Consider the following 48055-nt stretch of genomic DNA (forward strand, 5'->3'; position numbering starts at 1 on the left):
GTCTCAATGTTAGATTACTACACCACAAGGTGTGTTACTTGTTAAGTTGATTGAACCGCCGTATACGGAACCGTACGTACGGTGGTGTGAGAGGTCGAAATTTCTCGCCTAAGAGGAATTTCTCCTACTCGATTGGTGAACCGGTATTTAAAAACCGTTGTTCTAAAGCGGAAGTAAGCTCTTCCGGAAGGTCGCATGCTACGAAGCCGTTGGTAGAGACGGTCATTCCGTCTTCTACCATCATTACAGCTTCAGTAGCTGTCATAATTTTTACTTTGGACATATTTTTATTCCTCCTGCGTATGTAAAATTAGAAATCAGTTAAATTTGCTTTCCGTTTTTCTAAGAATGCAGTCATTCCCTCTTTTTTATCATCAGTAGAGAAAGAAAGTCCAAATAAATCAGCCTCTAAAGTCAAACCGCTTGCAAGATCTGTTTCTGTTCCTGTATTGATGGCTTCTTTTGCAAGAGAAATTGCATAGCTTCCTTTGGACATGATTTTTTCTGCCATTGCTTTGCAGGTATCCATAAGCTCTGCCTGTGGTACTACCTTATTTGCAAGACCGATTCTGTAAGCTTCCTGTGCATCAATCATATCACAGGTAAAGATTAATTCCTTTGCCCGACCTTTTCCAACCAAACGAGGGAGACGCTGTGTTCCGCCAAATCCCGGAAGAATTCCAAGACCGGTTTCCGGCTGACCGAATTTTGCATTGTCAGAAGCAATGCGAATGTCACATGCCATGGAGATTTCACATCCGCCGCCCAAAGCAAATCCGTTTACAGCAGCAATGGTAACCTGAGGCATTGTTTCTAATTTTAAAAATGCTTCTTTTGCAAGCATTCCCATTTTTCTTCCCTCGGCAGGTGTTGCATTTACCATTTCTGAAATATCGGCTCCCGCAACAAACGCTTTCTGGCCGGATCCTGTTAAGATGACAACACGGATGTCTTTTCTTTCAGAAATTTCGGAAAAGCACTGATCCAGTTCAGCCAGTGTCTCGCTATTTAAGGCATTTAAAGATTTTGGACGGTTGATTGTTACAACAGCAATCTCATTTTCGACTTCCATTAATAAATTGTTCATAATAACTCCTCCTTAGATTTAGAACGTTAAAATATAATTATGAGCCGCACGCACTTTTTTAAACACGAATAATTAGCGTGCGAATAACTTGATAGGTTTAATATAATATATCGTTATTAATTTGTCAATATTATTTGGTAAATTTATATACTTTCTATAAATCCGACGGAAAAATTTGTAAAATCTAAATAAAAATTTGAAAAGTGTATTGACAAAATATAACAAAAGTCATATAATTAGCATACAAACTATTAGTACACGAGGAGTTGGGATGGTGCAGGATTCTGACTTTTTCGGAGGAGGAGCCAATAAAAAAGAAGAAGGTAAAGGAGATTGTGTTATGAATTTTGAATTAACAGAGCAGCAGGCAGCCATTCAGGAAACCGCGAGAAATTTTGCAAGAGAAGAGTTACTTCCGGGGGTTTTAGAAAGAGATGCGAACAGTGAATTTCCGGTAGAACAGTTTCATAAGATGGGAGAACTGGGGGTGATTGGTCTTCCATATCCAACAGAAGTCGGAGGACAGGGAGGAGATTATCTTTCTTATGTATTAGCGGTGGAAGAAATTTCCAAAGTTGATGCTTCCATGGGAATCGGATACTCCGTTGTAACTTCTCTTTACGGTGGAAGCATTATGAATTCTACTGCGCCAGTGGAAAAGAAACGGGAATTCTTGGAAGAAGTGTTGGCGGGAAAATGTTTCGGTTCCTTTGGACTGACAGAGCCAAATGCAGGTTCAGATGCCGGCGGATGTGTCACCGTTGCTGAAAAAGATGGCGATGAATATGTGTTAAACGGATTAAAATGCTTTAATACGAATGGACCTCTGGCAGATTATACCGCAATTTATGCGTTGACAGAGCCGGAGAAAAAGGCAAAGGGATTATCTTGCTTTGTTGTAAAAAAGGGAACCCCTGGATTCAGTGTTGGAAAAATTGAGGATAAAATGGGAATTCGCTCTGCACAGGTGTCTGAGATGATTCTTGAAAATGTCAGAATTCCGGCAGAGAATATGATTGTAGATTCCGGACAGGGATTTAAACTGGCGATGAAAACCTTAGACGGAGGCAGGATTGGCGTTGCAGCACAGGGCTTGGGCATTGCAGAGGGAGCTTTTGAAATTGCAAAAGAATACTTAAAGACAAGAGAGCAGTTCGGAAAACCATTGTATCGAAATCAATATCTTGCATTTAAAATGGCAGAATTGGAAATGGAAATTGAGGCAGCAAAATGGATGCTTTATAAAGCAGCAACAGACAAACAAGAGGGAAGACCATATTCTCTTCCGGCTGCAAAAGCAAAATATCTTTGTACGGAAGCAGCAATGCATGTAACAACAGAAGCGGTTCAGATGCTCGGAGGAAACGGTTATATGAAAGAGTATCATGTAGAACGAATGATGCGTGACGCTAAAATTACACAGATCTATGAAGGAACCAATGAAATTCAGAAATTGATCGTGAGTGGAGCACTGTTCCGTTAAGCCCAAATGGTAATTCCTTTTCAGAGAACTGTCGAATCGCAGAATAAAACGATTCGGCAGTTCTTTTATTGTGATAGCGATAAGCCAAGGTCCGGACTTGCCCGAGACCCTGGCAATCGCATATAATCCCGGAATGTGCCTTTTGGCAATTCCGGTGATTTTGATCGAATATTCTTGACAATTAGGAGAAAGAACAGTAAACTAATCCGTATGTAGTATACGAAGTATTTAAGGAGAGAAGTATTGGAACTAACACAATGTATTAATTATTTATTGACAACTGCACAGCACAAAGTCTTTCAGGAGATGAGTACAAGATTAGATCCATTTGATGTAACGCCGGTACAGTACGGAGTGATGTATTGTCTCTGGGAGGGTGGAAAGAACAAGCCGAAAGAGATTGCCGCAGAGCTTCAATTAGAAAACTCTACGATTTCCGGAGTCCTGGAACGTATGGAGAAAAAAGGACTCATCGAGCGTCAGGTAAGCAAAGAGGACCGCAGATTTATTGAGGTTGTGCTGACGGATAAGGGGGAAGCTCTTCGAGAGCCGATTCTTGGTACTGTAGAAGATGTGAATAGGGATGTCATGTCTGTGATACCGGAGAAAGAGCGGGAAGAATTAAAGGATGCACTTCGTATTTTGGCAGGAATCAGGGAATAAAATAAAAAATGTGCAGATGAGGGGATGTGTGTCAGGAATGACGGATGCATCTCCTCTTTTATGATATAGGAAAGTTTTCACTTTCCTATATCATAAAATGCTCCGCGCAAAGCGGAGCAAGTCTCTCAAGGATTGAGCGATTCAGGGAACTTAAGGTGGACTTGAGCGCTTTGTTCCAGAGAAATTTCCTTGAAAAAGGGGGAATGTAAGAGGTATACTTAAAGCAGAAAGATCAGGAAAAGCAGGTGTCTATATGAAAGTTACAATTCGTCAAATTGCGGAGGCGTCCGGAGTATCGAGGGGTACTGTGGATCGGGTTTTGAATAATCGGGGAAAGGTACGCCCGGAAGTAGAAAAACGTGTTCGGAGAATTGCAGATGAATTAGGGTACAAACCTAATCTTTTGGGGCGTGCATTAATTAAAATGAAAGAAGATATTAAGATTGGCGCTATTATTCAGAATACGGGAACTCCGTTTTATAAAACAGTCACAAAGGGAATTGCCAAAGCCAAAGAAGAAGTGGAGAATTTTGGAGGCACTGTTTATATTCATCTGGTGGATTATGGGAATGTAGATCAGATGATTTATGCTATGAGAGAGTTCCGAAATCATGGGATAAAGGGGTTGGCGTTGATGCCCATTGATGATGACAGAGTCCGGGAAGAAATCAATCGGATGTCCAAGGAAGATCAAATTGCCATTGTTACTTTAAATGCAGATATTACAAATACAGATCGAATTTGTTTTGTGGGGCAAAATGCCTTTCAAAGCGGCAAGACGGCAGCCGGACTGATGTGCGACTTGTTTGGCGGCAAACCGAGAGAAGTAGCAGTAATTTCAGGAATTAAGAGTAATACATCTCTGAGCCGGAGAGTCCAGGGATTTTGTCAGGAGATGCAGCTTTTGTCTCCCGAGACGATATTATTGGATACAGAGTATTGTATGGAAAAAGATGAAATATCGGAACAAATTATGATGCGAATATTAAAAAAGCATGAAAATTTAGACGGAATCTATATAACCAGTCACGGAGAGAAAGGGATTTGCGATGGAATTCAAAAAATGGGAAGACAGGGACAATCCAAAATTATTGCCTGTGACCTTTCTGATCAGAATTACCAGTTATTGAGGAGCGGACAGTTAAAGATTGCCATCGGACAGGATGGCGTTTTTCAAGGGTATGAATCTGTGATGGTATTGTATCGTTTACTTTTTAATAATGAACCTCCGATACAGGAATATTTGTTTACCGACATTGTTATTAAAACAAAGTATAATCTTTAAAGGCAGCAGATTTGGCTGCCTTTTGTGCAAAATATACAAAAATGAAAAGGAAAGATTAGGAAATTTGCCGGTTGTGTGTTCGAGCACATGATGATATAATACAAAACATAAAGAATGTGCTCGAACACACAACAAATAGAAAAGGAGATTTTATTATGGTAAAAGTAGGAATTATCGGAGCAGGAAGAATTGGGCAAGTACATATGAACAGTATTGTTACAAGAGTACCAAATGCACAAATCAAAGCAGTGGCAGATCCGTTTTTAAGTGCAGATGCAGATCGGAAAGCAAAAGAATGTGGAGCAGAATATACAACAAAGGACTATCGGGAAGTTCTTGCGGATCCGGGAATTGATGCGGTGATTATTTGTTCTTCCACCGATACACATTCTCCAATTTCCATTGAGGCAATCAAGGCAGGAAAACATGTTTTTTGTGAGAAACCAATTGATCACGATGTGGAAAAAATTAAAGAAGTCATTGAGTCATTAAAAGGGACCGGATTAAAATATCAAGTAGGATTTAACCGTCGTTTTGACCATAACTTTGAAGCTGTTCAGAAAGCGGTAGCCGACGGGAAAGTAGGAAACCCTCATATCATTAAAATTACATCCAGAGATCCGGAACCGCCGAGTATTGATTATGTGAAAGTGTCTGGAGGAATGTTTCTTGATATGACAATCCATGATTTCGATATGGTACGTTTCCTGGCAGGCTGTGATGCAGAGGAAGTCTATGTACAGGCGGCAACTTTGGTTGATCCTGAAATAGGAGAAGCAGGGGATGTTGACACTGCAATTATCACATTGAAAATGGAAAATGGAGCGCTGGCAGTCATTGACAACTCTAGAAAAGCAGCTTATGGATATGATCAGAGAGCAGAAGTCTTTGGTTCTGAGGGAATGGTAGAGATGAAAAATGATTCCGATTCTACTGCGGTAATCAGCAATGCAGAAGGAGTTACAGGAGAAAAACCACAGTTCTTTTTCTTACAGAGATATATGGATGCTTATGGAAAGGAAATGGTACAATTTATTGATGCCATCGAACATAATACGGAAACACCGCTGGGCGTAGAAGATGGATTAAAACCGGTGTTAATGGGATTGGCAGCGAAAAAATCATTAGAAGAAGGAAGAGTTGTAAAAATTTCTGAAATTGAGTTTTAGGAAAAGAGACAAAATAAAATGCTGTCTGGATATATAAAAGGAGAATAGAATGGAGAAAATGACAGGAGAAGTGGAAGGGGAACAGATGAAGCCCCTGTCGTGGAGAACGAGAATATCCTATGGATTGGGAGATACAGCTTGTAATGTTGTATATGGCATGATCGGAAGTCTTTTAACAATTTTTTATACAGATTATGTGGGAATTCATCCGGCGGCAATCGGTATGATTATGTTAATATCCAGGGTATTCGATGGATGTTCTGATGTAATCATGGGATTTGTTGTAAATAAAACCCGTTCCAAATGGGGACAGTCAAGGCCATGGATTTTGTGGATGGCAATTCCTTATGCGATTTCTGCGATCTTATTATTTACGGTGCCCAATACCGTAGAAAACCTGCAATTAATTTACATTTTTGTAACCTATAACTTTACGGCAACAATTTGTTATACTGCGCTAAATCTTCCATATGGAAGCTTGTCTGCAATGATGACCCGTTCATCAAAGGAAAGAGATATGCTAAGTATTGTGCGAATGGCATTGTCACCAATTGGCCGCATTATGGCAGTAACATTCACAACGCCGCTGGTAAAAATATTTGGAGATGATCAGGCAGCATGGGCAAAGACAATGGCAATCTGGGCAGTTCTGGCGTTTATCATGCTGATCATCTGTTTTAAGAACTGTGAGGAAAAGGTTGTAATCAAGGCAAAAGAGAAAGTAAAGAAAGTCCCCCTGGGAAGAACTGTGAAAGCTCTGGTGACAAATCAGTATTTTTGGGCAGTGCTAATTCTTTGGATGATGCAAAATGTCATTACAAGTATTACAGGAACCATATTGCCATATTACTGCAAATATATTCTGGGGAATGATACATGGATGTACAGTGTTTTATATTTGGTGGAAACTCTGGTGCTGATCGGAGCGACCATGTGCAGTCCGGTTCTGCTGCGGCATTTTGGAAAAAGAAATATGTCGTTGATTGGCTGTGTGGGCTGTTTGATCGGACAATTTGTGTTTTTGATTCAGCCGGCAAATTTCTACTGGCTGTTGGCTTGCTGTATTATTCGAGGTATCTGCTTTGCACCATTAAATTCTGTTATTTTCGGAATGCTGGGCGATGTTGTAGAATTCGGGCAGTGGAAGACACATTTAAGACAGGAAAGCTTTATTTTTGCCATTGGTTCTGTAGGAACAAAAATCGGAAACGGAGTGACTGCAGCGGTGCTGACACAGCTTTTGGCAGCTGGAGGATATGTAAGCAAAGCGGGAGCCGTAACTCAGCCGCAGTCAGCCATTGATATGATTATGAATATTTATAAAGTGGGGCCGATGATTGTATGGATCTCTGTGATTGTTGTTTTGGTTTTGTACCGACTGGATAAAAAATATGACAGGATTATGCAGGATCTATCAAAGAGAGAGGCAAACGGAGAACTATAAAAGAAGTGTGCTCGAGCACAAAAAGGAGAAGAAATATGTTAAAAAAAGATAAAGTAAAATTAGGAATTGCACCAATTGCGTGGACCAATGATGATCTTCCGGACCTGGGAGCGGAAAATACCTTTGAGCAGTGTGTCAGTGAAATGGCATTGGCTGGATTTACGGGCTCCGAGGTGGGAAACAAATATCCCAAAGACCCGGCGGAGTTAAAAAAGGCATTGGATCTTCGGGGGATAGAGATTTGCAATCAATGGTTTTCCTCTTTTCTAATTACAAAACCACTAAAGGAAGTCGAACAGGAATTCCGGAGTCAGCTGGAATATCTAAAAGCGATGGGAGCAAAGATTATCGGAGCTTCCGAACAAAGCTACAGCGTACAGGGACAGCAGAACACACCGATTTTCGGGCACAAATATGTGATGAATGATGAAGAGTGGAAGAGATTTTGTGACGGAATGAATGCTCTTGGGAAAATTGCCAAGGAAGAATACGGGATTTCTTTAACCTTCCATCACCATATGGGAACAGTAGTGCAGAATCCGGATGAAGTAGAACGGATGATGGAACATACAGATCCGGAGTATGTAAGTCTGCTGTTTGACACCGGACATTTTGCATACTGCGGGGCAGATCCGCTGGAAATGGTGAAAAAATATATCAACCGAATCAAGCATGTCCATTTAAAAGACCTTCGTTCAGAAGTTGTGGAGAAGGTAAAAAAAGAGGAACTAAGCTTTTTGGACGGTGTCCGACTGGGAACCTTTACGGTTCCGGGGGATGGATGTATTGATTTTGACCCGATTTTCAAAGTGTTGGAAGATCATGATTATGAGGGATATATGCTGGTGGAAGCAGAGCAGGATCCGGCGAAAGCCAATCCGCTGGAATATGCAATGAAAGCCCGGGCATTTATCAGAGAAAAAACAGGACTGTAATAGCTTTCTATCATTGGAACGCTTTATTGTTCAATAAAGAAAAAAGATCAAACCGATTGCTGTACTTTTGGTATATGCAATCGGTTTTTGTGATAGCGATGAGCCAAAGACCGGGCTTACTCAATTAAATATTTTGGGAACACACAATCGAAATATCAGTTGTTTTCGTTTGAGTGTCCGGCAATTTTTTCTTTTGCAAATAGTTTTTTAGGTATAGCAGCGGCAATAATGCTGTTTTGTTTTGTAAATGTGCGAGAGCGCGTGGTAGTAAAAGATGATGCGGCAGGAGAACAGATTCCGTTGTCAAAAGCAATTCCGGCGCTTTTCTGTAATAAATATTTTATCCTTTTGTTTTTATTTTTTGTGGCGTTTGCAATGTATCAGACGTTTGCCGGGACAATGGCAACATATTATTGTAAATGGATTGTGGGAGATACAACCATTGTCGGAAATGTAAATACAGCGTGTTATGGAATTACAATTTTGGCAACCCTGCTGTTGGGAAAAGCTATGCATCTGATGAGTAAGAGAAACTGGTGTATGCTTGGCGCATGTTTTATTATTGCGGGTTCCTTAATTCTTTTGATCAATCCGAAAAGTGTTGCGTTGGTGACATTCGGAGGATTGCTTCGGGGAATCGGGATGACGCCGATTCTCGGAATGATTTTTACAATGATCGCAGATTCCATAGAATATGGACAGTGGAAGACAGGACTGAGAACTGCAGGTGCCATTCAATCTGCGACGACTTCCGGTCAAAAGTTCGGACAGGGAATCGGATCGGCGCTCATTGGCTTTATTATGGAAGCCAATGCCTACAATGGAAATGCTTCTGTGCAGAGCGCACATACGTTAGAAACAATCTCAAATTTGTTTATTTATGGAGTAACCATTCTCGGAATTCTTATGATTGTGATCTTGCTTTTTTATCACCTAGATAAAGAATATCCTAAGCTTATCAGAGAATTGTTGGACCGAGAGGCGAAGGTAATGCTGAAGACAGAAGAAAAATAGAAGAAACCGAAAAGACAGTTTCGGCAGCAAGAAAACCTGACAAAGGGATCCGGTGGAAGCAAACACTGGATTCTTTGTTAGGTTTTGCTGTGTTTAAAACCATTAAAATTCAATATTGCGAAATTGAGTTGGCGTCATTTTTTCTTTTTTACGAAAGGCCCTTGCAAAATGAGAAGCGCTGTGAAAACCACAGAGAACGGAGATCTCATCAATTGAATCGGAAGTGGACCATAACATCTGTTTTGCCTGACGGAGACGGAAAGATAACAAATACTCGTGGGGCGTACATTCCATGTACTTTCGGAAGATACGTATAAAGTGAGAAACGCTTAATCCGCAGAGGGAAGAAAGGTGTTCTAAACTTAGCTCCTCTCCATAGTGATTTCGGATATACGAAAGGACTGGCTCCAAAGACGGATGTCCGGCCGGATGGGCAGAGGAAGACGGTGCGGCAAGACTGCACAAAATTCTTGTGATATTTAATGAGATTTGATGTTCATGAATCACAGTAGAACTGGCACCGGAAATTACAGCCTGAAAATAAGTTTTTAATGGCGGGATATGTTCTCCGGAAAATAAGATTCCGTTTTTGTCAAACAGATAATTGGTATATGCCTGACTGTTATTTCCGTTAAAGTGAAACCATAGAATATCGGCATATGCAGTGCAAAAATAAGTATGGGGATAATGGCAATCCAGCAGTACAATTTGATCCTTCTGTGCAGTGAAAGTATCTCCTCTGCTTTCAACCTGCAGGGAGCCGTCTATAACATAGATGAAAAGAAAGAGATCAAGATAAGAACGTTGAATTGAATAATCCTGATTACAGTAAAAACGTCCGTATTGGGGAACCCAGTAAAGATGGTTTCGAGCAAAATCAGATGGAATTGTAAAATCTAAATAAGAAGGATCCAGCACGCCTTTATCAACAATTTTCATAAAACCTCCATATGTATTTTGAAAATACTTTTTTCTTTTAATCTATCAAATAAATTTTCCTTTTACAAGAGTGAAATTCAAACTTCAAAAGAGAGTTATTTTTGTATAAAAGTAGCGAATTGGTTGAAATGACATCGGGGAGAAAAGTAGATATAATACAGTCAAACATAAGAAATTCGCTTTAAACATCAATCGGATGCAAACTTATGTTGGATGTTGATTTTTGCATAATATAAAATGGAGGTATGTAGCATGAAAGAAATTCGTATTGGACTTGTAGGAGCAGGATGGATGGGCAAGGCTCATAGCAGCGCTTTGCTGGATGCGCAGATGTTGTTCGGACCGGAATATGGGACCGCGGTTTTTGAAATGGTAGCAGACACCAACGAAGAAAGCGCAAAGGAGGCGCAGCATAAAATCGGATTTAAGAGAAGGACGACAAATTGGATGGAGCTTGTAACCGATCCGGAGATTGATCTGGTTGATATTGCAACACCTAATGCGTTCCACTATGAGGTAGCAAAAGCAGCGCTTGAAAATGGAAAAAATGTATATTGTGAAAAACCATTGTCTATTTCTGCCGAACAGTCCAAAGAGCTTGCTCGGCTGGCTGCTGAAAAAAAGGTGATCAATTATGTTGGATTTAATAACACGATGAATCCGGCAAACGCTTATGTACGAGAGCTGGTGCAGAGTGGAAAACTGGGAAAAATCATGAGATTTACAGGTACGTATGATCAGGATCAGCTATTAGATGAAACACTTCCGATTACATGGAGACATATAAATAAATTGGCAGGGTGCGGCGCACTTGGGGATCTTGGATCTCATTTACTCAGTGTTTCTCAGTTTATTATGGGAGATATTGCTCAGGTCAATGCAATGACAGCTACGGTAGTTCCAAAACGACCGAAGGCGCCGGGTTCTAAAGAGCTGGCAGAAGTTGAAAATGAAGATATTATTACCTTTATGGCAAAGTATGCCAACGGTGCAATTGGAACAATCGCGGCAAGTCGTGTGGCAACGGGACGTAAAAATTATCTTTCTTATGAAATTCAGGGAACTAAGGGATCCGTACACTATGATTTGGAACGAATGGGAGAAGTACAGGTATACTTCCATTCTGATGAAGAAGCAGACCGGGGCTTCCGCACCGTACTTTTAAATCCGAAACATAAAGGCTATTCTGCATTCCAGCCGGCAGGCGGTATCTCAATTGCCTACAACGATATGAAAATATTGGAGGTACATGAGCTGTTTGCAGCAATCACTCAGGGAGCATCCTACGCATGTGATTTTGAGTTCGGATATAAGATTGACCGCACAGTCGCGGCTGTTTTAGAATCTGCACAAAGCAATGAATGGGTAGAAGTAAAATAAGAAAAGGAGGAAAAGGAAATGGCAATAAAAGTTGGAATTGCACCGGATTCATGGGGCGTATGGTTTCCGGAGCATGAAAAACAGACACCTTGGAACCGTTGTATGGACGAAATGAAAGAAGCGGGCTATGACGGTGTGGAATTAGGACCTTGGGGATATTTCCCTAATACAAATCCTGAGCTTCAAAAAGAGTTGGCAAAACGCAATCTTTCTCTGGTGGCAGGAACGGTAGGGGGAGATTTCCTGAATGATGAATCTGTGGATGAAATGTGCAGGACAATCGATGAGATTGCGGCATTGTTAAAAGATTTTCCGGAGGCAAAATATATTGTTCTGCTTCCAAGTATGTATACGGATTTGGAAACCGGTGAATATGTCATGGAACCGAAATTGACAGCCGAACAGTGGGATCGATATTGTCAGAATGTCCAAAGAGCTGCCGATCATGTGGCAAAACACGGATTGGTGGGAACCTTCCATCCCCATGTAGACTGCCATGTACAGACAGAGGAGGAAATAGAATCTCTTTTGGAAAAAACGACGGTGGAACTTTGCCTGGATACGGGACATCATGTTTACGGCGGAGGAGAGCCTGTTTCCTTTTATGAAAAGCATGCAGACCGAATTCCGTATATTCATATCAAAGATTGTGACATGGAAGTAAAGAAAAAAATGGAACAGGAAAATTGGTCTTTCGCAAAGGCAGTGACAGAAAATATTATGATTGAGCCTGGGAAAGGAAGTATTGACTTTGCGAAGCTTCATCAGGCAATGGAAACAAAGGGATATGACGGATGGGTGGTTGTGGAACAGGATTTGTTCCCGGTAAAATCCTTTGATGTGCCGCTGCCAATTGCAAAATGCGGACGGGAAAATCTAAGAAAAGCAGGTTTTAGATAGCAGAATATATATTGTAAGCGGTCTCCAAGGTCTCGGGCAAGCTCGGATTTTGGCTCATCGCTATCACAAAAAAGACATTCCCTGTTTTAACAGATGCTGAATGTCTTTTTTTCATCATATGAAAAGTTCGAGGCGGACATGTCCGCTGCTTGAAAGAAAGAAGAGGTGATGCTTCATGCAGAGGAGTTCAAAGGATGGGAAGATCGGCGTTTTTACGAAAATTGCCTATGGAAGCGGAGATGTGGCATGCAATATTGTCTATGGGATGATAAGTACGCTGCTTTTGACGTTTTATACGGATTATCTTGGAGTGACTGCCGCTCTGGCAGGTCTGGTGATGCTGATATCGAGAATTTTTGACGGATTTTCGGATGTGGTAATGGGGTATGTAGTTTCAAAGACAAAATCAAAATGGGGACAGTCCAGACCATGGATTTTGTGGATGGCTGCTCCGTATGCGCTTGGGGGAATCCTGCTGTTTACAGTGCCCCACACTTCAGAAACATTACAGTTTATCTATATGTTTGTAACCTATAATTTTTGCACGACGGTTTGTTATACTGCAATCAATCTGCCGTATGGATCCTTATCGGCAATGATGACGAGAAACTCAAAAGAACGGGATTTATTGAGTGTATTTCGGATGGGAATGTCGCCGATGGGAAGAATTCTTGCGGTAAGTCTTACAATGCCGCTGGTAAAATTCTTTGGAGATGATCAGATGGCATGGGTCAAATGTATGAGCCTCTGGGCGGTACTTGCCTTTGTTCTTTTGGTGTTTTGTTTTGTTCGCTGTGAAGAAACCGTGCAGATTCAGGCGTTGGACCGCCGGAAGAAAATTCCTTTGAAAGAGAATTTAAAAGCTATGGGGAAAAATCAGTATTTTTGGGCAGTGTTATTGCTCTGGACCTTTCAGGGAACAACTCAGACGGTGGTCGGGACTATTCTTCCATATTATTGTAAATATATTTTTCATAACGATACGTGGATGTACAGTACGTTATACTTTGTAGAGACGATTGTATTGATGGCGGCAATTTTTTTCTGTCCGCTGTTATTAAATCACTTATCCAAAAGCAAAGCCATTCTGTCAGGGGGAGTGCTTGTTTTGGCATCCCAGCTTCTTTTTTTGTTCCATCCGTACAATTTTCAATGGTGCGTATTTACAACAATTTTAAGAGGGATTGGGCAGGCGCCGTTAAATGCATTTATTTTTGGTATGATTGGCGATGTGGTAGAATTCGGTCAGTGGAAAACACATCTGCGTCAGGAAAGCTTTATTTTTTCCGGAGGATCTGTGGGCGCTAAAGTAGGCATGGGGGCAGCAACGGCACTGATTTCAGGAATTCTTAGTTTTTGCGGATATATTTCTTCCTCCGGAGCGTCTGTGGTGCAGCCGAAATCAGTAATTCATGCAATTTTAGGGATTTATATTATCATTCCCATTGTAATTTGGATTTTAGTGATAGTGGTTGCCCTGCTCTACAAACTGGATAGAAAATACCCTTTGATTATGAAAGAATTATATGAGAGGGAGTCAAAAGGGGAGTTATAGTTCCTTCGCGCGAAAGACTGCTTCTTTCGGTGTGTGCAAATGCGTGCGTAAAAAATTTATAAAGTTGTTGCACACTAATTAAGTGTGTGATAATATAAAAACATCAAAGAAACTATGTTGAATAAATTTTAGCACGCAAATAACACGCAAGTGCAAAAGGAGGATAAGAATGGATAAAATAACGATTACGATCAGTCGGCAATATGGAAGCAACGGAACGAAAGTAGCGGAAATTTTGTCGGAAAAATTGGGAATTTGGTATTACAACCGAGATATCTTATGTTTGGCTGCCGATCGAATTGGAATTGATACTCTGGATGAGGAATTTATGGAAAGTTTGAATTACGAGAAAAGTTCCAAATATATGGAAGGACTTAATATTATGCTTGGAACAAGAGGGCATATTCCAGTCTACAATCGAATGTTTAAGGAACAGTCTGAAGTCATTCAAAAACTTGCGGATTATGGATCCGGGGTATTTCTTGGAAGATGTGCGGATTATGTTTTAAGGGATGTGCCGGGAATTTGTTCTGTCTATCTTTATGCAGACGAAGAATTTCGGAAGAAACATCTGTCAGAGGTGGAAAATAGGGAAGTGACGACGGAAGAAATGAGAAAAGAAGATAAACGACGCGCTTCTTATTATAATTATTATACACAGAGAAACTGGGGAGATGTGGAAAATTATGATTTGGCAATCAATATGGCAAAGATTTCTCCGGAGGCAGCAGCACAATTAATTCTTGATTATATGGAAAAGAGGGGAGAATCATGGCGTTAGTAAAAATGAGAGATCTGCTTCATCAGGCACAAAAGGAAAACAGAGGCTGCGGAGCATTTAGTGTAGGAAACATGGAGATGGTCAAGGGAGCAATTCAGGCAGCAGAGGAGATGAATACCCCGATTATTTTACAGATTGCGGAGGTACGGCTTTCGCACTCTCCTCTTCATTTGATGGGACCGATGATGCAGCAGGCTGCCAGAGAAGCAAAGGTGGATGTGGCAGTTCATCTGGATCATGGATTGACTCTGCAGACAATTGAAAAGGCGTTGGAGTATGGATTTACCTCCGTGATGCTGGATGCCTCCAGAGATTCTCTGGAAGATAATATTGCAAAGACCAGAGAAGTGGTTGTGATGGCGCAAAAGTACGGGGCAACGGTGGAAGCGGAGCTTGGCTTGGTCGGTGGAAGCGAGGATGGAAAAAGTGATCACGGGATTCTTTGTACAGATCCGGGGGATGCAAAGGTATTTTGTGAAGAAACCGGAGTGGATGCTTTGGCTGTTGCGATTGGAAATGCACATGGGGATTATCCGGTGGCGCCGCGATTGGAATTCGGAGTGTTGGAACAGATTGAAAAGGCAGTGCAAATTCCGTTAGTGCTCCACGGAGGCAGTGGAATTTCGGACGAGGATTTCCAAAAAGCGATCTCACTGGGAATCCGAAAAGTAAATATTGCAACCGCAAGCTTTCAGAGTCTTACGAAAGAAGCAGAGTCTTATTTGACATCGGAGGGATCTCACAATTATTTTGATTTGAATGAGGCGATGGTTCGCGGTACCTATGAAAATGTAAAACATCATATCGAGGTGTTTTGCTGCCGTTAGGAGGAAACAATGATTCGGGAAACGAAATTTTATAAATATTTCGCAGGTTCGGCGCTTTCTTTGGCGCTGAAAAATTTTCTCGTATATAGCGTAAATTTTGCGGACAATGTAATGCTTGGCGCCTACAGTGAGACAGCGCTTTCCGGTGCGGCTTTGTGCAATCAGTTTCAATTTCTTCTGCAGATGCTGGTGGTCGGAGCAGGAGAGGGAGTCGTCGTGCTGGGCAGTCAGTATTGGGGAAAAGGAACGCTGGAGCCGATCCGACATCTCATTGGGGTGACGCTTCGATTTGGTGCCGGCATGGCAGCAGTAATGTTTGGAGTTGTTTTCTTTTTTCCCAACCAGATGTTGGGACTTCTTACGGATGATCCGGCAGTGATTTCAGCGGGGAGTCAATATCTTCAGATCATTTGTTTTACATATTTAATTTTTACAGTGACTAATATTTTGACAGCATCACTGCAGGCAATTGGAATTGTATCTGTGGGGTATTTAGTTTCCGGTACGACTCTGGTGATGAATGTTTGTCTCAATCAATGTCTGATTTATGGGAATTTTGGATTTCCGGAATTGGGAATATGCGGAGCCGCTTACGCGACGTTCGTGTCCCGATGTTTGGAATTACTCATTTTAATTATGTTTCTAAAATATAAAGAACATCGTCTGAATTTAAATTGGAGAAATCTTCTGTGGATCGATGGCTCTTATCAAAAAGATTATTTCAAGGTTGCTTTTCCGGTGCTTTTAAATCAGGCGCAGTGGGGGATTGCACAAATGATTCAGACCGCTGTGCTTGGTCACCTGGGGAGTTTTGTCATTGCTGCAAACTCCATTGCAGTTATGGTATTTCAGGTGATTTCTGTTGTGGCATATGGGGCAGCCAGCGCTTCGGGAATCGTAATTGGTAAAACAATCGGGGAAGGCAATATGAAGGAACTCAAACAGCTTGCCCATACGCTGGAAATTTTGTTTCTTGGAATCGGGATTGTGACAGGGTGTTTGATTTTTGCCGTGAGAGGTCCGGTTCTTTCTCTGTATGATATTTCAGAAAAGGCATCGGCGCTTTGCAGTCAGTTTCTTTGTATTCTGGCGGTAACTACCGTGGGAACTTCTTATCAGATGGCGTGCGACAATGGAATAATTCGAGGCGGGGGAGATACATCGTTCAGCATGAAAATGAATTTGATCAGTATGTGGGGAGTGGTTGTTCCCTGTGCAATGCTGGCAGCTTTTGTTTTTCGCTTATCTCCGGTTTTGGTATTTTTTATTTTGAAATCAGATCAGATTTATAAGATTCTTCCGGTGAAGCTTCATCTCAAAGGATGGAAGTGGGTAAAACAGGTGACAAGAGAGGAAGCTGTGACATGAGCGAGAAAAAGGAAAAAATAGAAAGGATTCGGACCAAATCCTTTTATTTTCAGGCAGGAATGATCGAGAAAAAGACGAAGGACTGCCGCTACATTGCCAATCCGCCGTGGTTAAACGCCAGAGGGAAATCGGATGCAACTATCTATTAGCATTTGGCGATGGGAGGGGGAGACGTAGCCTGCAATGTAGTGTTTGGAATGTATATATGTTTGTAACCTATAATTTTGTGACAACCGTATGTTATACAGCCATTAATCTTCCTTACAGCAGTTTGTCTGCAATGATGACGAGGATTTCTTCGGAGCGGGATATGTTAAGCATTGTTCGGATGGGTGTTTCGCCTTTTGGAAGAATTCTGGCGGTTACTTGTACGATGCCGGTTGTAAAGATTTTTGGAAATGATCAGTGGGCATGGGCAAAAACAATGGCATTGTGGGCAGGCATTGCCCTGGTTCTTTTAATCATTTGTTTTTTATGCTGTGAAGAAAAAGTGCAGATTGAGGCAAAAAGCAATATGTAAGTTCGGCATCCGGAGCTTCCATACAGCCGGGAAGTGCCATTGATATGATCATCAATATTTATAAATATGGTCCGATGATTGTGTGGATTGTATGCGGCATTACATTATTCTTATACCGTTTAGACCGGAAGTATCCGAAGATTATGGAAGAATTGACAGAAAGGGAAAAACGAGGGGAACTATAAAGAGAAGGATTCAGAAGCGTGGCGGATGGGTTTTAAGTTCTTTCTACTGGACGGATGCTGCCAAATCATGTATACTAAAGAAAATGCGTGTAAAATGTGTGCCATATTATAAGAGTAAAAAGAAACGAGGAAAGCACATGGCAGGAACAATTAAAGAAATTGCAGAAAAAGCGGGGGTATCCAGAGGAACTGTGGATCGTGCTCTAAATAACCGAGGAAGAATTAATCCGGAAGTAGCGAGGAAGATTCGTGAAATCGCAAAAGATATGGGATACGAATCCAATCGAAAAAAGAGAACCCATCGAAAAGAGGAAAAGGTACGGCTGGGAATTATTACCCAGCTGGCAAAATCCTCTTTTACAGCGCCCATTCATGAGGGAATCAAGCAGGCGAAAAAAGAGCTGGAAGGGCTGGGAGCGGAGATTTTCATTGAGGAGATTGACAGTATTGATGAAGAAGCACAGCTGCGTGCAATAGAGAAGCTGGAGGCTCAGGAAATTCACGGGCTGGCCATTATGCCTGTACAATCGGAACCGATCAGGGAGCGAATCAACCGGCTGATCGAAGAAAAAAATATACCGGTGATCACTTTTAATTCAGATATTGTTGGAACGAAGCGTACTTGCTTTGTAGGACTGGATAATATGAAGAGCGGCAAAACCGCGGCAGGATTGATGGGGATGCTCACCCGGGGGGAGGGAAAAATACTTGTTATTACAGGTTTCTTTACCAACAGTGTAAACAGTCTGCGGGTTGATGGATTTATTCAGGAAATGAAAAAGTCGTATCCCAAAATTGAACTTTTAGGGGTTCAGAGTAGTTTTGATGATACAAAAGAGGTAGAAAAGATTATAAAAAATACGATGGAAATTGCTCCGGACCTTGCCGGAGTTTTGGTTGTCTCTGGAGGACAGGCGGGTGTCTGTATGGCGTTTGCAGAGATGAAATTACAGCGAAAAAGACCCTATGTGATTGTCTATGATGCAACGCCCAATAATATCAAAGCTTTGAAAGAGGATCAATATGATTTTTTGATTGATCAGGAGGGTTATGAACAGGGATATCGTCCGCCGATCCTGCTTTATCAGCTGTTAAGGCGGAATGAAACGATTGATGAAGAGTACGTTTACACAGATATTAAGATTAAAAATAAATATAATGTATAAGAAAAGATCAAAGTAACACAGTGGATGATTATCTGCTGTGTTGCTTTTTTAATTAGGAAAACTGTTTTCGCAGCAGCACATCGGCACGCAAAGCGGAGCAAGGTCTGCATTTCATTTCGGTCGGTGCTGGACATCTGCAAGATGTCCGGCACCCCTCAAGGATTGAGGGATTCAGAGAGTTCGAGCCAGACTTGTTTACTTTGTTCTGGCGGCGTGCTAATATGTTGAAAGCACGCTGCGAACGAATGTTTCTGACAAAAAATATGTACAATTTGCACAAAAATAAATAAGAAATTTATGCATTGTGATAAAAAAGGGAAAAATATAAAAAAGTGCTTGCACACAAAAGGCGTGCATGATATCATAAGCACATAAATAGAAGAGATAAAACAAAAAAGCACACTTTAACACGCAAATAACGGGAAAGAATAGTATTTGGGAGGACGCAGTATGAGATATGTAGAATTTGACGAAACAAGACCAATGGACCTGATTTTGTTGGGAAGAGTCGCAATTGATTTTAATCCATCAGAGGAAGAACCTTTTGGACCGTTGGAAAATGTAAGAAATTTTAAAAAGTATGTGGGAGGATCTCCGGCGAATATTGCAGTGGGTGTTACAAGACACGGGTTAAAAGCAGGATTTCTGGGAAAAGTGTCCGATGATCAGTTTGGAGAGTTTGTGGTAAACTTTTTTCAAAAGGAAGGAATCGACACAAGCCATATTACAAAATGTACCAACGGAGAAAAACTTGGTCTTACATTTACAGAAATGCTTTCAGAGAAGGAAAGCAGCATTTTGATGTATCGCAACTGTATCGCAGATCTTCAGTTATCTGTAGATGATATTGATGAAAATTATATTAAAAATTCTAAGGCTATTTTAATTTCAGGAACTGCATTGGCGGAGAGCCCTTCCAGAGAAGCCGCTTTAAAAGCTGTGATGCTGGCAAAGAAAAATAATACAAAGATTATCTTTGATATTGATTATCGGGAATACAATTGGAAAAATGAGGATGAAATTTCCATTTATTATTCTATGGTGGCAAGAGAAGCGGACATTATTATGGGTTCCAGAGAAGAGTTTGATTTAACTGAGAAATTGGTTCAGCCGGGAAGAAGTGATGAGGAGACAGCAGCTGCATGGCACGCATACAATGCTAAAATTGTGGTGATAAAGCATGGAATGAAAGGCTCCACTGCTTATACAGCGGATGGACAGAATTTTTCAATCAAACCATTTCCGGTCAATGCAAGGAAGGGGTTTGGAGGCGGAGACGGTTATGGTTCTGCATTCCTTTATGGAATTTATCAAGGATGGGAAGTTATTGACTGTTTGGAATTTGGTTCTGCGGAAGCATCTATGATGGTGCGAAGCAACTCCTGTTCTGAGGAGCTGCCGAATCCACAGCAGGTAAAAGATTTTATCAAAGAAACAAAAGAAAAATATGGCGAAATGATTGCCAGAGTTTAGATGGAACGGGAGGAAAGGGAACATGGCAAAAACAATAAGAATGACAGTAGCACAGGCGATTGTAAAGTTTTTGGATCATCAGTATGTGTCAATGGATGGAGAAGAAACAAAATTTGTCGAAGGGTTTTTTACCATTTTCGGACATGGAATTGCAGTGGGATTGGGAGAAGCGCTGGATACCAATCCGGGAAATCTGAGGGTACTTCAGGGAAGAAATGAACAGGGAATGTGTCATGTGGCGACTGCCTATGCGAAGCAAAACAATAGAAAAAAGATTATTCCGTGTGCTTCTTCCGTGGGACCCGGAGCAGCCAATATGGTGACTGCATGTGCGACTGCAACGGTAAATAATATTCCGCTTTTAGTATTTCCAGCAGATACGTTTGCATCCAGACAGCCGGATCCGGTTTTGCAGCAATTGGAACAGAGCAGCAGCTTGTCCACCACAACCAATGATGCTTTTAAACCGGTCTGCAAATACTGGGATCGAGTGACCAGACCGGAACATATTATGACGGCGTTAATCAATGCAATGCGGGTTTTAACAGATCCGGCAGAAACAGGAGCATGCTGCATTGGTTTGTGTCAGGATGTGGAAGGTGAGTCTTTTGACTTCCCGGAATATTTCTTTGAAAAAAGAGTGCACAAAATCACAAGACCGGTGGCGGTAGAAGAGGAAATTGAAGATGTTGCAGAGGTCATTGCAAAGGCAAAGAAGCCTCTGGTGATTGTAGGAGGAGGCGTCCGCTATTCAGGAGCGGGAGAAGAGGTAGAAGCCTTTTGTGAAGAGTTTCAAATTCCATTTGGAGAAACACAGGGAGGAAAGAGCGCCTGCAAATCCAGTCATCCGTATTGCACAGGAGGGATTGGAGTGACCGGAACTTATGCGTCCAATGTACTGGCAAAAGATGCAGATGTTGTCATTGCGATCGGAAGCAGAATGTCGGACTTTGCCACAGGTTCCAAGAGACAATTTGCAAATCCGGATGTAAAATTTGTTTCAATTAATAACAGCAGATATCATGCTTACAAATTAGATTCAGTGAAAGCGGTAGGAGATGCAAAGGTTACGGTTAAAGCGCTGACAGAAGCATTAAGAAAGATAGGATATGTTTCTTCTTACAGCGGTGAAATTGAAGAAGCCAAAGCGGTATGGGTCAAAGAGATGAAACGTTTGGCGGAATATCAATATGATGAAAACTTTGAGCCGATGATTCAGAATATGGATCCGAGAACAATTCCGGAATTTGTTGAACTAACCAAAGGTTTGATTACACAGACAGCTGCATTGGCGGCAATCCGTGAAGTGATTGATGAGGATGCAACCATTATCACAGCAGGGGGAAGTCTTCCAAGCTGTATGCAGCGCGTATGGACAACAGACAAACGCGGCGGATATCACGCAGAATACGGGTATTCCTGTATGGGATATGAGGTTGCGGCAGCTTTGGGAGTGAAACTTGCAGAGCCTGACAATGAGGTTTATGCAGTTGTGGGAGATGCAAGCTTCCAGATGCTGCACAGTGAGATTATGACAATGATTCAGGAAAAACAGAAAGCAAACATTCTTGTATTTGATAACTGTGGATTCGGATGCATCAATAACCTGCAGATGAATCATGGAATCGGTTCTCTGGCTACAGAATTTCGTTATCGGGAAGGAAATAAACCTTGCGGAGATTTAATTCCGGTAGATTATGCAAAGGTAGCGGAGGGCTATGGATTAAAATCCTATACATGCAGGACGGTGGATGAGTTAAAAGCGGCTCTGGAAGATGCTAAGAAACAGGAGATCGCATGTCTCTTCGACTTGAAAGTAATTCCGAAAACGATGACAGACGGATACAAGTCATGGTGGAATGTAGGAATTGCAACGACTTCTGAAAAGGAAAGCGTCAGAGAAGCATGTGAAGGCGTGATGCAGGGAAGAAGCGAAGCAAGGGCTTACTAGAAAAGAGGTTTTGGAGATGAAGAAAGTATTTGGTTATCCTGAATTTAATGAAAACGGAGAACAGATTTTAACAACGTATGACAATGAGTATAAAGATATGCTGATGGATGTTCGTGTTTATCGCATGAAGGCAGGAGAAGGAAAGAGTTTTGAAAAATCAGGTGAAGAGACAGCGGTGCTGTTGTTAAGTGGAAATCTGATTTATCATTTGAATGGAGAATCTGTGGAGGCATCGAGAAAAGATGTCTTTACAGAAGGACCATGGTGCGCTCATGTGTGTACCGGAACCAAAGTTCGTGTTGAGGCAAAAACCGACAGTGAAATATTAGTACAGTCCACAAAAAATGATACAGAATTCGCAGCAAAGCTATATCATCCGGAAGATGCTCCTTGGGGATATTCCTGTGTTGGGAAGTTTGGAAATGTTGCGAAACGACGTGTCAATACAATTTTCGATCATGATATTGCGCCGTATTCCAATATGGTTTTGGGAGAGGTATTGAATGATAAAGGAAATTGGTCCGGTTACCTTCCGCACAGACATCCGCAGCCGGAAACATATTACTTTAAGTTTGACCGTCCGGAAGGATTTGGGGCAAGTTTTGTAGGCGATCAGGTCTATAAAAGTGTTGACGGAAGCTTTTCTGCAATACCGGGAGGAGAACTTCATCCTCAGGCAGTTGCTCCCGGTTATCAGATGTATACCTGTTGGATGATCCGGCATCTGGATGGAAATCCGTGGCTTCAGACAGATCGCAATGAAGATGAAAGATATGTATGGCTGCATGACGCAGAAATTTAAAAAATCAAATTGACAGCCGTATTGGATTCATTTGGTACGGCTTGATGTTTACATATTTGAGTTATAAAAAGAACAGGAGGAAAGAAAAATGGCAAGAGAATTTATCGCGCCTGGAAATATTTTTACCGGGGAAGGGGCTTTGGATCTGGCGGAGGAAAAGCTTGGATTATTAGGGAAAAAAGCTCTCATTGTAACCGACAAAGTCATGGTAGAGCTTGGAAATTGCAAAAAAGTCGAAGAAGCCTTAAAGAACCAGAAAATTGAATTTACAATTTACAGTGAAATCAATGGAGAGCCTACAGATACTATGATTAACAATGGATTAAATCTGTATCAGGAGGAGGGCTGTGATTTTCTGATCGCTCTGGGAGGAGGAAGTCCGATTGATTCTATGAAAGCTATTGCGGCTTTGGCGGCAAATGGCGGAAGTATTTCTGATTATATGGGAACGGTGATTGGAGGAGATCTTCCGACAATGGTTGCAATTCCGACCACAGCGGGTACAGGATCCGAAGCAACGCAGTTTACCATTATTACGGATACGGAGCATGATGTAAAAATGCTGTTAAAAGGCGCGGTGTTAATGCCTGATTATGCGATTATTGATCCGCAGTTTACCATGACAGCTCCGCCGAAAATTACAGCGGCAACCGGATTGGACGCATTGACACATGCGGCAGAAGCCTTTACATCGAAAATGGCGCAGCCGTTATCTGATACCTTTGCCTTATCTGCAATCAAAAGAATTTTTCAGTACCTTCCGATCGCCTTCCACGACGGAAAAAATGTGGAGGCAAGAGAGCAAATGTCCATTGCGGCGTTGGAGGCAGGAATTGCATTTAATAATGCATCGGTAACCTTGGTACACGGGATGAGCCGTCCGATCGGTGCGCTGTTCCATGTGGCGCATGGATTATCCAATGCAATGCTGCTAAAACAGTGCTTCGCCTATGCATTGGATGGTGCTTACGATAGATTTGCAGAGCTTGGAAGAGCGATAAATGCAGCCTCAGACAGTGATTCTGACCAGGAGGCCAGTGAAAAATTTCTTCAGGCAGTAGTGGATATCTGTGAAGAATTGGAGACTCCGACATTGGAAGAATACGGAATTGAGAAAGAGGAATTTTTCGGGGTAATTGATAAAATGGCGGCAGACGCTATGGAAAGCGGAAGTCCGTCAAACACAAGAAAACCGATGACTGCGGAGGATGTGAAAGAAATTTATAAAAATCTTTGGTAGCAGATAAAAAAAGCTGCCGATTTTAAATACCAATTATATAATTTGATACACTTTTTTGAACATTGAAAAAGAGAGGATCGTCTGGAAAATTGGAAACCGGATGATGCTCTTTTTTTCATGATATAGGAGAATTCTCACTTTTTCATATCATAAAGCGTTTTGCGAACATTCTGGTAGTCATAAATACTGCTTGACAAATAAAAGTAAACGATGTAAAATGAAAATATAAATAAAAGTAAATGAAATAAAACGAAGAAAGAATGAGGTAAAGCTATGGTAACAGCAGAACAGTTGGCAAATATGATTGATCACACAAATTTAAAGGCTTTTGCGGATGACGCGGCGTTTCAGAAACTGTGCGATGAGGCGAGACAGTATCATTTCAAAATGGTAGCGATCAATCCTGCACAAACTCGGAGGTGCAAAGAAAAATTAGCGGGCTGTCCGGTACATGTAGGGGCAGCCATCGGCTTTCCGCTAGGGCAGACAACCTTAGAATGTAAAGTTTTTGAGACAAAAGATGCGATTGAGAAAGGTGCGGATGAAATTGATTATGTAATCAATGTGGCAGAATTGAAAAATAAAAATTATGATTACATAAAAAAGGAGATGGAAGAGATTGTGGCAGTTTGCAGAAATGCCGATGTGATTTCCAAGGTGATTTTTGAAAACTGCTATTTGACAGAGGAGGAAAAGATCAAAGTTGCCGAGATTGCAAAAGAGGTCAAACCGGATTTTATTAAAACTTCCACCGGATTTGGAACCGGAGGAGCTGTTGTGGAGGATGTTGCATTGATGAAATCTGTGGTCGGAGATCAAGTGAAGGTAAAAGCAGCAGGTGGAATTCGCGATTTAAAAACAGCGCTGGCGATGGTGGAAGCAGGAGCTGAGCGGCTTGGAACAAGCGCTGGTGTGGAAATTATAGAAGAATATAAAAAACAGAAGTAAGTGAGGAATCAAAAGAATGAAACAGGAAGTAAAAGTTTGCCTGATTGGTTCCGGCAGAGCAGGAATGATCCACGGGCGTAATTTTGCCGGAAGCGTACCGGGCGGGAAAATCATAGCAGTTTGTGATCCTGTCGGATCCGTAGCAGAGGAAGCGGCAAAGGAGCTGGGCGTTGCGTTATCTTATAAAGAGTATGAGGATGTGATGCGAAATCCGGAAATTGACGCGGTAATCATTGCATGTCCCACAAAGTTTCATAAAGAAATCGCAGTTGCCGCAGCCCGGGCGGGAAAGCATATTTTTTGTGAAAAGCCGATGGCAATGAACGAAGAGGAATGCGATGAAATGATCGCGGCGGCAAGAGAACATAAAGTAAAGCTTCAAATTGGATTTATGCGTCGTTTTGATGAAAGTTTTCAGGAAGCCAAGAGAATCATTGAAGCAGGAGAAATTGGAGAAGTTGTTTCAGTAAGATCTCATACCAGAGGACCAAGCAAACCAAAGGAATGGATGTATGATATTTCCGTCAGCAACGGTCCGCTTGGCGAAGTGTGCAGTCATGATATCGATACGGTCCGCTGGTTTACCGGAAGTGAAATTTCCAGTCTGTACGTCATTGGAGGAAATTATCGCAATAAAGAAATTGCAGAAAAGTATCCAGATTTTTATGACAATGTCATTATGAGTGTAGAATTTGAAAATGGAATGCAGGGCATCGTAGAAGGCGCTCAGTATGTGCAGTACGGATATGACGCAAGAGTGGAAATTCTCGGAACAGAAGGGGTGATCTCATTGGGGGATGTTCATGAGAAAAAAGTTATGACCTGTACAAAGCATCATGATGTAAAACGACCGGCAATGCGCAGCTGGACCTATCTTTTTAAAGATGCTTATGTGGCAGAGGATACCGCTTTTGTAAATGCAATTTTAAATGACGAGGAAGTGCTGGCAACCGGGCATGATGGAAAGATGGCGGTGAAGATTGTAAAAATTGGGAATGAGTCGCTGAAAGAAAAAGTGGTGAAAAAAATGTAAAGGAGGAAAAAGGTAATGGAAAACGGGAAGACAGGATTTCGTGCCAAGATTCAAAAATTTGGGGGAGTATTAAGCGGCATGGTTATGCCGAATATTGGAGCGTTCATTACATGGGGATTGATTACGGCAATTTTTTTGGAAACAGGATGGGCGCCGAATGCCAAAATTGCAAAATTGATTACCCCCATGCTGACGTATTTGTTACCTGTTTTGATCGGATATACCGGAGGTAAGAATTTTTATGGGGATCGTGGAGGCGTGATTGGAGCGGCAGCAACCATGGGAGTGATTGTCGGATCAGATATTCCTATGTTTATGGGAGCGATGATTATGGGACCGGTTGCGGCGTTATGTATGAAACAGGTTGATAAACTGTTTGAAGGAAAAATTAAGCCCGGATTTGAGATGATTGTAAATAATTTTTCCTGTGGAATTCTTGGAATTTTTTTAGTATTAGCTGCATATTTCGCAATCGGACCATTTGTACAGGCATTAAATGCAGTTTTATCCGGGGGAGTGAATTGGATTATTGCGAAAGGATTGACACCGTTTGCCAGCGTATTTATTGAACCTGCCAAAGTATTATTCTTAAATAACGCAATTAATCATGGGATTTTATCACCTATTGGAATTGCGCAGGCGGCAGAAGCCGGAAAATCTATTTTGTTTATTTTAGAGCCAAATCCGGGACCGGGTGTGGGTGTATTGCTGGCATATAGTTTTTTTGGAACAGGAACTGCGAAACGAACAGCGCCGGGAGTTGCGATTATTCATGCTTTTGGGGGAATCCACGAGCCATATTTCCCATTTATTTTAATGAAACCACAAATGATCCTTGCATCCATCTGCGGAGCAGTGTCCGGTAACTTTATTTTTCAGACATTTCAGTGTGGATTGGTAGCAACTGCATCGCCGGGGAGTTATTTTTCTGTACTGGCAGTGGCACCAAAATCTGATTATATTCCGATCATTGCAGGAATGCTGTTATCTACGGCGGTGTCCTTCGGTGTAGGAGCCCTGATCTTAAAGATATCAAAAGGCGGAGATGATTATGATGATGCTCTGGAAAAGAAGAATCAGATGAAAGAGGAAGGAAAGGAATCTGTCAAAGAAGTTGAGGCAGATTTTAAAAACCGGACCATTAAAAAAGTTTTCGTTGCATGTGATGCGGGAATGGGTTCAAGTGCTATGGGCGCTTCGATTCTCAGAAATAAAATGAAAGAAGCGGGATTTGATGATATTGAAGTGAAGAATGTGTCAATTCCGGACTTGCCGGAAGATGTTGATGTGGTGGTAACCCATGAATCATTAACGTCAAGAGCGAAGGCTGTCAGACCGAATGCAGTGCATTTTTCGGTGGATAACTTTATGGCGGGAGAACAATACGAAAAGATTATAGAAAAAATAAAAGAAGCAAAAGCTTAAAGAGTGTGTAGGAATGATTGAGAGACTGACTGTCGGAAAGAAGATATTTTCTTTTCGGCAGCTTTTCTGTTTTCTTTGTTTTTTTATTTTTTAGCAGTTCGGAGTAAAAAAGTTATTCTTTGATTGTTTTTCTTAATTGTGCGGTACGAAATGTTTCCGGGGCGGCTGGAAGTTCTTGAAAAGATATGATAAGATTTCTATAATATATGTGCAAAGGAGGGAGCAGATGTTTGCAGAAGAACGGCAGGAACAGATTTTAGCCATGCTAAGACAAAATCAAAGAGTCAGCAACACGGAACTGATTAAGAAATTTGGAGTGAGCGGAACAACGATTCGCATTGATTTGACTGAACTGGAACAAAAGGGACTGCTTGCAAGGACTCACGGAGGAGCAATTTTAAAGGAAGATCCGGTGTTTGGGGAGGATTCGATCTCCTCGCGCCGAGAAAAACATAAGAAGGCGAAAGAGGCCATTGCCAGAAAGGCAAGGAATGAAATTAAAGATGGCGACACAATTTTATTGGACAGCGGGACAACGGCTCTGGAACTGGCACAATTATTGTCAGATGTTCGGGAGCTGACGGTGATAACCAATGATCTTCAGATTGCTTTAAAATTACAGAAATTCCAGGAGATTCATCTGATTTTGCTGGGAGGGAGGGTCCGGACTTCTTTTGAATGCACTGTGGGAGGCATGGGAATTCGTTCTTTGCAGGAGTTGTCAGTAGATAAAGTTTTTATGACAACCAACGCTCTTTCGATTCAAAAAGGAGCTACCACTCCGAATCTGGATAATGCGGAGATCAAGCGGGAAATGATGAAAATCGGCAATCGGAGGTATCTGCTGTGCGACAGTAGCAAAGTCGGGACAAAGACGGTGTGTTCTTTCGCTAAAATCAGCGAATTTGATTTCATTGTTACGGATGATGGCATTGAGCAGGAAGCAAAGGAAGCGATTTCACAGCAGGGAGTCATTGTGCGGTAAGACTGTAGATTATAAGAAACATCGAGGAGGTACAAAAAAGTGGAAGAAACGATCCAAGAATTGTTAGAGTTTATCAGAAAAAGTCCAAGCTGTTTTCATGTGGTGGAAAACATCCGCAGAGAGCTTTTAAAAGCAGGATTTTGCCAGTTAAATGAAAAGGATGAGTGGAACCTTTTGAGAGGACGAGATTATTTTGTGACCAGAAACGGAAGCTCTGTGATTGCATTTCGCATACCGGACAAAGAGTTTCTGGGATTTCATATGACGGCAAGTCACAGCGATTCTCCTGCCTTTCGGATCAAAGAGTCTCCGGAGATCCATGTGGAGGGGCAATATGTAAAGCTGAATACAGAAAAATATGGCGGGATGATTATGGAGACATGGTTTGACCGTCCGCTGTCCGCGGCAGGGCGTATTATAATAGAAGAAACAGGAAAAATCAGAGAGCGGTTAGTGAACCTTGATCGAGATTTATTTATCATTCCCAATTTGGCAATTCATATGACAAAAGGAGAAGCGGCGCAGCGAAATCCACAGAAGGATCTTCTTCCTTTTCTGGGATGTACACAGGAGAAACAGGCATTTTTGAAATTGCTTGCCCGAGAGACTGGTGTAAAAAAGGAACAGATTTTGTCGTATGACTTGTTTTTATATCAGAGGACGGCAGGTACTGTGTTGGGGCTGAACAAAGAACTGGTGGCATCTGCCAAGTTGGACGATCTGGAATGTGTATTTGCGTCGCTGAAAGCCTTTCTTCAGGAAAAATCGGCGGACTATATGAACATGTGCTGTATTTTTGACAACGAGGAAGTTGGAAGCAGCACAAAGCAGGGGGCGGGATCAACCTTTGGAGCAGATATACTGAAAAGAATTATGGCAGGATTGGGAAAAACACAGGAGGATTATTTTCGAGCCGTGGCAAATAGTTTTCTTATATCGGCAGACAACGCCCATGCGGTGCATCCGAACATGGCAGAAAAAACGGATCCGTCCAATCGTCCGTATTTAAATCAGGGGCTGGTATTAAAATATCATGCATCGCAAAAATATACGACGGATGCAAGGTCTGCTGCACTGGTGAAATATCTCTGCAAAAAAGAAAAGATTCCGTATCAGGTGTTTTTTAACCGTTCGGATTTGCCGGGAGGTTCTACCCTTGGAAATATTTTTATGGGGCAGGTGTCCATGCAGGCCGCAGATATCGGACTTCCTCAGCTTGCCATGCATTCTGCTTATGAAACGGCGGGAACAAAGGATCTGGAAAGCATGATCCGGTTTTTGAAAGCGTTTTATGCCATGGGAGAGGAAGTGGAAATGTAATGGAAGATCGGCTTCAGATGTCAGAAAGTTTTTTTCTGTCTGCAATTCTTGCAGTGGTAGGAGGTTTTTTAGATGCATACAGCTATTTGCTGAGGGGACACGTTTTTGCCAATGCACAGACTGGGAATATTGTTTTGCTCGGCGTGAATCTTCAAAAAAGAGCGTTTGAACAGGCTTTTTATTATTTCGTGCCGATTCTGGCATTTGCATTGGGAGTATTGCTGGTGGAACTGATTAAAAAGATCTATAAAGAGGAACATCGAATTCATTGGAGACAGCGAATTGTAGTGCTGGAAATTGTCCTTCTTTTGGTGGTTGGACTGCTTCCCAGGGGGAGATATGATGTGATCGCCAATGTATTAATTTCTTTTGTCTGCGCAATGCAGGTGGAGGCATTTCGGCGGGTTCACGGTCATCCCTTTGCCAGCACCATGTGTACTGGGAACTTAAGAAGCGGCACTGAATCCCTTTTTCAGTATGCTTCCCAAAAGGATAAAAAGCTGCGGGATAAAAGTTTGAAATATTATGGAATTACAGCATGTTTTATTTTGGGCGCGGTGATCGGGACCTTTCTTTCCGGTTGGGTTGGAGAAAAAGCAATCTTTTTGTGCAGCGGGCTGTTGGCAATGGCAGTCTTATTGATGGTAAAAGAGTTTCGTGCTTGATTTTTGGAGATATCTTTACTCAAATTTAACAAACTTTGTCTTTGAATGCTCTTTGGATTTGTTACAATAGATGAGAAAGAAAAGGAAAGAAGCGCTACAAAGTGTTTGTAGCAAAATTACAGGAGCAGATATGAAAAGTGAACTGATTTTATTAATAGAAACAAAGTATGGAGATATGCGCACGTCAGAACAGAAAGCGGCGGACTATATCATGCAGAATTTTGAACAGGTGCCGAGAATGTCACTTGGAAATTTGGCAAAGGGCGGCGGCGTCAGTCAGCCGACGGTGTTGCGTATGCTGAAAGCCATAGGATTTCCGGGATTTAAAGAATTTCGCTACGCGGTGCTGGAAGAGCTTGCCCGATCAGAAAAAGATGTGCAGATTTCTCCTTTGTACGGATATTCCCTGAGCAAAGAAGATCGTCTGGAGGACATTCCGGGAAAGATTGTCACAACAACATCGCGGCTTATGGAAGAAAATTTGAAAAATATTTCTATGAAAACGTATCGAAAAGTCATAGAAGTTTTGAAAAAGGCGCGTATGATCGATATTTACAGTGTGGAAAATTCCAATGTCATTGCCAGAGATCTTTTAACTAAACTATTATATCTTGGTTTAAACTGCAGACATATGGATGACATCTATCATCAGAGAATCTGTGCCAGTAATCTGACCAAGGAGGATGTGGCAATCGGAATTTCCTATTCCGGATGTTCACAGGATACGGTGGAAAACATGAAAGAAGCGAAAAAAAGCGGAGCGACAACCATTGTGATGACCAATTTCAAAGATTCTTTGATTAGCCAATATGCAGATTTGCTGATCTGCACCAGTCAGCAGCAGCTGTTTTACGGGGATGCAATTTTTTCCAGAACGACACAGTTGGTGTTGGTTGATATGATCTACATGGGACTGCTGGTTTCCGATGATCAAAAATATGAGAAAAGTTTGGACCGAAGCAGTAAGGTGATTCAAAATAAGGCGTATGGAACCGAAAAATAGAAAGCTTGTAATTTTACAACAAGTTTGCAAAGTAAAAATCATGTGAAGTTTTACAATAACTTTACGTGATTTTTATTTTTTTGTGATAGTTTGCAAAAATTGTCATTGCTATAATTGGATTGTGTTTGAGAAATGCAGCAAAAGAAATGCTGCAAGTAAGAAAAAGGAGTCGTAATGTTATGTTGAAGCTGGAGCATATAAAAAAATCGTATGATGATACCGTAGTATTAGATGATATTAATCTGGAAATTGAAGAGGGTGAGATTGTTTCCATTTTGGGACCATCTGGATGCGGAAAAACAACACTGTTAAATTTAATTCTTGGAATTACCGATGTAAATGATGGAAAGATTTTTTATAACGGTGAGGACATGACCGATTTGCCGATGGAGAAACGAGGCTTTAATATTGTATTTCAGGACTATGCATTGTTCCCGAATTTAAATGTTTATAAGAATATTACATATGGATTAAAAAATAAACCGAATATTTCTTCAAAGGAAGAAGTAGAGGAATTGATTGATCTTTTGGGATTAAGAGAACATTTATCAAAGAAAATTGAACAGTTGTCCGGAGGACAAAAGCAGAGGGTTGCTTTGGCAAGAACGATGGTAATGAAACCGAGAATTCTTCTTTTGGATGAACCGTTGAGCGCTTTGGACGGCGTGATCAAAGAATCAATCAAAGACCGGATTAAGATGATTGCCAAGGAATTTCATTTAACGACGATCATTGTCACCCATGATCCGGAAGAAGCCCTTACATTATCAGATCGTGTTTTAATTGTAAATAAGGGAAAGATTGCGCAGTTTGGACATCCAAATGAAATTATTAACAAACCAAGTGATGAATTTGTTGAAAAATTTATTTTAAATCAGCTGAGAATTAAGAAAAATAACATTTTTACATTATTTGGAGGAGAAGAAGAAAATCAGAGAAAGGACATCCGTGTTTCTTAAAATTACAGGATAGATCAAAACAATGAAACAAAAAAATATTGAAATCAAAGTGATTTTCACGGTAACCATGGCGATTTTTGCAGCATTTTTGCTGGTTCCGTTTCTGAAACTTTTAAGTCAGGCATTTTTAGGGGATGGCAGTTTCTCTTTAAAATATTTTTCCGAACTTTTAAGTGAGGCAGGATTTTTGACTGCATTGAAGAATAGTATTACCATTTCCCTGACAAGTGCACTGATTACCACAATTCTTGCATTTTTACTTGCATACACAATTTATTATACAAACGTACCGGGATGGTGGAAAAAGATTGTGAATTGGGTAGCATTGCTTCCGATGCTGCTTCCAACCATTACTTATGGATTTGCAATTATCTATTCTTTTGGAAAGCAGGGACTTCTGACACGGCTGTTCGGGCATGAGTTCTATATGTATGGTTTTCCGGGACTGACACTTGGATATGTAATTTATACAATCCCGACGGCATTTATGCTGATTTATAACACAATGGGATATATTGATAAGAAATTTGGCGTAGTATCAAAACTTATGGGCGACCATGCGATTTCTAATTTCAATATCTCTGTATTAAGACCGTTATGGGGAACTTTGGCAACCTCTATGATACAGTCCTTTTTCTTGAGTTTCACAGATTTTGGTATTCCGGCATCTGTGGGAGGGCGAGTTGATACCATTGCAGGAATTCTTTATCAGGAAATGCTGGGAAGTATTCCTGATTTCAGCCGGGGGGCTGTTGTTGCCATCGTCATGTTAATGCCTTCGGTGATCAGTATTCTTGTCCTGAAATGGCTGGAAAAATATAATATCCGCTATCATAAGATCTCGGCAGTGGAGTTAAAAAGGAATTATGTAAGAGACGGAGCCTTTGGAGTTGTAAGTGCCTGTATTATGCTGGTCATGCTTTCCATTTTTGCAGTGATTTTTGTAATTCCTTTTGTGGAAGAGTGGCCATACCGACTGAGTTTTACGCTGGATCATGTGACTGCAGTCTTTCAGGATCCGAATCTTTTGGGTGTTTATACAAATTCTTTGTTTGTGGCAGCTGCCACAGCCGTTGTGGGAGTGTTGCTTAGCTATGGAGCGGCACTGGTGACCGCCAGAAGTACGTTAAACGGAAAACTAAAAGGTTTGATTGAAGGAACGGCGTTAGTGATTAATACAATTCCGGGTATGGTATTGGGTATTGCATTTATGCTGACTTTTTCAGGAACTGGTTTGCAGGGAACCTTTTTGTTAATTATTATCTGTGATGTCATTCATTATTTTTCCACTCCGTATCTTATGGTAAAAAATTCACTTTCCAAAATGAATGCATCATGGGAAACCACGGCGATGCTGATGGGAGATAACTGGGTGAAAACGATCGTCCGCGTAGTCACACCCAACGCGATGGGAACAATTCTTGAGGTGTTCAGCTACTATTTTGTTAACGCGATGGTAACGATCAGTGCGGTCATTTTCATTGCGGGAGCAAGGACAATGGTAATCACCACAAAGATCAAAGAACTTCAATACTACAATAAGTTTAATGAAGTGTTTGTATTATCACTGTTAATTTTAGCAACCAACATCATTGCGAAATATGTATTTCAATGGTTGGCAAATAAAAAAAGAAAAAATAAATAAGGAGAAGCAATTATGAGAAAGTTGATGAAGAGAGTATCGGTTGCAGTTATGGCAGCGATGCTTGGAGTAACCGGGTTGTTTGCGGCAGGATGCAGCAGCAAAGACAAAGGAAGTGACAAGGTTATTATTTATTCCAATGCCGATGATGAGGCGGTTGACGCCATGAAAAAAACGCTGGATGGGAATGGATATAAAGGAAAGTATGTATTCCAGACCTTTGGTACATCAGAGCTTGGAGGAAAATTGATTGCAGAAGGAAAGAATCTGGAAGCAGACATGATTACAATGAGTACGTTTTATGTGGAGAGCGCTCAGGAAAAAAATAAGATGTTTCAGGATCTTACCTTTGATCGGGGGTTAAATGATGAAAGCAAGTTTGAAAAATATGAATCTCCGATTACCGCACAGGAGGGAACTTTAATCTTGAATACAGAAGTTATGAAAGAGAAAAAGCTTCCGACTCCGAAGTCCATTAAGGATCTTGCAAAGCCTGTGTATAAGGGATATATTTCCGTAACAGATGTAAAGGCATCTTCAACTGCATGGTTACTAATTCAGGGTCTTGTATCTGAATATGGAGAAAAAGAAGCGCAGAATATCTTAAAAGATATTTATAAAAATGCAGGCGATCATATTGAAGATTCCGGATCCGGTCCGATTAAAAAAGTAAGAGCCGGAGAAGTTGCTATTGGATTTGGTTTAAGACAGCAAGCGGTAGCAGACAAGAAAGACGGACTTCCGATTGATTATGTTGATCCGGCCGAAGGAAACTTTACTTTGACAGAATCTGTGGCAGTATTGGACAAAGAAGACAGCGATAAGAGCAAATTGGCTATGGAAATGGCAGAGTGCATTATTAAAAAAGGAAGATCCGAGCTGATTAAAAATTATCCGGTACCGCTCTATAAAGGGGAAACAGAAGATAAAGAACAAAAATCAGGAAATCCAAAAGAATTTAAAGAAAAGCTGACTCTGGATTTACTGGAGAAACATCAGGAATTATCAGAGAAAGCAATGGGAAAATAAAAAAGTAAGAGGTAAAAGATGAAATACAAGTTGTTGACACCGGGACCGCTGACTACAACGGATACGGTAAAAAAAGTTATGATGTTTGATCATTGTACATGGGATGATGATTATAAAAAGATTACTCTGGATATCAGGAGCGGGCTGTTAAAGCTCGCCCATGCCAGCGAAGAAAATTATACGGTAGTTCTTATGCAGGGAAGCGGGACCTTTGGTGTGGAATCTGTATTGACAAGTTCCGTAGGAACAGAAGATAAGCTGTTAATTGTAGCAAACGGCGCATACGGAGAGCGTATGGAAGACATTGCAAAGCATGCGGGGCTCACGTATGCGGTTTATCATCAGGATTATGATAAAGTTCCCGATGCAGAAAAGATCGGAGAGATTCTGGATCAGGATGATTCGATTACACATGTATCTATGGTACACAGTGAAACCACTTCCGGTATTTTAAATGAGATTGAAGAGGTGACCAAAGTTGTAAAGAGCAAAAAACGTACGATGGTAATTGATGCGATGAGCAGCTTTGCAGGTGTGGATATTCCGGTGGAGACGCTTGGGATTGATTTTTTAATCAGCAGTGCCAATAAATGCATTCAGGGGGTTCCGGGATTTTCCTTTGTGATTGCCAAAAAAGAGGCGCTGATGAAAACCAAAGGACAGGCAAGAAGCTTATCTTTAGATCTTTATGATCAGTGGGAGACAATGAACAAAGACGGAAAATGGCGATTTACTTCTCCGACTCACACAGTGCTTGCGTTTGCACAGGCAATGAAGGAACTGGAAGAAGAAGGCGGAATTTTGGCAAGATCAAAACGCTATTATGAAAATAATCGGGAAATTATTCGTAGATTTGGTGAGCTGGGATTGAAAACCTATATTGATCTTGAACATCAGGGACCGGTTATCACCACGTTTTTCTTTCCAGAGGATGCAAAATTTACCTTTGAAGAAATGTATGCATATATAAAAGAACGGGGATATGCGATTTATCCGGGAAAAGTTACGGAGGCAGCAACCTTCCGAATCGGAAATATCGGAGAAATTTACAAAGAAGATGTGGACGCACTGTGCAATATCATGAAAGAGTTTTTGGAGGTACATCAACATGGGAAATAAGGTGGAAGCAGTTATTTTTGACTGGGCAGGCACGACGGTTGATTTTGGATGTTTTGCTCCGGTACAGGCATTTACAGAAGTATTCCGTGAGTTTGGAGTTGAGCCAACTATGGAAGAGGTCAGAAAGCCGATGGGGATGCTGAAAATTGAACATATTCGCACCATGCTTGCAATGGATCGTATCGCGGGGCTCTGGGAAGAAGTGTACGGACGCCCGTCTGAGGAATCCGATGTACAAAAAATGTATCAGGTCTATGAGAGTAAGCTAATGAGTGTTTTGGACCAGTTTACAGATGTAAAGCCTTATGTTTTAGATGCAGTTCATGAGCTTCGTGCCAATGGAATTAAAATTGGATCCACCACAGGATATACTGATAAGATGATGGAGATTGTCACAAAAGGAGCTAAATTGGGCGGATATGAACCAGATGCATGGGCCAGTCCCGATGCTGTTCATTCCAAAGGACGTCCATATCCGTATATGGTATTTAAGAATATGGAAGCTCTTGGCGTGATGTCTGTAAAAAATGTTGTGAAGGTAGGAGACACGGTTTCTGATATTCTGGAGGGAAAAAATGCAGGAGTAAAATCCATTGGTGTCATTGAGGGAAGCTCTGAAATGGGATTGTCTCAGGATGAATATTTGGCGCTTGATAAAGAAGAAAAAGAATGTCTCTGTAAAAACGTGGAAAAAACATTTTTAGAGGCAGGGGCAGATGCTGTTATTTTAAATATGTCGCAGCTTCCTGCATTGGTATTGAAATAATTTGGCGCTCCTAAAGTAATCGGCATGGTGACATGCCGATTTTATTGTGTCTGCGGAATGTATTTCCCGAATACCTGTTCTACCAAATCACAATATTCTGTAAACTCATGATATTCTTTCAGCTCTTCAAAACCTTCAATCATACCCTGATAGTACCAGCCCTGTGTGTTTTTATCTTTCATATGAAATCTTTGCCATAATTCTTCGCCAAGAATCCGATAGTCTCTGGAAATTGCGCGAATATTGGCAAGTTTATCCCCTAAAGCAAGGATTTTCGCATTTCTGGAAGCTTTGGTTTTTAGGAATTCAATGGTGTGACCTTTTCGTTCCAGCCATGTTTTGCTTTTGTCTTCACTTTCCTGATCGACATAGGAAGCAACGACATCGCCAAATTCCCGGCGAATATCTTCAATCGTAACATCTTTGCAATCCTCCACAACGTCATGGAGAACAGCGGCACACATCATCGTCTCGTCCAGTGTCATAGCCGCCACGATGGAGGCAACTTCCATGGGATGGATGATGAATGGGAGATTGGTCCCTTTGCGGGTCTGCCCGGCATGGGCATTGGTTGCATAAATAACAGCTTTTTCAAACATAAGAGGAACTCCTTTGGCGGTTTGTCGATACAATTCTTAGTTTTATGATAAATCATTTTTTTCAGGGGTTCAATAGAAAATTGAGGAATTATCAGAAAAAAACAGGTTTCATCCAAAGATTTGACAGGATGATTTTTAGAGAAATTTACACTCTGTTCCTTTAAAGTGAAAAAGTGTTGACTTTTTAAAATGCGGACGGTAAAATAAAAAGAAGAACTTAAGGAGAAAAAAGATGACAGACAGCAATTTTACCATTGGTTTTATTGGACTTGGACTAATCGGAGGTTCCATTGCAAAGGGAATTCGCAGAGTCTTTCCAAATTATAAGATGATTGGTTTGGATGAAGATGAGGAAACCGTGCGGAAGGCCTTAGAAGAAGGTATCATTGATAAGATAGCGGCAGATTGCAAAAAGGATTTTTCAGATTGTAGCTATGTATTTTTATGTGCACCGGTTCAATATAATATAAGGTATTTAAAAGATTTAAAAAATTCAATTCAGAAAGATTGTATTTTAACAGATGTGGGAAGTGTAAAAGGAGAAATTCATCAAGAGATTGAAGAACTGGGAATGGAGGCTTGCTTTATTGGAGGTCATCCGATGGTGGGCTCTGAGAAAGCGGGGTTTTCCTATAGCTCGGACCGTTTGGTAGAGAATGCATATTATTTTATTACGCCGACAAAACAGGTCAGCGAGGAAAAAGTTCGGGAATTTACCGGGTTTATTGAGGAACTTGGGGCTTTGACCATTATTCTGGAATATGAGCAGCATGACGCATTTACTGCAGCAATCAGCCATGTGCCTCATATTATTGCCGCAGAGCTCGTACATATTGTTAAAGAGATGGATACCGATCAGGGAATATTAAAGCAGCTGGCTGCGGGAGGATTTAAAGATATTACGAGAATTGCATCATCATCTCCGGTTGTATGGGAACAGATTTCTCTTTCCAATAAGGAGAATATCAAGCAGCTTCTTACAAAAGCAAGAAATCATATGGATCAGATTATTGAGGCGTTGGATCAGGAAGATCACCAATATTTGAACGATTATTTTAAAGAGGCAGGAGAATACAGGGATTCTGTGCCGGACAGCGCCATTGGTTTAATGGAGAAAAATTATGAAATCTTTATTGATATTCCGGATGAACCTGGTACGATTGCTACGACAACGACCTTACTGGCATTGAATCATGTCAGTATTAAAAATATTGGAATTATCCATAACCGGGAGTTTGAGGAGGGCGTCTTCAAGATTATGCTGTATGATGAGGAGTCCGCAAAGAAGGCAAAGAAGATTTTACGAGATAAGAATTATAGGATATATGAGAGGAAATAGATATGAAACTTACGAAAAGCAAAGGACTTCAGGGAGAATTATCCATTCCGGGCGATAAATCTATCAGTCACAGAGCCGTTATGTTTGGTTCACTTGCAAAAGGAACCACACGGATCAGCAATTTTCTTGCGGGAGCGGATTGTCTGGCGACAATTGACTGTTTTCGGAAAATGGGAGTTTCCATTGAACAGGAAGGTACAGAGGTTACCGTACATGGAAACGGGCTCTACGGTTTGAAAAAACCGATGGAGGTTTTGGATGTGGGAAACAGCGGAACTACAACACGGTTGATTTCGGGAATTTTGGCAGGGCAGGAATTTGAAACTACATTATCGGGGGATGAATCTTTAAATAAGCGCCCAATGGAACGGGTTATAAAACCGTTAAAAGAGATGGGCGCTAAAATTTCCAGTGTCGCTGATAACGGATGTGCACCTTTGAAAATTGAAGGAGCGAAGCTTCATGGAATTCATTACAACTCTCCTGTGGCATCTGCGCAGGTGAAATCTTGTGTTCTTCTGGCTGGGCTGTATGCGGACGGAGAAACCAGCGTCACAGAGCCGGCGCTTTCCAGAAATCACACGGAGTTAATGCTTCGTTCTTTTGGGGTAGAGGTGGTTTCCCAGGGAACAACTGCAAAAATTACGCCTCCAAAGGAAATGACAGCCACAGAGATTGCAGTACCTGGAGACATTTCTTCCGCAACCTTTTTTATCGTGGCAGGATTAATTACGCCAAATTCCTGTATCCGTTTAAAAAATGTCGGAATCAACCCTACGAGAGATGGGATTTTGAAGGTTTGCAAGGCAATGGGAGCGGATCTCACTTTAGAAAATCTTGTGGAAAATGGAGGAGAACCGACAGCAGACATTGTGGTGAAGACCAGCAGGCTCAAAGGCACTGTGATCGAAGGAGATGTAATTCCTACGTTGATTGATGAGATTCCGGTCATTGCGCTTTTAGCAGCTTTTGCTCAGGGAGAAACAGTGATCAAAGACGCAGAAGAGTTAAAAGTAAAAGAGTCGGACCGCATTGCTCTGACGGTAAATCATCTGGTGGAGATGGGAGCAGATGCAGAAGCAACGGAGGATGGCATGATCATTCGGGGAGGAAATGTGCTTCACGGAGCAAAGATTCACTGTCATTATGACCATAGAATTGCTATGACATTTTCTATTGCAGGAATGAATGCAGAGGGGGAGACGGTGATTGAAGATTCGGACTGTGTAGATGTGTCTTATCCAACCTTTTATGAACAGCTGAGGTCACTGCAAAGATAGAGAAACCGGAGTTTCTCCGTAAAAAAATACAAAAAGTAAGAAAGGAAGCAACATGGAAAAAAAATATTTCTTTTTTGACATTGACGGAACGTTAACAGATAGAGCGACAGGGGAGATTGTGCCCAGCGCCAGACAGACATTAAAAAAATTGGAAGAAAACGGACATTTTGTGGCGATTGCCACAGGTCGGGCCCATTATAAAGCTAGGAAATTTACAGATGCCAACGGGTTTAGAAATATGGTATGCTGCGGGGGAAACGGCATTGTGATTGATGGAATCTTGGTAGAGAATCTTCCGTTGGATAAAGAAGGATGCATCCGGATTATTCATCAGGCAGAAGAGCTGGGATACGGATGGTGTGTTGCTTTGGATGACAGCAAAGATGTTTATATGACCGATGACAAATTTTTAAGACAGGTTGGGAAGAGAAAAGAGCCGACACGCTATATTATTGACGATAATCTGGAAATTGAATCTGTAGATGCAATTTATAAAATTTATATAGCAATTCCCTCAGAGGAAGAAGAGAGGCTGACGACAAAGGAACTGGTTGGGCATCTGAGATTTGAACCGGAATATTTGATGTTCCAGCCGGACAATAAACGAGGCGGAATTTTAAATATGATGCAGCATTTAAATGCAGATATTAAAGATGTTGTTGTATTCGGAGATGATTATAACGATATGGATATGTTTTGTCCGGAATGGTTTTCCATTGCTATGGGAAATGGGTGTCAGGATCTCAAGGACATGGCAAATTATGTAACGGCATCCAATGTTGACGATGGAATTCAAAAAGCCTGTGAACATTTTCAGTGGGCATAACAGGGAAGAGGCAGGGAGGAAAGAAAAAGTATGAAATTAGGAAAGATGCAGTGGCTGGCGTTGCTTGTGGTCAGCGCGATGTTTGCAAATCTTTGCAGTCAGACGGTCATTGAGGCGGCAAACAGATCCGATACGGCGGTCGTGAGGAATTCTCAATTCATTGGAAGAACATCGTCAGATCAGGAGGAATACAAAGCGTTCTGGTTTTCTTTCTATGATTATGATGCTTATCGCGCCAAGTATAAAAGAAGGACTGCATCCAATTTCCGCTCTTATTTTACGGGAGTTGTGAAAAAGGGCAAGAGTCTGGGAATGAACCGGGTGATTGTGCAGGTTCGTCCATTCGGGGATGCAATTTATAAATCAAAATATTTTCCATGGTCAAAATATATTTCCGGGAAACAGGGAAGAAGCCCCGGGTTTGATCCTTTGAAAATTATGGTTGATGTGGCGCATAAAAATGGAATGAAGATTGAAGCATGGGTGAATCCATATCGTGTTACAACAGGATCTGTCAATTATAAAAAATTATCAAAAAATAACCCGGCAAGAAAATGGCATGCCAGAAAATCCACCAGAAGAAATGTTTTGTCGTATGGGGGAAGTCTGTATTATAATCCATCGAAAAAGGCAGTTCGCACGCTGATTATAAATGGGGCAAAAGAAATTGTGAAAAATTATCAGGTGGACGGCATCCATATGGATGATTATTTTTATCCGTCGTTTACAAAGCGAAATGTCAAAACTGCTTTCGACGCAAAAGAATATAAAAAATCTTCCTATAAAAAGAAGAAAAAAAGCATTTATACTTACCGTCGGGCACAGGTGAATACTTTAGTTTCTGAAATGAAAAAAGCGATCAAAAAAATTGATCCGACGGTTACTTACGGAATCAGCCCGGCTGGAAATATAGATAATCTTACAAGTAAATATTCCTACTATGTTGATATCAATCGCTGGCTGAAGTCTACGAAATATGTAGATTATGTATGTCCGCAGATTTACTGGGGTTTTCGGCATCCGACAGCGAAATTTGATAAGGTCACCAACCGTTGGGTAAAGGCGGCAAAGAGCAAAAAGGTGAAATTATACATAGGAATTGCAGTTTACCGCGCAGGACATTCTGTGGGGCAAAATCGTGCAGAACAGAAAGAGTGGCGTTACGACACCAAAATTTTGAAAAAACAGGTGGAGTACGGGCGCAGGAAAAACGTAGATGGTTTTGCATTTTTTGATTATCAGGATCTTAAGAGCAGGACCAGTAAGAAAGCGGTTGACCAGTTGAAAACCGTTTTAAAATAAAATTGGAACATCTTCAAAACTCCGGATTGCATTTTGACTCCTAGAAGTGCAGTCCGGAGTTTTGTTTCGCAAGCGGGGCGGCGCATCAATCCCGAAAACAGGTAATTATGTGCGTTTATTTCGTATCTTCTAAAAGTGCAGCCGATGAATATGGCTTTGTTCCAATGCCCCAAGAGGAAATGTCAGTATTACAGCTCCAAGACCACGGGAAGCACAAAGCAGTTCAAAATATGTTCCGGCTTTCTAACAACCGTTCCAGCCAAATTCCTCGAAATCAGCAATCACAGCCCTTTTTGATTGATTCAGAGAAAGAATTCCTCCGGGGCAAACCTTCACGCATTTTCCGCAGCCTGTGCATTTTTCTGTATCAACAACAAAATTCGCTTGATTCATGATAAAAGCCTCCGTTTCTTGTTTTTGTGCAACAACCTGATTACATGATTCCAAAGTTAAGATTTTCCACAGAAAATTGAGCGTTTGTGAAAGAGGAAGGTCAAAAAATTATATTGATAAAATATGAGAAGTATAATACTATATGACATATAGTATTAAACCACGAATAATATTGTTAGAAGTATAGAAGGAGGATGCCAATGGTTTTTAATACAGGAGCAGCGCTCTTAGATGCCGTTGTTTTAGCGGTTGTTTCAAGAGAAAGCGAAGGCACCTACGGATATCGGATTACGCAGGATGTAAGGGAGGTTTTGGAGTCAACTTTGTACCCAGTATTGCGAAGATTAAAGAAGGATCATTGTCTGGAGGTTTACGACAGACAGTTTGGAGGAAGAAATCGAAGATATTATAAAATAACGGCAGAGGGATCCGTGCAGCTTGATCTGTACCGGAAAGAGTGGAAGAATTATTCGGAAAGAATATCAGGGATTTTTGAAGGAGGAGAAAAGGTATGAACCGAAAAGAATATTTAAAAAAGCTTTCGGAACTTTTATGGGATCTTCCAAAAGAAGAAAGGGAAGAAGCTCTGGAATATTATGAAAACTACTTTGAGGAAGCGGGACCACGGAAGGAAGAGGAAGTGATCCGGGAGCTTGGAAACCCCGAGACAGTGGCTGCAATGATTCGGGATTCTGTCAGAGGGAACGAAGGAGAAGGGGAATATCGGGAAGATGGGTATCATAATCAGAAATATGAAGATTCCAATCCAGTGATGAGAAAAAGAAGAAAAGAAAGCTGGCATTTTAAAGGCGATCGAAATAAAAATCTGCTGTTGCTGATTTTAATTATTGTTTTAGCAGGAGGGTGGCTGCTTCCGGCAGCAGCAGCTCTGATTTTCGGGGTCGGTGGGGGACTGCTTGGATTGACAGGAGGAATGATCGGTATTTTTTTCGCACTTGGGGGAGGAGGCATCGGATTGCTTGCAGCAGGAATTGGAACCTTAGTAGCAGGAATTGTTAAGATGTTCAGTTCCCTTCCGTATGGTCTGATGATCGCAGGAGGCGGATGCTTGATGATGGCAGCAGGACTGCTTCTGGTGATGCTGTGGGTTTGGCTTATTGGATCGGTTTTGCCGAGGTTTCTTCAATGGATTGTTAAGATGATCCGCAGAATTTTTGGAAAAGGAGGGGAGAAGGCATGAAACGTTTTATGAAGATTTGTCTGGTGATTACGATGGCAGTCTCTATTTTGGGAATTGGATGTATCATTGCGGCATTTTCCATGGGAGCCCGCATTCCCGGAATTTCCGCACAAATCGGAAGAATTGCAGTCGGAACATCGGGAGTACAGGAATATCAGTTTGACCAGCAGAACATACAGAAAATAGATCTGGAAGCCGGAAGCGGCACGGTGCGTATTGTGCAGGGAGAGGGCGACAAAATTGTTGTAAGAAGCAGCCGTTCATGGATGAAGGCACAAAAAATAGAGACGGAGAATTAAAGGTTCAAAGGAAACGTCTTGGCTTCCGATTCTTTGGAATTGGCATGGGAGGAGAAACAACATTAACCATTCCAAAGGATATGTCATTAAAGGAAGTGTCTTTGGATTGTGGAAGTGGGGAAATTTCCGCAGAAAAGCTTTCTGCGGGAGAAGTCTCTATAGATTGCGGAAGCGGTGATATAGCCCTTGGTGGTGTTGAAACGAAGAAATTGGAGATTGATACCGGATCAGGGGATGTTGCGGTGAGGCTTGCAGGGGAGCTGCAAAATTACGATTATGAGATAGACTGTGGAAGTGGGGATGTGAACCTTGGAGGAACACACTTTGACAGTACAGAGTATAAATTAAAGGAACATCGGGGAAAATCAATTGAGATTGATACTGGAAGCGGAGATGTCACCATAGAATTTATCGGAAAGAAAGGAAAAGGAGAGGAGACCTTATGAGTGCAAAAAGATTATATAAATCCAGAAAAGATCGGTTTATCACAGGAGTTTGCGGAGGATTGGCGGAATATTTTGATGTAGATCCTACCTTGGTAAGAATTGTGACGACACTTCTTTGCACCACGGGAACCGGGTTTCTCATTTATATTGTGGCAGCAATTGTAATGCCGGAAAAAGTAAATTAAAGAGAAAAGCGCTCATATAAAATTTAGAGTAATTTGCATTTTTGTTAAGATTATGCTAAAATATAAAACGATCTTTGGGACCAAGTCAGGGAGACTTGGTTCTTTTTCGTGATACTGGGAAAGTTTTCACTTTCCTGTATCATAATTTGTTCTAAGATTAGGAAAATATTTATGAAAGAGGAGGAAAGATAATATGAATGCGCCGATTTTAATTGCCATGATTCTTTATATGGCGGTCGTTGTGTGGATTGGAGTCATTTACAGTAAAAAGAATAAGACGTCAGAAGATTATTTTTTGGGAGGAAGAGGTCTGGGACCGTGGGTGACCGCTATGAGTGCGGAAGCTTCGGATATGAGCAGCTGGCTGCTGATGGGACTTCCGGGACTTGCCTATGCGACAGGATTTAGTCAGGCAGGATGGACTGCAATCGGATTGATTTTGGGAACCTATTTAAACTGGAAAATTATTGCAAAACGTTTGCGGCATTACACAGAAGTTTCTGATAATTCCATAACTGTGCCGGATTTTTTCAGCAATCGCTTTCAGGATGACAAAAAGATTTTAAGCAGTATTTCTGCGGTAATGATTCTGGTATTTTTTACTGTCTATACGGCTTCTGGTTTTGCAGCATGCGGGACCTTATTTAACTCTGTTTTTGGACTGGATTACCGCGCAAGTATGATTGTGTGTGCTGCGGTGATTGTAATTTATACGTCATTGGGAGGGTTCCTTGCCGCAAGTACTACAGATTTAATTCAGGGGCTCTTAATGTCTTTCGCCATAGTTATTGTTTTGGCTGTGGGAGTGACAGCAGCTGGAGGAATCGGAAATGTGGTAGATTACGGAAAGAGCATGGAGGGCTTTTTTGATGTGATGAAATATCATGATCCGGCGACAGGGCATGCGGTTTCACAAGGTGTGATTCCGATTCTCTCTGGTCTTGCGTGGGGGCTTGGCTATTTTGGGATGCCTCATATTCTGGTTCGGTTTATGGCAATCCGCGATCCCCAAGAAGTAAAGAAATCAAGGAATATTGCAATGGTCTGGGTATTGATTTCTTTAAGTGTGGCAGTGTGTATCGGTTTTACAGGTGCCGCGCTGTATCCAAATGTTGCAGAACTTGCCGGCAACGGAAATCAAAGAATTTTTATTTATATGACAACACATTTGTTCCATGGCATTCTTCCGCTCTTTATGGCAGGAGTGATTTTATCAGGAATTCTTGCAGCAACCATGAGCACTTCAGATTCTCAGCTTTTGATTGCATCCTCTTGTGTATCGAAAGATTTGTTTCAGGGGCTTTTAAAACGGGAAGTGAAAGAAAATCATGTGTTAATGGTATCAAGAATTACAACTATTGTAATTGCTCTCGTTGGGATTGTCATTGCAATGGATGAGAATAGTTCAGTATTTGGTTTGGTTGAGAATGCATGGGCAGGATTTGGCGGAGCGTTTGGACCGCTGGTATTGTTTTCACTGTTTTGGAAACGTACCAATTTAAAAGGTGCGGTAGCCGGGATGTTAAGCGGTGGAATTACCGCATTGGTTTGGCCGTTAACTTTTGCCAAGCTGGGAGGTATTTTTGAAATTTATTGTCTGCTTCCGGCATTTATCATTTCCTCAGCTCTGATTATGATTGTGAGCCTTTGTACAGAAGAGCCGAGTGAAATCATGAAAAAACAATTTGATGAAGCAAAAAAATTAAGTCAAGAAGAAGTTTCATAAGATTCAGGGAGCAGAATGCTCCCCTTTTTTTGTATTTTTCTATGGAATCTGCACACTCTAATACCGTAAACATAAAATGATATTACAGAGAAAGAAAGGAGAAAATTGGTGGAGCGATATCATAATCGAGATTGTTCCTGTCAAAGGAACCGAATGAATGATGTAAGGAATGGTTTTGACGAGTCTGGACAACGGTGCGGCGGAGGCTGGAACCATCATCATGACGGTGTAGATTCTATGGCTCTTGCGATGCAGTATGTTCCGTGGCAGCATTGGAATCAGGTTTATTGTCCGGAGGAAGGATTGCAATACGGTACAATTTTTCCGGAACTCAATAAGCCGTTTTATGGAAAGGGGGCGTGTCGCAGGTGAATCAATACGATCAAAAGAAATTGCTGGATTATATCAATGCAGTTAGTTTTGCGTTGGTGGATACAACCTTATATTTGGATACGCATCCCAATGATTTAGAGGCAATCAATCATTTTAAGCAGTATCAAAGCGCCAGAAACAAGGCTATGAAAGAGTATGCCCAATATTTTGAGCCTTTAACCATTGATACTGCGGAAATTGGGGAAACATTTACCTGGGCAACCACGCCTTGGCCTTGGATGAAAGGAGGATGTTAGAGTGTGGAATTATGAAAAACGTCTGGAATATCCCATTCGCATAAAAAAGACAGATCCTCAGATGGCAAAACTGATTATCAGTCAGTATGGAGGGCCTAACGGTGAGCTGGGAGCGTCCATGAGATATCTTTCTCAGCGGTTTGCGATGCCTTATAAAGAAGTCTGCGGAGTTTTGACCGATGTTGGAACGGAGGAACTGGCACATCTGGAGATGGTTTGTACCATTGTTCATCAGCTGACCAGAGATCTGACACCGGAACAGATTGTTGCCTCAGGGTTTGATCAGTATTATGTTGATCATACAGCCGGAGTCTGGCCTCAGGCAGCCAGCGGAGAACCGTTCAGCGCCACAATGTTTCAGTCAGTAGGTGATCCAATCACCGATTTAAGTGAAAACCTTGCCGCCGAGCAGAAAGCCCGGACGACTTATGACAATTTGCTACGCCTGATCAAGGATCCGGATGTCAGAGATCCGCTGATCTTTTTAAGAGAGCGGGAAATTGTTCATTTCCAGAGATTCGGTGAAGCACTGAGAATTGTACAGGATCATTTGGATTCTAAAAACTTTTATGCGTTTAATCCGGCATTTGATTGCAGAGCAAAAAATTAAAAAATATAAAAAAGGACCATTTTTATGGTTCTTTTTGTATTTGTTTGCCCAGCATGGGCAAACTCTAACGGGTGTAAGTCCCGAACATGCCCAGATAGTGGGAAGTGTATAGCTGAACAGCAAGTGTGTTTGTCGTGAGGCAAAATCTGAAAGAAGCTG

General features: G+C 41.4%; 51 protein-coding genes. 46 read left to right on the forward strand and 5 right to left on the reverse strand.

Annotation, left to right across the window (positions count from 1 at the left end; translation table 11 throughout):
* Window positions 1-124: 124 nt before the first annotated feature.
* Window positions 125-283 (reverse strand): hypothetical protein, encoded by a 159-nt coding sequence (locus AC27EF_RS11945; protein WP_487111011.1) that lies wholly within the window; start codon window positions 281-283, stop codon window positions 125-127.
* 27 nt (window positions 284-310) lie between these two features.
* Entirely contained in the window at window positions 311-1087 is a 777-nt protein-coding gene (locus tag AC27EF_RS11950; RefSeq protein WP_487111012.1) for an enoyl-CoA hydratase-related protein, read from the reverse strand.
* A 340-nt stretch (window positions 1088-1427) separates the two neighbouring features.
* On the opposite strand from AC27EF_RS11950, the gene AC27EF_RS11955 reads away from it, so the two are divergent.
* From AC27EF_RS11955 to AC27EF_RS11985, 7 genes are all read left to right on the forward strand, one after another.
* Window positions 1428-2570 carry an acyl-CoA dehydrogenase family protein gene (locus tag AC27EF_RS11955; RefSeq protein ID WP_487111013.1) on the forward strand — a complete coding sequence of 381 codons (1143 nt, stop codon included), beginning with the start codon at window positions 1428-1430 and terminating at the stop codon, window positions 2568-2570.
* A gap of 243 nt (window positions 2571-2813) precedes the next feature.
* Window positions 2814-3233, forward strand: coding sequence for a MarR family winged helix-turn-helix transcriptional regulator (locus AC27EF_RS11960; protein ID WP_487111014.1), 420 nt, complete (start codon window positions 2814-2816; stop codon window positions 3231-3233).
* A 253-nt stretch (window positions 3234-3486) separates the two neighbouring features.
* Window positions 3487-4518, forward strand: coding sequence for a LacI family DNA-binding transcriptional regulator (locus tag AC27EF_RS11965; RefSeq protein ID WP_487111015.1), 1032 nt, complete (start codon window positions 3487-3489; stop codon window positions 4516-4518).
* Window positions 4519-4673: 155 nt separating this feature from the next.
* Complete coding sequence (iolG, locus tag AC27EF_RS11970; protein WP_487111016.1) at window positions 4674-5687, forward strand: inositol 2-dehydrogenase; 1014 nt, start codon at window positions 4674-4676, stop codon at window positions 5685-5687.
* A 49-nt stretch (window positions 5688-5736) separates the two neighbouring features.
* Window positions 5737-7131 (forward strand): MFS transporter, encoded by a 1395-nt coding sequence (locus tag AC27EF_RS11975; RefSeq protein WP_487111017.1) that lies wholly within the window; start codon window positions 5737-5739, stop codon window positions 7129-7131.
* 35 nt (window positions 7132-7166) lie between these two features.
* A complete protein-coding gene (gene iolE, locus AC27EF_RS11980) occupies window positions 7167-8066 on the forward strand; it encodes a myo-inosose-2 dehydratase (RefSeq protein WP_487111018.1) in 900 nt (299 codons plus the stop codon).
* Window positions 8067-8294: 228 nt separating this feature from the next.
* Window positions 8295-9080, forward strand: coding sequence for an MFS transporter (locus AC27EF_RS11985; RefSeq protein WP_487111019.1), 786 nt, complete (start codon window positions 8295-8297; stop codon window positions 9078-9080).
* A gap of 102 nt (window positions 9081-9182) precedes the next feature.
* Here the strand turns inward: AC27EF_RS11985 and AC27EF_RS11990 are convergent, their stop codons facing one another.
* Window positions 9183-10019, reverse strand: a complete 837-nt coding sequence (locus tag AC27EF_RS11990) for an AraC family transcriptional regulator (protein WP_487111020.1) — start codon at window positions 10017-10019, stop codon at window positions 9183-9185.
* A gap of 252 nt (window positions 10020-10271) precedes the next feature.
* Here AC27EF_RS11990 and AC27EF_RS11995 point away from each other — a divergent pair, with 252 nt between their 5' ends.
* From AC27EF_RS11995 to phnX, 26 genes are all read left to right on the forward strand, one after another.
* Window positions 10272-11399 carry a Gfo/Idh/MocA family protein gene (locus AC27EF_RS11995; protein ID WP_487111021.1) on the forward strand — a complete coding sequence of 376 codons (1128 nt, stop codon included), beginning with the start codon at window positions 10272-10274 and terminating at the stop codon, window positions 11397-11399.
* 18 nt (window positions 11400-11417) lie between these two features.
* Complete coding sequence (locus AC27EF_RS12000) at window positions 11418-12299, forward strand: sugar phosphate isomerase/epimerase family protein (RefSeq protein ID WP_487111022.1); 882 nt, start codon at window positions 11418-11420, stop codon at window positions 12297-12299.
* Between the two features lie 175 nt (window positions 12300-12474).
* Complete coding sequence (locus AC27EF_RS12005; protein ID WP_487111023.1) at window positions 12475-13854, forward strand: MFS transporter; 1380 nt, start codon at window positions 12475-12477, stop codon at window positions 13852-13854.
* Window positions 13855-14023: 169 nt separating this feature from the next.
* Window positions 14024-14635 (forward strand): cytidylate kinase-like family protein, encoded by a 612-nt coding sequence (locus AC27EF_RS12010; protein WP_487111024.1) that lies wholly within the window; start codon window positions 14024-14026, stop codon window positions 14633-14635.
* Complete coding sequence (locus AC27EF_RS12015) at window positions 14626-15462, forward strand: class II fructose-bisphosphate aldolase (RefSeq protein ID WP_487111025.1); 837 nt, start codon at window positions 14626-14628, stop codon at window positions 15460-15462. Before AC27EF_RS12010 ends, AC27EF_RS12015 begins: the two co-directional genes overlap by 10 nt.
* 9 nt (window positions 15463-15471) lie before the next feature.
* Window positions 15472-16830, forward strand: coding sequence for an MATE family efflux transporter (locus tag AC27EF_RS12020; RefSeq protein WP_487111026.1), 1359 nt, complete (start codon window positions 15472-15474; stop codon window positions 16828-16830).
* Complete coding sequence (locus AC27EF_RS12025) at window positions 16827-16979, forward strand: hypothetical protein (RefSeq protein WP_487111061.1); 153 nt, start codon at window positions 16827-16829, stop codon at window positions 16977-16979. Before AC27EF_RS12020 ends, AC27EF_RS12025 begins: the two co-directional genes overlap by 4 nt.
* 56 nt (window positions 16980-17035) lie before the next feature.
* Window positions 17036-17350: an MFS transporter gene (locus AC27EF_RS12030; protein WP_487111027.1), complete on the forward strand. Its 315-nt coding sequence runs from the start codon at window positions 17036-17038 to the stop codon at window positions 17348-17350.
* A gap of 44 nt (window positions 17351-17394) precedes the next feature.
* On the forward strand, window positions 17395-17535 hold the full coding sequence (locus AC27EF_RS12035; protein WP_487111028.1) for a hypothetical protein: 141 nt from the start codon (window positions 17395-17397) through the stop codon (window positions 17533-17535).
* A 137-nt stretch (window positions 17536-17672) separates the two neighbouring features.
* Window positions 17673-18701 (forward strand): LacI family DNA-binding transcriptional regulator, encoded by a 1029-nt coding sequence (locus tag AC27EF_RS12040; RefSeq protein WP_487111029.1) that lies wholly within the window; start codon window positions 17673-17675, stop codon window positions 18699-18701.
* Window positions 18702-19151: 450 nt separating this feature from the next.
* The gene (iolC, locus tag AC27EF_RS12045; protein ID WP_487111030.1) at window positions 19152-20174 is read left to right on the forward strand and encodes a 5-dehydro-2-deoxygluconokinase; all 1023 of its coding nucleotides are present in this window, start codon (window positions 19152-19154) and stop codon (window positions 20172-20174) included.
* Window positions 20175-20196: 22 nt separating this feature from the next.
* Window positions 20197-22125 (forward strand): 3D-(3,5/4)-trihydroxycyclohexane-1,2-dione acylhydrolase (decyclizing), encoded by a 1929-nt coding sequence (gene iolD, locus AC27EF_RS12050; RefSeq protein WP_487111031.1) that lies wholly within the window; start codon window positions 20197-20199, stop codon window positions 22123-22125.
* Between the two features lie 16 nt (window positions 22126-22141).
* Complete coding sequence (locus AC27EF_RS12055) at window positions 22142-22927, forward strand: 5-deoxy-glucuronate isomerase (RefSeq protein ID WP_487111032.1); 786 nt, start codon at window positions 22142-22144, stop codon at window positions 22925-22927.
* 88 nt (window positions 22928-23015) lie between these two features.
* Window positions 23016-24167, forward strand: a complete 1152-nt coding sequence (locus AC27EF_RS12060; protein WP_487111033.1) for an iron-containing alcohol dehydrogenase — start codon at window positions 23016-23018, stop codon at window positions 24165-24167.
* A 273-nt stretch (window positions 24168-24440) separates the two neighbouring features.
* On the forward strand, window positions 24441-25115 hold the full coding sequence (gene deoC / locus AC27EF_RS12065) for a deoxyribose-phosphate aldolase (RefSeq protein ID WP_487111034.1): 675 nt from the start codon (window positions 24441-24443) through the stop codon (window positions 25113-25115).
* 16 nt (window positions 25116-25131) lie between these two features.
* Window positions 25132-26148, forward strand: coding sequence for a Gfo/Idh/MocA family oxidoreductase (locus AC27EF_RS12070; protein WP_487111035.1), 1017 nt, complete (start codon window positions 25132-25134; stop codon window positions 26146-26148).
* Window positions 26149-26163: 15 nt separating this feature from the next.
* Complete coding sequence (locus AC27EF_RS12075; protein ID WP_487111036.1) at window positions 26164-27573, forward strand: PTS mannitol transporter subunit IIBC; 1410 nt, start codon at window positions 26164-26166, stop codon at window positions 27571-27573.
* 226 nt (window positions 27574-27799) lie between these two features.
* A complete protein-coding gene (locus tag AC27EF_RS12080) occupies window positions 27800-28558 on the forward strand; it encodes a DeoR/GlpR family DNA-binding transcription regulator (RefSeq protein WP_487111037.1) in 759 nt (252 codons plus the stop codon).
* Window positions 28559-28597: 39 nt separating this feature from the next.
* Window positions 28598-29878 carry a M18 family aminopeptidase gene (locus AC27EF_RS12085; protein ID WP_487111038.1) on the forward strand — a complete coding sequence of 427 codons (1281 nt, stop codon included), beginning with the start codon at window positions 28598-28600 and terminating at the stop codon, window positions 29876-29878.
* On the forward strand, window positions 29878-30543 hold the full coding sequence (locus tag AC27EF_RS12090) for a YoaK family protein (protein WP_487111039.1): 666 nt from the start codon (window positions 29878-29880) through the stop codon (window positions 30541-30543). The genes AC27EF_RS12085 and AC27EF_RS12090 overlap by 1 nt, the downstream gene beginning before the upstream one ends.
* A 130-nt stretch (window positions 30544-30673) precedes the next feature.
* The gene (locus tag AC27EF_RS12095) at window positions 30674-31546 is read left to right on the forward strand and encodes a MurR/RpiR family transcriptional regulator (RefSeq protein ID WP_487111040.1); all 873 of its coding nucleotides are present in this window, start codon (window positions 30674-30676) and stop codon (window positions 31544-31546) included.
* Window positions 31547-31725: 179 nt separating this feature from the next.
* Complete coding sequence (locus AC27EF_RS12100) at window positions 31726-32505, forward strand: ABC transporter ATP-binding protein (protein ID WP_487111041.1); 780 nt, start codon at window positions 31726-31728, stop codon at window positions 32503-32505.
* A 22-nt stretch (window positions 32506-32527) separates the two neighbouring features.
* Window positions 32528-34150: an ABC transporter permease subunit gene (locus tag AC27EF_RS12105; protein ID WP_487111042.1), complete on the forward strand. Its 1623-nt coding sequence runs from the start codon at window positions 32528-32530 to the stop codon at window positions 34148-34150.
* Window positions 34151-34162: 12 nt separating this feature from the next.
* On the forward strand, window positions 34163-35176 hold the full coding sequence (locus AC27EF_RS12110) for an extracellular solute-binding protein (RefSeq protein WP_487111043.1): 1014 nt from the start codon (window positions 34163-34165) through the stop codon (window positions 35174-35176).
* A gap of 18 nt (window positions 35177-35194) precedes the next feature.
* A complete protein-coding gene (locus AC27EF_RS12115; protein ID WP_487111044.1) occupies window positions 35195-36295 on the forward strand; it encodes a 2-aminoethylphosphonate--pyruvate transaminase in 1101 nt (366 codons plus the stop codon).
* Entirely contained in the window at window positions 36285-37061 is a 777-nt protein-coding gene (phnX, locus tag AC27EF_RS12120) for a phosphonoacetaldehyde hydrolase (protein ID WP_487111045.1), read from the forward strand. Before AC27EF_RS12115 ends, phnX begins: the two co-directional genes overlap by 11 nt.
* A gap of 41 nt (window positions 37062-37102) precedes the next feature.
* Here the strand turns inward: phnX and AC27EF_RS12125 are convergent, their stop codons facing one another.
* Window positions 37103-37660, reverse strand: coding sequence for an HD domain-containing protein (locus tag AC27EF_RS12125; protein WP_487111046.1), 558 nt, complete (start codon window positions 37658-37660; stop codon window positions 37103-37105).
* Between the two features lie 232 nt (window positions 37661-37892).
* On the opposite strand from AC27EF_RS12125, the gene AC27EF_RS12130 reads away from it, so the two are divergent.
* The 4 genes from AC27EF_RS12130 to AC27EF_RS12145 are packed head-to-tail and all read left to right on the forward strand — an operon-like array spanning window position 37893 to window position 42407.
* Window positions 37893-38999 (forward strand): prephenate dehydrogenase/arogenate dehydrogenase family protein, encoded by a 1107-nt coding sequence (locus AC27EF_RS12130; RefSeq protein ID WP_487111047.1) that lies wholly within the window; start codon window positions 37893-37895, stop codon window positions 38997-38999.
* 2 nt (window positions 39000-39001) lie between these two features.
* Entirely contained in the window at window positions 39002-40279 is a 1278-nt protein-coding gene (aroA, locus tag AC27EF_RS12135) for a 3-phosphoshikimate 1-carboxyvinyltransferase (protein ID WP_487111048.1), read from the forward strand.
* Window positions 40280-40331: 52 nt separating this feature from the next.
* Complete coding sequence (locus AC27EF_RS12140) at window positions 40332-41105, forward strand: HAD hydrolase family protein (protein WP_487111049.1); 774 nt, start codon at window positions 40332-40334, stop codon at window positions 41103-41105.
* Window positions 41106-41135: 30 nt separating this feature from the next.
* Entirely contained in the window at window positions 41136-42407 is a 1272-nt protein-coding gene (locus AC27EF_RS12145; protein ID WP_487111050.1) for a glycoside hydrolase family 10-like protein, read from the forward strand.
* Between the two features lie 243 nt (window positions 42408-42650).
* Here AC27EF_RS12145 and AC27EF_RS12150 read toward each other — a convergent pair whose 3' ends face one another.
* Window positions 42651-42854, reverse strand: a complete 204-nt coding sequence (locus AC27EF_RS12150; protein WP_487111051.1) for a 4Fe-4S dicluster domain-containing protein — start codon at window positions 42852-42854, stop codon at window positions 42651-42653.
* A 146-nt stretch (window positions 42855-43000) separates the two neighbouring features.
* Between AC27EF_RS12150 and AC27EF_RS12155 the strand changes: the two genes are divergently transcribed.
* The 9 genes from AC27EF_RS12155 (at window position 43001) to AC27EF_RS12195 (ending at window position 47896) form a co-directional block, all read left to right on the forward strand.
* Window positions 43001-43315, forward strand: coding sequence for a PadR family transcriptional regulator (locus AC27EF_RS12155; protein WP_487111052.1), 315 nt, complete (start codon window positions 43001-43003; stop codon window positions 43313-43315).
* Window positions 43312-44001, forward strand: coding sequence for a DUF1700 domain-containing protein (locus tag AC27EF_RS12160; RefSeq protein ID WP_487111053.1), 690 nt, complete (start codon window positions 43312-43314; stop codon window positions 43999-44001). The genes AC27EF_RS12155 and AC27EF_RS12160 overlap by 4 nt, the downstream gene beginning before the upstream one ends.
* The gene (locus AC27EF_RS12165; protein ID WP_487111054.1) at window positions 43998-44300 is read left to right on the forward strand and encodes a hypothetical protein; all 303 of its coding nucleotides are present in this window, start codon (window positions 43998-44000) and stop codon (window positions 44298-44300) included. Before AC27EF_RS12160 ends, AC27EF_RS12165 begins: the two co-directional genes overlap by 4 nt.
* Window positions 44264-44746: a DUF4097 family beta strand repeat-containing protein gene (locus AC27EF_RS12170; protein ID WP_487111055.1), complete on the forward strand. Its 483-nt coding sequence runs from the start codon at window positions 44264-44266 to the stop codon at window positions 44744-44746. Before AC27EF_RS12165 ends, AC27EF_RS12170 begins: the two co-directional genes overlap by 37 nt.
* The gene (locus AC27EF_RS12175) at window positions 44743-44931 is read left to right on the forward strand and encodes a PspC domain-containing protein (protein WP_487111056.1); all 189 of its coding nucleotides are present in this window, start codon (window positions 44743-44745) and stop codon (window positions 44929-44931) included. The genes AC27EF_RS12170 and AC27EF_RS12175 overlap by 4 nt, the downstream gene beginning before the upstream one ends.
* Before the next feature lie 193 nt (window positions 44932-45124).
* Window positions 45125-46657, forward strand: a complete 1533-nt coding sequence (putP, locus tag AC27EF_RS12180) for a sodium/proline symporter PutP (RefSeq protein WP_487111057.1) — start codon at window positions 45125-45127, stop codon at window positions 46655-46657.
* A gap of 108 nt (window positions 46658-46765) precedes the next feature.
* Window positions 46766-47029 carry a spore coat associated protein CotJA gene (locus AC27EF_RS12185; RefSeq protein ID WP_487111058.1) on the forward strand — a complete coding sequence of 88 codons (264 nt, stop codon included), beginning with the start codon at window positions 46766-46768 and terminating at the stop codon, window positions 47027-47029.
* A complete protein-coding gene (locus AC27EF_RS12190) occupies window positions 47026-47286 on the forward strand; it encodes a spore coat protein CotJB (protein ID WP_487111059.1) in 261 nt (86 codons plus the stop codon). The genes AC27EF_RS12185 and AC27EF_RS12190 overlap by 4 nt, the downstream gene beginning before the upstream one ends.
* Before the next feature lies 1 nt (window position 47287).
* Window positions 47288-47896, forward strand: a complete 609-nt coding sequence (locus AC27EF_RS12195) for a manganese catalase family protein (protein WP_487111060.1) — start codon at window positions 47288-47290, stop codon at window positions 47894-47896.
* The last annotated feature ends 159 nt before the right edge of the window (window positions 47897-48055 follow it).

Source organism: Anaerostipes stercorihominis (genome assembly GCF_057535655.1).

Coding starts and splice junctions, on each gene's coding strand:
- phnX (WP_487111045.1), top strand. CDS start 36,285: ATGGGAAATAAGGTGGAAGCAGTTATTTTTGACTGGGCAGGCACGACG.
- AC27EF_RS12175 (WP_487111056.1), top strand. CDS start 44,743: ATGAGTGCAAAAAGATTATATAAATCCAGAAAAGATCGGTTTATCACA.
- AC27EF_RS12040 (WP_487111029.1), top strand. CDS start 17,673: ATGGCAGGAACAATTAAAGAAATTGCAGAAAAAGCGGGGGTATCCAGA.
- AC27EF_RS11990 (WP_487111020.1), bottom strand. CDS start 10,019: ATGAAAATTGTTGATAAAGGCGTGCTGGATCCTTCTTATTTAGATTTT.
- AC27EF_RS11985 (WP_487111019.1), top strand. CDS start 8,295: ATGCTGTTTTGTTTTGTAAATGTGCGAGAGCGCGTGGTAGTAAAAGAT.
- AC27EF_RS11955 (WP_487111013.1), top strand. CDS start 1,428: ATGAATTTTGAATTAACAGAGCAGCAGGCAGCCATTCAGGAAACCGCG.
- AC27EF_RS12060 (WP_487111033.1), top strand. CDS start 23,016: ATGGCAAGAGAATTTATCGCGCCTGGAAATATTTTTACCGGGGAAGGG.
- AC27EF_RS12070 (WP_487111035.1), top strand. CDS start 25,132: ATGAAACAGGAAGTAAAAGTTTGCCTGATTGGTTCCGGCAGAGCAGGA.
- iolG (WP_487111016.1), top strand. CDS start 4,674: ATGGTAAAAGTAGGAATTATCGGAGCAGGAAGAATTGGGCAAGTACAT.
- AC27EF_RS12020 (WP_487111026.1), top strand. CDS start 15,472: ATGATTCGGGAAACGAAATTTTATAAATATTTCGCAGGTTCGGCGCTT.
- aroA (WP_487111048.1), top strand. CDS start 39,002: ATGAAACTTACGAAAAGCAAAGGACTTCAGGGAGAATTATCCATTCCG.
- AC27EF_RS12155 (WP_487111052.1), top strand. CDS start 43,001: ATGGTTTTTAATACAGGAGCAGCGCTCTTAGATGCCGTTGTTTTAGCG.
- AC27EF_RS11965 (WP_487111015.1), top strand. CDS start 3,487: ATGAAAGTTACAATTCGTCAAATTGCGGAGGCGTCCGGAGTATCGAGG.
- iolE (WP_487111018.1), top strand. CDS start 7,167: ATGTTAAAAAAAGATAAAGTAAAATTAGGAATTGCACCAATTGCGTGG.
- AC27EF_RS12130 (WP_487111047.1), top strand. CDS start 37,893: ATGACAGACAGCAATTTTACCATTGGTTTTATTGGACTTGGACTAATC.
- AC27EF_RS11950 (WP_487111012.1), bottom strand. CDS start 1,087: ATGAACAATTTATTAATGGAAGTCGAAAATGAGATTGCTGTTGTAACA.
- AC27EF_RS12010 (WP_487111024.1), top strand. CDS start 14,024: ATGGATAAAATAACGATTACGATCAGTCGGCAATATGGAAGCAACGGA.
- AC27EF_RS12030 (WP_487111027.1), top strand. CDS start 17,036: ATGTTTGTAACCTATAATTTTGTGACAACCGTATGTTATACAGCCATT.
- AC27EF_RS12115 (WP_487111044.1), top strand. CDS start 35,195: ATGAAATACAAGTTGTTGACACCGGGACCGCTGACTACAACGGATACG.
- AC27EF_RS12090 (WP_487111039.1), top strand. CDS start 29,878: ATGGAAGATCGGCTTCAGATGTCAGAAAGTTTTTTTCTGTCTGCAATT.
- AC27EF_RS12000 (WP_487111022.1), top strand. CDS start 11,418: ATGGCAATAAAAGTTGGAATTGCACCGGATTCATGGGGCGTATGGTTT.
- AC27EF_RS12125 (WP_487111046.1), bottom strand. CDS start 37,660: ATGTTTGAAAAAGCTGTTATTTATGCAACCAATGCCCATGCCGGGCAG.
- AC27EF_RS12015 (WP_487111025.1), top strand. CDS start 14,626: ATGGCGTTAGTAAAAATGAGAGATCTGCTTCATCAGGCACAAAAGGAA.
- AC27EF_RS12110 (WP_487111043.1), top strand. CDS start 34,163: ATGAGAAAGTTGATGAAGAGAGTATCGGTTGCAGTTATGGCAGCGATG.
- iolD (WP_487111031.1), top strand. CDS start 20,197: ATGGCAAAAACAATAAGAATGACAGTAGCACAGGCGATTGTAAAGTTT.
- AC27EF_RS12160 (WP_487111053.1), top strand. CDS start 43,312: ATGAACCGAAAAGAATATTTAAAAAAGCTTTCGGAACTTTTATGGGAT.
- deoC (WP_487111034.1), top strand. CDS start 24,441: ATGGTAACAGCAGAACAGTTGGCAAATATGATTGATCACACAAATTTA.
- putP (WP_487111057.1), top strand. CDS start 45,125: ATGAATGCGCCGATTTTAATTGCCATGATTCTTTATATGGCGGTCGTT.
- AC27EF_RS12075 (WP_487111036.1), top strand. CDS start 26,164: ATGGAAAACGGGAAGACAGGATTTCGTGCCAAGATTCAAAAATTTGGG.
- AC27EF_RS12035 (WP_487111028.1), top strand. CDS start 17,395: ATGATCATCAATATTTATAAATATGGTCCGATGATTGTGTGGATTGTA.
- AC27EF_RS12095 (WP_487111040.1), top strand. CDS start 30,674: ATGAAAAGTGAACTGATTTTATTAATAGAAACAAAGTATGGAGATATG.
- iolC (WP_487111030.1), top strand. CDS start 19,152: ATGAGATATGTAGAATTTGACGAAACAAGACCAATGGACCTGATTTTG.
- AC27EF_RS12080 (WP_487111037.1), top strand. CDS start 27,800: ATGTTTGCAGAAGAACGGCAGGAACAGATTTTAGCCATGCTAAGACAA.
- AC27EF_RS11975 (WP_487111017.1), top strand. CDS start 5,737: ATGGAGAAAATGACAGGAGAAGTGGAAGGGGAACAGATGAAGCCCCTG.
- AC27EF_RS11995 (WP_487111021.1), top strand. CDS start 10,272: ATGAAAGAAATTCGTATTGGACTTGTAGGAGCAGGATGGATGGGCAAG.
- AC27EF_RS12140 (WP_487111049.1), top strand. CDS start 40,332: ATGGAAAAAAAATATTTCTTTTTTGACATTGACGGAACGTTAACAGAT.
- AC27EF_RS12100 (WP_487111041.1), top strand. CDS start 31,726: ATGTTGAAGCTGGAGCATATAAAAAAATCGTATGATGATACCGTAGTA.
- AC27EF_RS12105 (WP_487111042.1), top strand. CDS start 32,528: ATGAAACAAAAAAATATTGAAATCAAAGTGATTTTCACGGTAACCATG.
- AC27EF_RS12025 (WP_487111061.1), top strand. CDS start 16,827: ATGAGCGAGAAAAAGGAAAAAATAGAAAGGATTCGGACCAAATCCTTT.
- AC27EF_RS12005 (WP_487111023.1), top strand. CDS start 12,475: ATGCAGAGGAGTTCAAAGGATGGGAAGATCGGCGTTTTTACGAAAATT.
- AC27EF_RS12145 (WP_487111050.1), top strand. CDS start 41,136: ATGAAATTAGGAAAGATGCAGTGGCTGGCGTTGCTTGTGGTCAGCGCG.
- AC27EF_RS12170 (WP_487111055.1), top strand. CDS start 44,264: ATGGATGAAGGCACAAAAAATAGAGACGGAGAATTAAAGGTTCAAAGG.
- AC27EF_RS11945 (WP_487111011.1), bottom strand. CDS start 283: ATGTCCAAAGTAAAAATTATGACAGCTACTGAAGCTGTAATGATGGTA.
- AC27EF_RS12055 (WP_487111032.1), top strand. CDS start 22,142: ATGAAGAAAGTATTTGGTTATCCTGAATTTAATGAAAACGGAGAACAG.
- AC27EF_RS12165 (WP_487111054.1), top strand. CDS start 43,998: ATGAAACGTTTTATGAAGATTTGTCTGGTGATTACGATGGCAGTCTCT.